This is a genomic window from Roseofilum halophilum BLCC-M91, assembly GCF_030068445.1.
GTDB classification, from domain to species: Bacteria; Cyanobacteriota; Cyanobacteriia; order Cyanobacteriales; family Desertifilaceae; genus Roseofilum; species Roseofilum halophilum.
The window spans coordinates 1-52,350 of the sequence record NZ_JAQPOK010000096.1 but is presented as its reverse complement, the minus strand read 5'-3'; the positions used below and the strand labels follow the sequence as shown (position 1 = coordinate 52,350).

The 52,350-nt window shown below is 45.7% G+C and carries 51 protein-coding genes, 1 tRNA gene and 1 pseudogene; 25 read left to right on the top strand and 28 right to left on the bottom strand.

Annotation, left to right across the window (positions count from 1 at the left end; genetic code table 11):
* The 3 genes from PJF56_RS22185 to PJF56_RS13390 all read left to right on the top strand — a co-directional run.
* Window positions 1-294 (top strand): RNA-guided endonuclease InsQ/TnpB family protein (locus tag PJF56_RS22185; RefSeq protein WP_347179540.1); only part of this gene is annotated, 294 nt, incomplete at its 5' end.
* A 121-nt stretch (window positions 295-415) separates the two neighbouring features.
* Complete coding sequence (locus PJF56_RS13395; RefSeq protein ID WP_283763185.1) at window positions 416-1,330, top strand: hypothetical protein; 915 nt, start codon at window positions 416-418, stop codon at window positions 1,328-1,330.
* A gap of 48 nt (window positions 1,331-1,378) precedes the next feature.
* The gene (locus tag PJF56_RS13390; protein ID WP_283763184.1) at window positions 1,379-2,206 is read left to right on the top strand and encodes a DUF3598 family protein; all 828 of its coding nucleotides are present in this window, start codon (window positions 1,379-1,381) and stop codon (window positions 2,204-2,206) included.
* Here the strand turns inward: PJF56_RS13390 and cpcE are convergent.
* From cpcE to PJF56_RS13360, 6 genes are all read right to left on the bottom strand, one after another.
* Window positions 2,201-3,043 carry a C-phycocyanin alpha-cysteine-84 phycocyanobilin lyase subunit CpcE gene (cpcE, locus tag PJF56_RS13385; RefSeq protein WP_283763183.1) on the bottom strand — a complete coding sequence of 281 codons (843 nt, stop codon included), beginning with the start codon at window positions 3,041-3,043 and terminating at the stop codon, window positions 2,201-2,203. The genes PJF56_RS13390 and cpcE overlap by 6 nt on opposite strands.
* A gap of 113 nt (window positions 3,044-3,156) precedes the next feature.
* On the bottom strand, window positions 3,157-3,645 hold the full coding sequence (gene cpcA / locus PJF56_RS13380; protein WP_283763182.1) for a C-phycocyanin subunit alpha: 489 nt from the start codon (window positions 3,643-3,645) through the stop codon (window positions 3,157-3,159).
* Window positions 3,646-3,747: 102 nt separating this feature from the next.
* On the bottom strand, window positions 3,748-4,266 hold the full coding sequence (cpcB, locus tag PJF56_RS13375) for a C-phycocyanin subunit beta (protein ID WP_283763181.1): 519 nt from the start codon (window positions 4,264-4,266) through the stop codon (window positions 3,748-3,750).
* A gap of 591 nt (window positions 4,267-4,857) precedes the next feature.
* Window positions 4,858-5,610 (bottom strand): phycoerythrobilin:ferredoxin oxidoreductase, encoded by a 753-nt coding sequence (locus PJF56_RS13370; RefSeq protein WP_283763180.1) that lies wholly within the window; start codon window positions 5,608-5,610, stop codon window positions 4,858-4,860.
* A 20-nt stretch (window positions 5,611-5,630) separates the two neighbouring features.
* Window positions 5,631-6,359, bottom strand: coding sequence for a 15,16-dihydrobiliverdin:ferredoxin oxidoreductase (locus PJF56_RS13365; protein ID WP_283763179.1), 729 nt, complete (start codon window positions 6,357-6,359; stop codon window positions 5,631-5,633).
* A 190-nt stretch (window positions 6,360-6,549) separates the two neighbouring features.
* Window positions 6,550-7,791 (bottom strand): vWA domain-containing protein, encoded by a 1,242-nt coding sequence (locus PJF56_RS13360; RefSeq protein WP_283763178.1) that lies wholly within the window; start codon window positions 7,789-7,791, stop codon window positions 6,550-6,552.
* Window positions 7,792-7,943: 152 nt separating this feature from the next.
* On the opposite strand from PJF56_RS13360, the gene PJF56_RS13355 reads away from it, so the two are divergent.
* Entirely contained in the window at window positions 7,944-8,246 is a 303-nt protein-coding gene (locus tag PJF56_RS13355; RefSeq protein ID WP_283763177.1) for a class I SAM-dependent methyltransferase, read from the top strand.
* A 37-nt stretch (window positions 8,247-8,283) separates the two neighbouring features.
* On the top strand, window positions 8,284-9,048 hold the full coding sequence (locus PJF56_RS13350; protein ID WP_283763176.1) for a polyprenyl synthetase family protein: 765 nt from the start codon (window positions 8,284-8,286) through the stop codon (window positions 9,046-9,048).
* On the opposite strand, the gene PJF56_RS13345 is transcribed toward PJF56_RS13350, so the two are convergent.
* Window positions 9,017-10,288 carry an energy transducer TonB gene (locus PJF56_RS13345; RefSeq protein WP_283763175.1) on the bottom strand — a complete coding sequence of 424 codons (1,272 nt, stop codon included), beginning with the start codon at window positions 10,286-10,288 and terminating at the stop codon, window positions 9,017-9,019. The two genes, PJF56_RS13350 and PJF56_RS13345, sit on opposite strands and share 32 nt — an antisense overlap.
* A gap of 160 nt (window positions 10,289-10,448) precedes the next feature.
* Here PJF56_RS13345 and PJF56_RS13340 point away from each other — a divergent pair, with 160 nt between their 5' ends.
* A complete protein-coding gene (locus tag PJF56_RS13340; RefSeq protein ID WP_283763174.1) occupies window positions 10,449-12,173 on the top strand; it encodes an Rqc2 family fibronectin-binding protein in 1,725 nt (574 codons plus the stop codon).
* A 193-nt stretch (window positions 12,174-12,366) separates the two neighbouring features.
* Here the strand turns inward: PJF56_RS13340 and moaC are convergent, their stop codons facing one another.
* Window positions 12,367-12,912: a cyclic pyranopterin monophosphate synthase MoaC gene (gene moaC / locus PJF56_RS13335; protein ID WP_283763173.1), complete on the bottom strand. Its 546-nt coding sequence runs from the start codon at window positions 12,910-12,912 to the stop codon at window positions 12,367-12,369.
* A gap of 39 nt (window positions 12,913-12,951) precedes the next feature.
* On the opposite strand from moaC, the gene PJF56_RS13330 reads away from it, so the two are divergent.
* A tRNA-Arg gene (locus PJF56_RS13330) sits at window positions 12,952-13,025 on the top strand.
* 22 nt (window positions 13,026-13,047) lie between these two features.
* Here PJF56_RS13330 and PJF56_RS13325 read toward each other — a convergent pair.
* The gene (locus PJF56_RS13325; RefSeq protein ID WP_283763172.1) at window positions 13,048-13,851 is read right to left on the bottom strand and encodes an SAM hydrolase/SAM-dependent halogenase family protein; all 804 of its coding nucleotides are present in this window, start codon (window positions 13,849-13,851) and stop codon (window positions 13,048-13,050) included.
* Complete coding sequence (gene truB / locus PJF56_RS13320) at window positions 13,852-14,745, bottom strand: tRNA pseudouridine(55) synthase TruB (RefSeq protein WP_283763171.1); 894 nt, start codon at window positions 14,743-14,745, stop codon at window positions 13,852-13,854.
* 101 nt (window positions 14,746-14,846) lie between these two features.
* On the opposite strand from truB, the gene PJF56_RS13315 reads away from it, so the two are divergent.
* Together PJF56_RS13315 and PJF56_RS13310 are read left to right on the top strand one after the other, a co-directional pair.
* Window positions 14,847-16,199: a hypothetical protein gene (locus PJF56_RS13315; protein ID WP_283763170.1), complete on the top strand. Its 1,353-nt coding sequence runs from the start codon at window positions 14,847-14,849 to the stop codon at window positions 16,197-16,199.
* Window positions 16,200-16,201: 2 nt separating this feature from the next.
* Window positions 16,202-17,563, top strand: a complete 1,362-nt coding sequence (locus tag PJF56_RS13310; protein WP_283763169.1) for a hypothetical protein — start codon at window positions 16,202-16,204, stop codon at window positions 17,561-17,563.
* Here the strand turns inward: PJF56_RS13310 and PJF56_RS13305 are convergent.
* Window positions 17,524-18,465: a calcium/sodium antiporter gene (locus PJF56_RS13305; RefSeq protein ID WP_283763168.1), complete on the bottom strand. Its 942-nt coding sequence runs from the start codon at window positions 18,463-18,465 to the stop codon at window positions 17,524-17,526. The genes PJF56_RS13310 and PJF56_RS13305 overlap by 40 nt on opposite strands.
* A 179-nt stretch (window positions 18,466-18,644) precedes the next feature.
* Window positions 18,645-18,866 carry a protein IsiD gene (gene isiD / locus PJF56_RS13300; protein ID WP_283763167.1) on the bottom strand — a complete coding sequence of 74 codons (222 nt, stop codon included), beginning with the start codon at window positions 18,864-18,866 and terminating at the stop codon, window positions 18,645-18,647.
* 256 nt (window positions 18,867-19,122) lie between these two features.
* Here isiD and glgA point away from each other — a divergent pair, with 256 nt between their 5' ends.
* Window positions 19,123-20,601: a glycogen synthase GlgA gene (glgA, locus tag PJF56_RS13295; protein WP_283763166.1), complete on the top strand. Its 1,479-nt coding sequence runs from the start codon at window positions 19,123-19,125 to the stop codon at window positions 20,599-20,601.
* Window positions 20,602-20,632: 31 nt separating this feature from the next.
* Here the strand turns inward: glgA and PJF56_RS13290 are convergent, their stop codons facing one another.
* The 9 genes from PJF56_RS13290 to PJF56_RS13250 form a co-directional block, all read right to left on the bottom strand.
* The gene (locus PJF56_RS13290) at window positions 20,633-21,727 is read right to left on the bottom strand and encodes an ABC transporter ATP-binding protein (protein WP_283763165.1); all 1,095 of its coding nucleotides are present in this window, start codon (window positions 21,725-21,727) and stop codon (window positions 20,633-20,635) included.
* 317 nt (window positions 21,728-22,044) lie between these two features.
* Window positions 22,045-23,310 carry an RNA polymerase sigma factor SigC gene (sigC, locus tag PJF56_RS13285; RefSeq protein WP_283763164.1) on the bottom strand — a complete coding sequence of 422 codons (1,266 nt, stop codon included), beginning with the start codon at window positions 23,308-23,310 and terminating at the stop codon, window positions 22,045-22,047.
* Between the two features lie 595 nt (window positions 23,311-23,905).
* Complete coding sequence (locus tag PJF56_RS13280) at window positions 23,906-24,859, bottom strand: NAD(P)H-dependent glycerol-3-phosphate dehydrogenase (protein WP_283763163.1); 954 nt, start codon at window positions 24,857-24,859, stop codon at window positions 23,906-23,908.
* Between the two features lie 180 nt (window positions 24,860-25,039).
* Window positions 25,040-25,720 (bottom strand): Uma2 family endonuclease, encoded by a 681-nt coding sequence (locus tag PJF56_RS13275; RefSeq protein ID WP_283763162.1) that lies wholly within the window; start codon window positions 25,718-25,720, stop codon window positions 25,040-25,042.
* Window positions 25,721-25,737: 17 nt separating this feature from the next.
* A complete protein-coding gene (locus PJF56_RS13270; protein WP_283763161.1) occupies window positions 25,738-26,460 on the bottom strand; it encodes a Uma2 family endonuclease in 723 nt (240 codons plus the stop codon).
* Between the two features lie 116 nt (window positions 26,461-26,576).
* On the bottom strand, window positions 26,577-27,611 hold the full coding sequence (locus PJF56_RS13265) for a tRNA guanosine transglycosylase family protein (RefSeq protein ID WP_283763160.1): 1,035 nt from the start codon (window positions 27,609-27,611) through the stop codon (window positions 26,577-26,579).
* A 5-nt stretch (window positions 27,612-27,616) separates the two neighbouring features.
* Window positions 27,617-29,266 (bottom strand): hypothetical protein, encoded by a 1,650-nt coding sequence (locus tag PJF56_RS13260; protein ID WP_283763159.1) that lies wholly within the window; start codon window positions 29,264-29,266, stop codon window positions 27,617-27,619.
* 4 nt (window positions 29,267-29,270) lie between these two features.
* Window positions 29,271-30,794 carry an ATP-binding protein gene (locus tag PJF56_RS13255; protein ID WP_283763158.1) on the bottom strand — a complete coding sequence of 508 codons (1,524 nt, stop codon included), beginning with the start codon at window positions 30,792-30,794 and terminating at the stop codon, window positions 29,271-29,273.
* Window positions 30,795-30,809: 15 nt separating this feature from the next.
* Window positions 30,810-31,568: a DUF6884 domain-containing protein gene (locus PJF56_RS13250; RefSeq protein ID WP_283763157.1), complete on the bottom strand. Its 759-nt coding sequence runs from the start codon at window positions 31,566-31,568 to the stop codon at window positions 30,810-30,812.
* An 81-nt stretch (window positions 31,569-31,649) separates the two neighbouring features.
* Between PJF56_RS13250 and PJF56_RS13245 the strand changes: the two genes are divergently transcribed.
* The 6 genes from PJF56_RS13245 (at window position 31,650) to PJF56_RS13220 (ending at window position 36,455) form a co-directional block, all read left to right on the top strand.
* A complete protein-coding gene (locus tag PJF56_RS13245) occupies window positions 31,650-32,837 on the top strand; it encodes a M20 family metallopeptidase (protein WP_347179543.1) in 1,188 nt (395 codons plus the stop codon).
* A 49-nt stretch (window positions 32,838-32,886) separates the two neighbouring features.
* On the top strand, window positions 32,887-33,387 hold the full coding sequence (gene coaD / locus PJF56_RS13240; RefSeq protein WP_283763155.1) for a pantetheine-phosphate adenylyltransferase: 501 nt from the start codon (window positions 32,887-32,889) through the stop codon (window positions 33,385-33,387).
* On the top strand, window positions 33,360-34,004 hold the full coding sequence (locus PJF56_RS13235) for a F0F1 ATP synthase subunit B family protein (RefSeq protein WP_283763154.1): 645 nt from the start codon (window positions 33,360-33,362) through the stop codon (window positions 34,002-34,004). The genes coaD and PJF56_RS13235 overlap by 28 nt, the downstream gene beginning before the upstream one ends.
* A 29-nt stretch (window positions 34,005-34,033) precedes the next feature.
* Window positions 34,034-35,419, top strand: coding sequence for a DUF2157 domain-containing protein (locus tag PJF56_RS13230; RefSeq protein WP_283763153.1), 1,386 nt, complete (start codon window positions 34,034-34,036; stop codon window positions 35,417-35,419).
* Window positions 35,420-35,652: 233 nt separating this feature from the next.
* Window positions 35,653-35,784: a hypothetical protein gene (locus tag PJF56_RS13225; protein ID WP_283763152.1), complete on the top strand. Its 132-nt coding sequence runs from the start codon at window positions 35,653-35,655 to the stop codon at window positions 35,782-35,784.
* A gap of 32 nt (window positions 35,785-35,816) precedes the next feature.
* Window positions 35,817-36,455 carry a GDYXXLXY domain-containing protein gene (locus PJF56_RS13220; protein ID WP_283763151.1) on the top strand — a complete coding sequence of 213 codons (639 nt, stop codon included), beginning with the start codon at window positions 35,817-35,819 and terminating at the stop codon, window positions 36,453-36,455.
* Between the two features lie 3 nt (window positions 36,456-36,458).
* Here the strand turns inward: PJF56_RS13220 and PJF56_RS13215 are convergent, their stop codons facing one another.
* The 6 genes and pseudogenes from PJF56_RS13215 to PJF56_RS13195 all read right to left on the bottom strand — a co-directional run bounded on the left by PJF56_RS13215 (window position 36,459) and on the right by PJF56_RS13195 (window position 40,831).
* The gene (locus PJF56_RS13215; RefSeq protein ID WP_283763150.1) at window positions 36,459-38,477 is read right to left on the bottom strand and encodes a mechanosensitive ion channel family protein; all 2,019 of its coding nucleotides are present in this window, start codon (window positions 38,475-38,477) and stop codon (window positions 36,459-36,461) included.
* The gene (locus PJF56_RS13210) at window positions 38,474-39,205 is read right to left on the bottom strand and encodes a C40 family peptidase (RefSeq protein ID WP_283763149.1); all 732 of its coding nucleotides are present in this window, start codon (window positions 39,203-39,205) and stop codon (window positions 38,474-38,476) included. The genes PJF56_RS13215 and PJF56_RS13210 overlap by 4 nt, the downstream gene beginning before the upstream one ends.
* A 2-nt stretch (window positions 39,206-39,207) precedes the next feature.
* Window positions 39,208-39,705, bottom strand: a complete 498-nt coding sequence (gene ruvC, locus PJF56_RS13205; RefSeq protein ID WP_347179542.1) for a crossover junction endodeoxyribonuclease RuvC — start codon at window positions 39,703-39,705, stop codon at window positions 39,208-39,210.
* Between the two features lie 249 nt (window positions 39,706-39,954).
* A pseudogene (locus PJF56_RS22180) lies at window positions 39,955-40,041 on the bottom strand (DUF5615 family PIN-like protein); the annotation flags it as partial.
* On the bottom strand, window positions 40,038-40,271 hold the full coding sequence (locus PJF56_RS13200; RefSeq protein WP_283763147.1) for a DUF433 domain-containing protein: 234 nt from the start codon (window positions 40,269-40,271) through the stop codon (window positions 40,038-40,040). The pseudogene PJF56_RS22180 and the gene PJF56_RS13200, both read right to left, overlap by 4 nt.
* 248 nt (window positions 40,272-40,519) lie before the next feature.
* Window positions 40,520-40,831 carry a hypothetical protein gene (locus PJF56_RS13195; protein WP_283763146.1) on the bottom strand — a complete coding sequence of 104 codons (312 nt, stop codon included), beginning with the start codon at window positions 40,829-40,831 and terminating at the stop codon, window positions 40,520-40,522.
* Window positions 40,832-40,991: 160 nt separating this feature from the next.
* On the opposite strand from PJF56_RS13195, the gene PJF56_RS13190 reads away from it, so the two are divergent.
* The 9 genes from PJF56_RS13190 (at window position 40,992) to PJF56_RS13150 (ending at window position 51,187) form a co-directional block, all read left to right on the top strand.
* Entirely contained in the window at window positions 40,992-41,552 is a 561-nt protein-coding gene (locus PJF56_RS13190; protein WP_283763145.1) for a Uma2 family endonuclease, read from the top strand.
* A 12-nt stretch (window positions 41,553-41,564) separates the two neighbouring features.
* Window positions 41,565-42,788, top strand: coding sequence for an inorganic phosphate transporter (locus PJF56_RS13185; protein WP_283763144.1), 1,224 nt, complete (start codon window positions 41,565-41,567; stop codon window positions 42,786-42,788).
* A gap of 222 nt (window positions 42,789-43,010) precedes the next feature.
* Window positions 43,011-44,309 carry a DMT family transporter gene (locus PJF56_RS13180; RefSeq protein WP_283763143.1) on the top strand — a complete coding sequence of 433 codons (1,299 nt, stop codon included), beginning with the start codon at window positions 43,011-43,013 and terminating at the stop codon, window positions 44,307-44,309.
* 130 nt (window positions 44,310-44,439) lie between these two features.
* On the top strand, window positions 44,440-45,831 hold the full coding sequence (locus PJF56_RS13175; RefSeq protein WP_283763142.1) for a hypothetical protein: 1,392 nt from the start codon (window positions 44,440-44,442) through the stop codon (window positions 45,829-45,831).
* Window positions 45,832-45,971: 140 nt separating this feature from the next.
* A complete protein-coding gene (gene ndhN / locus PJF56_RS13170) occupies window positions 45,972-46,439 on the top strand; it encodes an NAD(P)H-quinone oxidoreductase subunit N (protein ID WP_283763141.1) in 468 nt (155 codons plus the stop codon).
* Between the two features lie 60 nt (window positions 46,440-46,499).
* A complete protein-coding gene (locus PJF56_RS13165; RefSeq protein ID WP_283763140.1) occupies window positions 46,500-47,123 on the top strand; it encodes a VWA domain-containing protein in 624 nt (207 codons plus the stop codon).
* 51 nt (window positions 47,124-47,174) lie between these two features.
* Window positions 47,175-47,915: a salt stress protein, Slr1339 family gene (locus PJF56_RS13160; RefSeq protein ID WP_283763139.1), complete on the top strand. Its 741-nt coding sequence runs from the start codon at window positions 47,175-47,177 to the stop codon at window positions 47,913-47,915.
* A gap of 152 nt (window positions 47,916-48,067) precedes the next feature.
* A complete protein-coding gene (ldpA, locus tag PJF56_RS13155) occupies window positions 48,068-49,264 on the top strand; it encodes a circadian clock protein LdpA (protein WP_430540886.1) in 1,197 nt (398 codons plus the stop codon).
* A gap of 120 nt (window positions 49,265-49,384) precedes the next feature.
* Entirely contained in the window at window positions 49,385-51,187 is a 1,803-nt protein-coding gene (locus PJF56_RS13150) for a R3H domain-containing nucleic acid-binding protein (RefSeq protein ID WP_347179541.1), read from the top strand.
* A 155-nt stretch (window positions 51,188-51,342) separates the two neighbouring features.
* Here the strand turns inward: PJF56_RS13150 and PJF56_RS13145 are convergent.
* Window positions 51,343-52,350 (bottom strand): RNA-guided endonuclease InsQ/TnpB family protein (locus PJF56_RS13145; RefSeq protein WP_283763136.1); only part of this gene is annotated, 1,008 nt, incomplete at its 5' end.

Below are 52,350 nucleotides of genomic sequence, written 5' to 3'. Positions count from 1 at the left end.
ACTCGACAACTGTCCTATAAATGCCGATGGTATGGCAGAAACTACATTGAGATAGATAGGTGGTTCCCTAGTTCAAAACGGTGTAGTAATTGCGGGCATATCGTTGAAAAAATGCCGTTAAGTGTTCGGCAATGGGATTGTTCTGAATGCGGAACACACCATGACCGAGATATCAATGCCAGCAAAAACATATTGGCCGCAGGACTTGCGGTGTCAGTCTGTGGAGCGAGTGTAAGACCAGAGCAGAGCAAATCTGTGAAGGCAACTGCTATGAAGCAGAAACCTAAATTGTGAGATTTAGGAACCACCGTCCTTCTAGGGCGGTGAGGATGTCAACAGAAGGGAACTCATGATTGAGAACAAAGCGTCTACAATTATACAGATTAACTGTCATTTTTGATTTTTTATTGACACCATGAGCTTCTTATCAAAAACCTTGGGAATGGCGATAATAACCTTAAGCCTATCCTATGGACTCCCCTCCCCAGCCCCAACCCGCGCCCAAACCCCCACCTTTGCCCCCCAAGCGACCATTATTGACGATGGCCGTACCTATGCCTTTGAAGCCGGGCAAGGTGTTTATCGGGTGCTATATAACTACACGGGTAAAAACTGGACTCATGCCGATGTAGCTCCCATTCGCATCAATACCGATCGCCCGATCGCCATTTTACCCATTCAGTACACTAGAAACTCCATGCAACCAGGAGCCAAAGTCGATGATTACCATGTGGGACTCTATTGGAATACCGTTACCGCCAATGAACTCTATCAACGGTTAAACGCCCTCGGATTTTATGTCCTGGTTCCCACGATTCAAATGTATGGGGAAAATCTCGACGGGTTTCAGGCTTTAGAACACTATATCGCCGGTGTCCATAAAGGCAACCGCAATGTACAAACCCTAATTCTAACTGCCGATGCCCATGTGGTCAGCGAAGCCAACCCCTTTCCGGGGGCGCAAATGCTCGTTACAGGGTTGCATCGGCGCGATCGCCAATGGGAAAATCGTATTCAAGCTAAACTGCAACCCTTTTATCAACAGCAAGGTTTACGCAACATTGGCCCCAGAGTTCGAGGCGGAAAAAGCGATCGCGAAGGTCACTCCCTCGCTTGGCATCCCCTCATTGAACGAGCTGCCGAATATAATCCCCATGTCGCCATCCTAGAAGTTGCCCAAGCTAGGGAAATTATCGCTAAAGTTGGATCTTGGGAAAGGGCAACCCAATGGGCTGCTCCCGTATTTGATGCAGTAGCCGCAGCCATGGCAGAACAAGCTTGTGTAAATGGGGCAAACCTTCCCCAAGTTTGTTGGGATGCAACTGATTAACCCATTACCCATTCCCCATTCCCTATTCCCCATTACCCATTACCCATCATGCGATCGCAGTGGCAAAACCTCTTAGAAAACCTCGGCATTTGGGACGGTTCCTTTACCCAATTCTCCCCCTTGGGCATCCTGGAAAAAGATATTCCTACCGTGGTTACCCTGGAAGGCAAAAATAATAATCAAACTGTTTATCAAACCGTACAACGGTTTCCCCCAGGGGAAACCCCGCCCCCCCTCCTAGAACTCGAATACAGCAGTCTCCATCGCAATATTCTCTTTTTTGACAATGGTGCTTTTTCCCAAGGCAGCGCCCACTATAACCCGGTGGCTACCTTTGGCGGTGAATTTGGCTTCATTCACCAACAGCGTCGTCTGCGCTTTGTCATTCTCTATAAAAATGGCTATCTTGACCAAATTACGCTGATTCGGGAACAACTGCGAGGAACAACCGTTCCTGAACGTCCCCCGTTAACGGTCGATCCACTTTTAGGAACTTGGCAAGGAGAAGTGGTTACCCTGTATCCCGACTTACGCCCCCCAGACTACAGTAAAAGTACCCTATCTGTCTCACGAGAGGGCAATCAAATTTATCAAACCCTTAAGAGCGGTGAGTTTTCCCTAACTTCAAAGGCTATCCTGGAGGGTTCGAGGTTGGAGTTTTCTGGAGGATATCAACCGGTGCAAGTTCTCTTACTCCCGGATGGGGGTTCAACGACTAGCCCAGTCAAGCTAGAATCTGGAAAACCTTTCTTTTTGGAAGTGGGATGGTTACTCTCTGAGAGCGATCGCCTGCGATTAATTCGCCGCTACGATCGCCAGGGAGCTTGGCAGAGTTTAAGCCTGGTTACTGAGAGGAAAACCCCTTCTTCCCTATAGCAGGGAGTCCATTAGGGTCATGAGGCTGATGGCGGTTTCGCTAGGAGGGTTTAGGGCATCGGTAGTTTGCAGATGATGTTCTAGGAGTCCTTTGAGAGAAATGAGTTTGAGGCTATTTTCGGCTAGGGTTTCGGCGATCGCCTCGGCAGCCGGTAAATATCCGATCGCGCCTAAATCTGACAAAACGGCTCGGCGCAGTTGCAGTTTATCGCCTTCCAGGGCAGCCTTGAGGCGATCGCCATATTTCCGGTCTCCGGTTAACTGATAGAGAGCGCGGGCGGCTCCATATTGTTCAATTTCTAGGGGATGATTGAGGAAGGGTTCAATCTGGGGAATAGCTTCTTGAACGCCTAAAATGCCCAGGGTTTCAATCACCGCATTGTAGGGTTGAGCCAGATGGGGACAACCGGGGATGGGTTGAGCCGCTTCGAGTCCTCCAGCCAGCAGGCTTAAAAGTTCGGGAATAGCGGCTTCAAAGTGGGGGCGATCCAGGTCTGCTCCCAGTTCTCCTAGGGCTTGGGCTGCCGTTTCCCGGACATAAAAATCGGCACAGTGGAGGCATTCAATTAAAGGGGGAATGACCCTTGGTTCGGCCAGTTTTCCTAGGGCGCGGGCGGCATTGCGTCGGAGAGCATAGCCTCCTTCCGGAGTGCGATCGCTTTCATCTTCTAAAGCGCCCACCAGCGCCTCAATAGCTTCCGGTTCTTTGACTCTGAACCGTCCCAGCCACCAAGCGGCATAATATCGTTCTCCTCGGTCTCCCTGGAGTAGATTCGCGATCGCCCGATCTACAGTCAGTTGAGGAGCTTCAGGGCTTTCTGAGGGAGCGTTAATCATGGCTGAGGTTAAACACAAGAGATTTAAACACAACTGTGCCCGGAACTCCAAACAGATGTCAGCTTTTGACATTCACCTGTCTAGAGTTCCGGGCCCTATCGTTTAAGCAATGACTAGCTTAAAGCATTGATGGCATAGTCAATGTAGCTATTAGCAGCGGTAGCACCGTCTCCAGTCAAACCATGGTTAGCTTTGATGTGCTTCAGCGCTTCGATGTACCAACTGGGGGACAATTCAAAAGTCCGGTTGATTTCATCGATACCAGCAATCAGATACTCATCCATGGGGCCAGTACCATTGGCAATTAAGCAGTAGGTAACCATCCGCAGGTAGTAACCGATGTCACGGGCGCACTTGTCTTTACCCCGTTGATCGGCAGCGTAGTTAGCTCCCTGCATTTGGGTGGTGTAAGGAAACTTGTTATACACCGCTTGGGCTGCTCCCTGAACAAGCTGGTCTTTTTTCTGAGTCAAGGTTTTAGCCGCATCGATGAACGCTTCAGCTTTTTGGAAGCGACCAAAAGCGGTTTGGATTTCACTGTTGCTGAGAAAGCGACCTTGGGAGTCAGCAGCCGCAACTGCTTCAGTCAGAGGTGTTTTCATGGTTGATGTATCTTCCTACGAGTTGTTTTGCAAGGGTTTCAAAAATAGAAATTTGAAGCAGAATCGAGACCCAATTGGGTCTATCTTCACCAATGGTTAAACTTAGCCTACTGCACTAGCTGCTTTGTCGAAGTATCCAGCAATTTCAGATGCTAGAGCAGAGCAGTCTCCAGGGGTGATTCCATTGCGGTCGTTAACAATGGCGATCGCTGAATCTTTCATTTTGCTTACGCCTACAGCTACGGAAGCACCAGGAGTTCCTAGAGCTTGGTAGGTTTCACGCAGACCATTGAGACAACGATCTTCGAGAACACTGGCATCTCCAGCGAAGATAGAGTAGGTTACATAACGCAAGATGATTTCCATATCGCGCAAGCACGCAGCCATACGACGGCTGGTGTAAGCATTTCCACCAGGGGCGATAAGCTGGGGTTGTTCCGCAAACAAGGCGCGAGCTGCGTCAGCAACGATGGTGGAAGCGTTACCGGTGATGCGGTTAACGGCATCCATGCGTTTGTTGCCATCAGCGACCATGGCCTTCAGAGCGTCGAGCTGGCTATCAGAGAGGTAATCGCCTCTAGCATCAGCCTGAGAAACCACCTTTGTGAATGCATCGAACATTGACTAAATCTCCTATTTAAGTAGGTCTAGATTCTGATTAAAGAATCTGTTCAACAAGTGCAAGCTGGTCAAGCTACCGGGACAGACTTGAACAACAGCTCCAAAACCATGAATTTGGAATTCTCGATTCAGTTTACCTGATATCGGGATGAAGTCAAAAGTCTCAGACTGGTTTGAGAAATCTGAGAAACTTCGGGCTTCGGATGAGAACGCCAAAAAGCACTGTAAATTGGTGCTTTGGTTCTGGTCGGACTGTTTTTTTGCCCTTCACTTAACTCTTATACAATGATGTTGAGTCTTTATTTGTTACATATTATTAAGATTCTCATCTCCCCCATCCGCGATCGCACTTGGGGGGCCGATCCATGGAAAAATCCCAGGACAAGGGAGTTACGCCCTATTGCTGGGGCTTTTCTTTTCCAGGGTGAACGCGATCGCCAGGGACACAAACCTCTCCAGATAATCTGCCTGAATTACCCCTGTTTTTAGGTCTTCCCGGCTTCTGGGTTATCGATACAAAGCTTAATTTCTATTTACAAAACTTCATATTTTACCCGTCCCCATTCTCTCTTTCCCTTGCCAGCGCTCACCTTACCCCTTACTCCCTAACGTTTGTTCCAAATCGAACAAAAATCCATGAATGTATTCCTCCGTCCACTCCGAGCCATAAAACCGTGTAAACATTCCCCTGGCGGGATCTTTCTCCGCCCGATAGCGAACGTATCTCAACTGAGCCTGTTTAATTTGTAGCAACTCTTCTGGATTCTCAACCGGTTGAGCCGCTTGCACCAACTTCACATAAGCCGACAAGTAATCCTGGAATGCGGCAAAGACGCGCTCTTGAACCACTTCTGTTTTTTGGGGACGAGTCCATAAAAAAGCTGGCGAGAAAAAGGGTTGAGCGTCTTCGGGAAAATCTCCCCCCCAAGGTAAATGCTGTTTATGGCTCTCAAACAGGGGCAAAATGGGCTGGGTGTATTTTTCCTGATAGGAGGGGTCATCCCGAAACAGGGGCTGCATATCCAAGGCAATCAGATGGCCTCCGGGTAAGGTGACTAAATCCGCGCCAAAAAAGGGTAAATCGTAGTTGAGACGGGGAAAAATGACAAAATTGAGAACCTGTAGGGCCTCCCCTCCCTGGACATGGGCGGCGCGAATTTGACGGAGTTTGTCCGTCTGAAACCCCTTGCTAGTCGTTAATACCTCAGATTGACGCTGGCCTTTACCGACAGTGGCTTGTTTTGATTCAAAGCCTGGGGGAATGGGATAGGGTTGTAGGTCTAGGTGTTCTTGGAGATAGGCGATCGCATACTCCAAAAAGGGTTGATATAAACGACTCACCATAGGAATTCTCTCGATCCTGCTTATTGGACGCTCACGGCTAAAGGCTTGGCTCCATCGAACAAAAACTCATATAAAAACCGCTCTGACCATTCATGGCCAAAGTAGCTACTAAACAAGCCGGATGCCGGGTCGCGATCGGCACTATACTGGTCGTAATCGTGTTGGGCTGTACGAATTCTCTCCATGGCTGTCGGAGCGGTTAGGGGTTGAGCTAGATCGAGCAACTCCCAATACAAACTCAAGTAATCTTTATAGGCCTGAAACAGCTTTGTTTGTACCGTTTCGGCATCGGTTTTGGCAAACAAGAGATAGGGGGAGAAATATTGATTGGCATCATAAAACTTCATTTCTAAGTTTTGGGCCAAATTGCTGTAGCGATCGCGCACCCCCTTCATGGGTTCAATATAGGTTTTAAGATAGTCCGGATGGCGAAACAGGGGCTGAAAATCCATCACTACTAATATTTTATGTTTCCCAAACGAGAGAAAATCAATGCCTAGCAGGGGTAAATCATACTCATAACTGGGATAAATCACACTATTAAAGACCTGAGACGCTTCGCCCCCATCAATATAAGTGTAGCGAATTTTTCGCAATTCAGGACATTGATAGCACCAACTTTGAATGGTTGCCGGATGCTTCCCACGGGTACTCACCTGACGTTCTAGACCGGGCGGAATCGGTTGACTTTGTAAATCGAACCGCTTAAATAATTCCTGTTCTAAAAAATCCATAAAAGGTTTATACATAAAATCCGGACTCATCCACACGACTGTTAAACCCTAAGAGTAGAACAGATAAAACAGCTCTGTCTCAGCTATGATCTACAAAGACACAATCCTTAACACTTCTAATATAACAACTTAAGCCGGTCAGGAGTGTGGTTCAGGGACGAGGGGAAAGCTCTGAAAATTCGTTCCTTTCCCCATCGTCTCAGAGTTATCCTAAACGAGTTTTAGAGGCAATGCGGGTTTTTTTGCGCTCTTGCTCGGAGAGTTCGTCCCCAGCTTGCAGACGGGTGGCACTTTCTTGCAGCACGGTGGCAGCACCCCGATCGCCCATTTGCAAGGCAGTTTTCGCTGCGGTTTGTAACAAGGTGGCTGCTCCCTGGCGATCGCCTGCTTTTAGTTTGGTTTCCGCAATTTGGGTTTGCCGATATTTGGCCAGGGTTAACATATGGGACTGTACTTGAGGATCGGTTTGCGGTTGGTATTCTTCTGTCACCGTTGCTGTTACCTCCACGGGCGCAGACTCTAACCCCTCTGCTCCTAATCCTGGATTATCATAAATCACTTGTACCGTGGCGATCGCCTGTTCCCCTAGGGGCAATTGACCGATATATAAATTCGCTAACACAACCCTGGGCTGATCCTTCATTAAATCCCCTAACCGTACCTTAATTCCTTCTCCTTCCGTCTGTACGGTTAATTCTATAGTATCCGGAGACACTTGAGCGATCGGTTTGAGTTCCGCCAAACGCACGGCCGGATTTAAGGATAATTTCAGAAACCCATTGGTTAAGCCCACAGACTGCACCCGGTCAAACAGCCGCGAGAACGACGCGATCGCCTCTTCTGGGTGTTCAATATAAGACAATGTGCCACCGCCTGCATCCGCCAACTGTTCCAATACATCCTGATTCCAATGGGCCCCAAATCCTAGAGTATTAATTGTTAATTTATACTCGGTTGCCAGGGATGCTAATTTGAAACAGCGATCGTTATCGCCATGTTCATTTTCCCCATCCGTGAGCAGAAAAACCTGGGACACCGCATCCTGTTTACCCTTGGCAATTTCTTCAATTCCCAAACGCATTCCTTCATCAATGGAGGTTCCCCCATCCGCTTCTAGGCGCTCAATTAGCTTCGTGAGTTGTTGGCGATCGTCCACCCCCTGATTAGCAATTAACACCTCAGCATGATGATTAAACGTAATCACTGACAGGCGATCGCCCTCCTGCAAGCGTTCAATCACCTTAATGGCGGCCTGTTTCACCGTTTTCAGGGGTTGACCCGCCATGGAACCACTGCGATCGAGAATTAAACACAAATTTAACCGCAGATTCTGCGATCGTGCTTCTGACTCCTTGGCCGATATCGAAACCGATAATTGCCGTTGTTGACTCGTTTGTGTGGCTTCTAAGTGGCGATCGCTCAACAGAGCCTCTAAACCAACTTCCATAACCTTTTACCATAGACTACAACTTACCATTTTAGTCGGGGAATGGGGAGAGCGTGGGACGCAAAACAGTAAAATCAGGTTGGGCTTTACGAACTTCAAACCGGGAAGAATGATATATTTAAAGTTATCAAAGCATAGACCCAACCTTTATGATGCCTAATGACCTATATAAAGGCATATCTAATTTTTATAATGCCTTGGTTCAACGGAATCGAGATTATAAAGCAATTGCCACCGATCTCATCGACCTTTTCGGTAATGCCACAACTATTTTAGATGTGGGAATTGGAACTGGCTTACTTGTAGAGCAAATTGTTCAGTTACGACCCGATCTTGAGGTGGTTGGCATAGATACCAGTTCATCTTTACTGGCTCAAGCTAAACAATGCTTAGGTTCTAAAGTTACCCTCTACTGCGAAGATATCAGCAACCTTCATCTTATGGTTTCTGGATGAGAAGCATGGCTATGAGACGATTGATAGTAAGCGAAAATTGGTCATTGCTGGATTTCAATTGAGAGAAATTGCACAGCAGATTCTTGATGATTATGGGATGACGGTGCTGATACCTGTGTTGAGCAAAATCAACCACCAAGTTTATCTGGGTCAGAGAATGGATATTCATGACCTACAAGTATCTAGAATAGGAGAATATCCAGACTACGCGCAATTCCTAACTGCTTATCAGGAGCGATGCCGATTGCTCTCTGGCGTGTTCTATGGTAGCTGTTTTTTCGCCGGATCAATCATTGCAGGACAACCGGATGATTTGCTCTATGAAATGGGGGCTATTTATGGAGCTGCAACCCAAGCAGCGAATGATTTTGGTGATTTTGCTCTCCCGGTACAGCGCCTCTCAAAATTGGAAAAGCCCTATCAGGATCAATTTTCTGATTTTATTAATGGAAAGTTAACACTCGCTGTTTATTTAATGACTCAAAGGGCCAATTCTCAAGAACGCAATCGACTGGAGGAATTGAGGTATAAAGGGATCGAGGAAAATGAGTACCGCGAAATTTTAGGCATACTGGTGAATAAGGGAGTGTATGGAGATTGTTTAGCTTACCTGAAGCAAGAACACAAGCGATGTAAGCAGATGCTCTACACTAAAGAGAAGACAATCCACCGAGACTTGATTGCTTCAATTCTGGTCAGAATTACGTCTAACAAATTTCTCTCACAGCTTAGGAAAAATATTGAGTTGTTCCAAGTGGGTCAAGTTGACATTAACCACAAGTGTCTAGGGGTTCAAACGTGATGTTGAGGAGGTAGAGTTGATGCTGCTCTGTGGCTTCAAATGTTTGGGTTTTGACTGCCTCTAATGCCGCCTGATTTAAGAGAGCATATCCTGTGCTTTGAATTAACTTGGCTTCTCGTATAATTTCGCCTTCGGGATTCACTAATACGCCAATGGTGGCTCGTCCTTGCAATTGGCTTCGACAAGCAAGTTCGGGTAGGGGCAAGTTTAACTCTTTCTGTTTCCAACCGGAAGTATTGTCTTCATTTTTATACCGATCGGGAATGTTGTTAAACCAGGATTCGAGGGCGGCGGTGGCTTCTTGATCGCTGGTTCCTTGTGGATTATAGGCGATCGCCTCTCGCAAGGCTTGAATTTCTGCTAACAGGGGGTCGTCAGGTTCGGGGATTTCCTCTGGTTCGGGGATTTCCTCTTCTGGAGGCAGGGCAGTTACGGGGGTTTCTTCAGGTTCTGGGGTTTCCTCTTCTGGGGGAACAGCAGCCACGGGAGAGGATTCTGGTTCTGGGGTTTCTTCTGGTTCTGGGTTTTCTGAGGCTTCGGCTTGTTGGCGATATTGTTCTTGCCGACGACGCAAATCGGCGATCGCCGCCTCTGGTATTCTATCCGGTAATACACCCGGTTCTGTCGGCTCTGGCGGTTGCGGTTCTTCTCCTGTGGGTTCTGGAGGTTGGGGAGGTGGAGGCGTTTCGGTGTCCTCTTCTAGATTCCGTGCCAACCGATTAATCTCTAAATCCAGATCTTCTGGAGGCAGCACGGGCAAAGGATTAGCATCATCATAAACCGGAGGACTCGACGGGGGCGGGGGTAAGGTGGGGATAACTAATGGCTCTCGGTACGGAGGAGTCGAAGAAATGGGGGGCAGTTGCAAAACCGGAGGCGGGGGTAACTCCAGAGAAGCGCGAGGTGGAGGTAAGACAAAAGAAGACGGATTTTCGGCACTCGAACGACTAGCCGAACTATTTGCTGGAGGGTTGGTAACGGGTTGTTGTGGTTGCCACGCTTCCGGATTAATCGGGGGTAGAGTCAGTTGGGAGGGGCTATTGAGATCGGGTAAGCGCTGTAATTGTTCGGGAGTCAGTTCCACTAAATCAACGGCATCGAGGGAGGTGCGCGGACTGCCACTTCTGATGGGGATGTTAATCCACAATAGACCATGAAAGGCAACGGAGGCGATCGTGGCAATCCAAAAGGGTTGGAGAGCGGGTTGGCTCTGTTGGGGAAACAGGGGAGAATACGTCATGATAGTTGTTTCAGGGTTGGGTGGGTCGGAACTGCCCTAGTTTACTTTTACAAGCCAATGTATTGCGATCCTAATCTATTAGCAATCGGTTCCACCATGGACAAGAATAACTAGGAAACCCGCTATACTACAGATCTTGGCTAGTTCAACGTAATTTATTGTGCAACCGGTTGATTTTACTACTTTGATGGCCCTTTGTGCCGATTTGCGCGATCGCTGGTTACCGGCTCGCTTAGAGCAGGTGTTTCAACGCGATCGCTTTATGCTATCCCTTGCCCTGCGGACGCTTCAGGGGCGGGGATGGTTAACGCTCTGTTGGCATCCGCAAGCGGCCCATTTAGCCATCAGTAGTCCTCCCCCAAAAGCACCGGATACGTTTACGTTTAGCGATCAGTTGCGCCATCAACTCAATGGGTTGGCTCTGGTTTCTATTACCGAAATTGCTCCTTGGGAGCGGGCTGTTGATTTGCAGTTTGCCCAACGACCGGGCGATCCGATTCGCTGGCATTTGATTGTGGAGGTGATGGGGAAGTATAGTAATGTGATTTTGCTCAATCAGGAGCATACGATTGTGACTGCTGCCCATCAGGTGAGCGAGCAACAGTCGAGTGTGCGCCCGATCTTAACCGGACAACCCTATGTGAATCCTCCAGCTTTGAAAAATCGGATACCTAGTTTAGAAGAGTCGTTCAGTGCTTTTCGGGAGCGAGTTGGCTTAGTTCCGGGGCCGCTGAAGCGGCAGTTATTGCAAAGTTATCGGGGGTTAAGTCCCCGGTTGATTGAGTCTTTCTTATCGGGAACGGCGATCGCTCCCCATCAACCGACGGATAGTTTAACTGAGGCAGATTGGTCTCTGCTGTATGAGCGGTGGCAACATTGGTTACAGAATTTGCACAAGGGCAGCTTTACGCCGGGATGGACGAAAAAGGGTTATACGGTGATGCCTTGGGATCGGGTAGAGGGGGTTGAGTCCGTACAAAATTTAATCAGTGAGTATTATACCGAGCAGCTCAATCGGCAAAAGTTTAGTCAATTACACCATCAATTGCAGCAAAAGGTGCGATCGCTCTTAGGCAAGCTCCATCAAAAAGCGCTCCTGTTCCGAGAGCGGTTAAATCAGTCCCAGGATGCCGATCGCGATCGCTATTTAGCCGATTTATTGATGGCTCACTTGTATGAATGGCAACCGGGAATGGCGGCGATCGAACTGGCCGATTTTGAAACCGGAAAACCGGTTAACATTCCCCTCAATCCCGAAAAAAATGGCGTACAAAATGCCCAAGCCCTCTACAAAAAACACCAAAAACTCAAGCGCTCTCAACTGGCGGTTCAACCCCTCTTAGAAGCAGTCGAAGCCGAACAGCGCTATCTCGAACAAGTGGAAACTACCCTGCTGCAACTCTCGGAGTATGGCACGGCTGAGGATTTATCCACCCTCGAAGAAGTGCGCGAAGAATTAATTGAACAGAACTATTTAGACTCTCCAGATGCTGACTCCCAACGGAGTGCCAACCCCTCCCAACCCCATCGTTACCAAACTCCGAGCGGGTTTGAAGTTCTCGTTGGTCGTAATAATCGTCAAAACGATCGCTTAACCTTTAGACTCGCAGGAGCTTACGATCTGTGGTTCCATACCCAAGAGATTCCCGGAAGTCATGTGTTGATGCGAGTCGATCCGGGACAGGTTCCCGATGCTGAAGACCTCCAGTTTGTGGCCAATTTAGCGGCCTATTATAGCCAAGGACGCTATAGCAAGCAGATTCCGGTGGTTTACACCGAACCGAAATCGGTGTATAAACCAAAAGGCGCTCAACCGGGAATGGCGATTTATAAACATGAACGGATTCTTTGGGGATGTCCCCAAGATGCCGTTCTAGAAGTATAACCCCGATCTTTGATTATAAATAGTTATCAAAAGGGAAACCGTTAAGTATGAACTTTTATTAAAAAAAATCGTGTTCCCTGTTACAATTGGTAAAGAGAGACAAAAGAGACCGATTCCTCCTCGTGTTGTGGGAACGCGCAGTCAGGATTTTCGGAAACGACAATTGATATTGATGATATCGATTCAATGCCAGCTAGGTTCTAGCTGGCTTTTTCTCATGGTGGGGAGATGGGGGTAACCCGATCGCCGCCCGATAGTCACCGGATTTGCCGCCCGTTTTTTCGATTAAATGGATGGATTCGATGGCGATCGCCTTATCCAGAGCTTTAGCCATATCATATAGAGTCAGAGCAGCAATAGAAACCGCCGTTAATGCTTCCATTTCCACCCCCGTTTCGGCCGTGGTTTTGACGGTGGCTACAATTTGATAACCGGGTAACTGGCGATCGGGTTCAATCTCCACTGCAATCTTTTGCAGGGGTAGGGGATGACAGAGGGGAATGAGTTGGGCAGTTTGTTTAGCCGCCATAATTCCTGCCAGTTTAGCCGTGGCGATCATGTCGCCCTTGGGGGCATTCCCGGCTAAAATCGCCTCTAAGGTTGCCGGTTGCATTCGCACTTGTCCACCGGCGATCGCCTTCCGAACCGTTGATTTTTTTTCAGAAACGTCCACCATCTGCACTTCTCCGGACTCATTGACATGGCTTAATCCGGAATTAGAACAATTTTCTTGTGTCATAAGCAATAAATGTGTTATATTGGTTTTCTAGACAGTTAAGGGCTTGTAGCTCAGTGGACTAGAGCACGTGGCTACGGACCACGGTGTCGGGGGTTCGAATCCCTCCTAGCCCGTCTAACTTAAACCCCCATCGGCTCACTCGGTGTAGATCAGCAGTTGAACTGGATCGCCCCAAGTGAGCTTTAATTCTTTTTCGGCATTACCGCAGTTAACGGCAATTTCCACCCAGCCATGACTTCCAATCAGGGCGATCGCCTTTCCTATGGGGAGATCGCTATAGGTTTGAGCGCCGACAATAATTTCTTCGCTTAAAATCACTGACCAGGGCACATTATGGACGACTTCTGCGGGAATATTGGTGACCAGGTTACCAAAATGGTCAATGGATTGGATGACTCCTCGAATATACTGTTTCTCTTGGGTATAGGGAGGAATGGGAAGATCGACCAGGGTATCGGGATCGATCGGATCGCCTAACTGCGCGATCGCCACCCCATTGGCTAAATGAGCGCCCGCAGGAGCAAAAATATCCCGGCCGTGGAAAGTGGCACTGGGATGGGGCGATCGCCAATACTGAGGATTGGTTAATTCAACGGCTTTAATAATCGGATCTTGGCTGAGAATGCCGCTAAATAGACCATTATCCGGCCCGACTAAAAACCCTTGGGGAAGCTCTAGGGCGATCGCCCGGCGATCGGTTCCCACTCCCGGATCGACTACAGCTACATGGACTGTGCGATCGGGAAAATAGGGATAGGCATTCATCAGCGCAAACCGAGCAGCCGCTAAATTTTGCCCCGGTAGATCGTGGGTGAGATCGATCGCAGTAATCTGGGGATTAATTTGGGCGATCGCCCCTTTCATCACCCCCACATAAGGATCTTGCAGACCAAAATCGGTTAATAAGGTTAGAATTCTGGGTATATCTACTTGATTCATTTAACTAGAAAAGACAACTTTTGGATGTAAAACCCACTCTAGACCAGTTTGCTCCAGTTCTCCCATACCCAGAAACTCGCCCGTTGGAGAACTGACGCGCACCGCTCCCTCGGATAAAGTTTCACCAGTGATGGACAACCGTTGACCATGGAACCAGGAGCTAACTTGGGAGGTAGAGAGGATACACTCTCGAAGATGAGTTAAAGCAACATGGGGAGAAATGGGGGTAAAAGCTTGCTCTTTTACCTGTCGTTCTAACTCCTCCAGGGTGATACTTTCTTCTAGACGAAATCCACTGCTTTGGGTGCGGGTTAAATGAGCTAAAGTTGCACCCGTATTGACGCGATCGCCTAAGTCGCGGGCGATCGCCCGAATATAGGTTCCCGGGCCGCAAGAAATTGCCACATCCAGCTCTGGAAACTCCCCCGGCCGCCAATCTAAAATCTTGAGATCGTACACTTCCACCATTCGCGCTGGCACTTCAACCGCTTCCCCCTGTCTCGCGATTTTATACAAACGCTTCCCCCCCACCTGAATAGCACTATAAATCGGGGGAACTTGTTCAATTTTGCCCCGAAATTGACTTAAAACCAACTGAATCGACTCCTTACTTAAATCGGGAACCGGTTGACCTTCAATGACCTCTCCCTCCAAATCATCCGTTGTCGTTCGCACCCCAAACCGAATCGTAGCCTTATAGGCCTTATCCTGGGGTAAAAACTGCAACAGACGAGTGGCTTTCCCCAACGCCATAGGCAGAACTCCAACCGCCGCCGGGTCTAGGGTTCCCCCATGGCCAACCCGCTTAGTGCCCAGCAAACGACGCACCCGCGCCACACAATCATGGGAAGTGTAACCAGGAGGTTTATTCAGGTTGAGGAATCCAAACGTCATTCAGGGCATAGAACAGATCTTCTCTCCCTAGATTAACCCAGATCGTGCTATATTACTCCATTGATTAAGCAGCACTCAGCCCTAGGTTGAGGGTCGATCTGATGAAAGCATGGAGAAACTTGCCTCCTCTGGGGAATGCAATCAAAATTCTGGGCATCAACTTGGTTCTGATGTTCCTATTCCTAGAAGGCATTTGTTTAGGTTTTTATGCCTCTCAACATCAACAACTGTATTATTGGCGATCGCCAGAAGACCCCACAACCCCAGAAGACGATCCCATTAACCTCGATCAACAGGGCATTCGTTTAGAACAAAATATCACAGAAATCTTACATCCCTTTTTTGGTTATATCTCTAAACCCGGCACAGGATTTGGCGGTTTTGATTTTCAGTCACTCTTTCATGCCAATAATTATGGTTTGGTCTCCCAAGTCAATTATCCCTACATGCGCCAAAATCCTAATCAAGTATTGGTCGGCATTTTTGGCGGTTCGGTAGCCACCTTTTATTATATGAATGAAATAGAAAATCCCACCCTCATCAGAACCCTAAAAACCTTACCCCAATTTACCGACAAAGAAATTGTCCTCTTGAATTTTTCTCAAGGAGGATATAAGCAACCCCAACAACTCCTAACCCTCAATTATTTCTTATCCCAAGGTCAAGAGCTAGATTTAGCCATCAACATTGATGGCTTTAATGAAGTCGCGATCGCCAACAACAATGTGCAAAAAAATATCGCCCCTTCCATGCCCAGCGCTCTGCAAGTAATGCCCCTAGTCCAGTTAGCCAATAATAACCTCTCTACAGCACAAATGAAAATCATGCTAGAGGTCATTGACATTAAAGACAAACTCAAACATAGCTTACAAGCCCAACAAGATTGTGCCTTGTCCTTGTGTTACGTTTGGCAACAGCTCCATTCAACCATTTTAATCAAAAACTATTACGCTCGCCTCAAAGACTTTGAAGATCGGCGCAACAAATCTACTACCCCCGATGAATCTTTAATTTACCTCCAGCCTTGGGACAGTCAAGGAGCGCAAACAGATTATGAAATGATAAGCCGGATTTGGGTACAATCTTCCTTAGCCATGTATTCGGTTCTGCAACCACAAAACATACCCTATTTCCATATCCTGCAACCGAATCAATATCATCCAACCCAACGGCAGTTTAGTCCAGAAGAACAACAGCAATTTGCCCCAGAAAACACTACCCGTAATCCTTATGTTGATGGAGTAAAATCCGGTTATCCCTATTTAGTCAAAGCCAGCAAAAAACTATTAGATAAAGAGGTGTATTTTATCAATGGAGTCACAGCCTTTGATTCCGAGCCAGACACCGTTTATATTGATACCTGTTGCCACTATAATCAAAAAGGAAGAAATCTTTTTGCCAATTTTGTGGCCAGTCAAATTGCCCGAACCCTCAGTCAATCGAATCTCCAGTGATTATGCTTAAGTTTAAGCCAAAACGGATTAAAGTTATCTTAATCAATATCAGCACTATTGTGGTGTGCTTAGAACTGCTGTCCCTAGGGGGATATGGATGGACAAAGCAGCAGTTGTTTTATACACGCTCCCAAGCCTCACAACCAACCTATTCAGCACTTGAGGAAACAGACAATACGGGAATTGAGTTAGACGATAGTTTACAGTTACGATTACATCCTTATTTTGGCTATACTGATTTTAAGCCAGAAGAGGCAACGATTAATAATTATCAATTTGGTTCACCCAGGGATTATCCTGTACTGAAAGAAAACGATCGCCAGTATCTGATCGGTATTTTTGGCGGATCGAGTGCAGTGGCGATCGCCAATACGGAAGCTCAGTATCAAATTATCACGAACACGCTCCAGCAACTTCCCCAATTTGCGGATAAAGAAATCATTGTCTTAAATTTTTCCCAGGGAGGGTATAAACAACCCCAGCAACTCTTAGTCTTCAACTATTTTTTATCCCTGGGGCAATCCTTTGATATGGCGATCAATATTGATGGATTTAATGAAGTCGCCTTATCGAGCCTCAATTATCCTGAAAATGTCCACTTATCCTTACCCAACGCTTCCTTGATGAGAGCCTTAGTCAATCTAGGAAATCATCAATTCTCCGATAAAGATCTGCAAATGGCGATTAAAACCCGTGAATATCATGCCACCCTTCGCAGTCTTCAAAATCGTCAAAACACCTGTTGGTTAGCACTCTGTTATATGAGTCATGAATTTTACAATCAAATCCTGCGGTTCGACTATCAAAACTTCTTAAAACAGCAGCAAAAGAAAACTTCAGAACAACTCATGTTAGATCCTAGATCTAATGCCTTTAGCCTGTTTTATCTCAATCCTTCCGATCCAGAGACAACACCCGAAAACCTCTATTCTAAAATCGCGCAAACTTGGGTCAATAGTTCTGTTTTAATGCATCAAACTTTAACAAGTCAAAATGGGCTATACTTCCATTTCCTGCAACCCAATCAATATTATCTGACCCAACGTCAATTTACTCCCCAAGAGCAAAAAGAAGCTATTAATCCGGAACAAGTTTATGCCCAACCCGTGCGTGAGGGTTACCCCGTTTTAATTGATGCGATCGCTCAATTAGAACAAAATGGGGTCAATATTTTTAATGCAGTAACCGTTTTTGATGCTGAATCTCAACCCGTATATAGGGATAATTGTTGCCACTACAATGTTCTGGGTAACCAACTTTTTTCCCAATATATTGCCAACCGTATTGTTGAAACCTTGCAAGCAGAGGAGAAATCCGCAACCGTTCAAACTAAATCAAAGAACTTGGCAATAAATAACCCATAAAAGACAAAAAACAATAGACCTTCCCATTGGGTAATATGTTTATCCTGGGTAACGGTATAAAACAAAAGGGTTCCGGCGGCAAAAAACGGTAAGCCAATAATGAGTAAATCTTGGTTAATTTCTAATTCGGCAATTAATCCGGGAATACCCATCACGACTAGAGAATTGAAAATGTTAGAGCCAACTACGTTTCCGAGGGCCATTTCTGCATTGCCTTTGCGGGCGGCATTTAAGCTAACAATTAATTCCGGTAAAGAGGTTCCTAGGGCTACAGCACTAACGGCAATAATGTGTTTACCTACATTTAATTGTTCTGATATTTTGATTACCGATTGAATGGTGTAATTTGCCCCAAAATACAATCCGATACAACTGATAATTAAGATAATCGTTTCTTTAATCGGAAAAGTTTGGGGGGGAGGGTTGTCTATATCGTCTTCTTCCGTGCGATGGCTAAGGGTATAGAAGAGGTAAACGATATATCCAAGAATACAAAAAATGGCTTCACCTTGGGAAAATTGTTGATTAATAACAGCGAGAATGAGAAGTAGGGCTGAACCTAACAGTAGAGGGAGGTCAACTCGGGTTAAATCGTATTCTAGAATGATTCCTTTACTAAAAACGGCTGCGACTCCGACAATGAGAAAAATATTAGCAATGTTCGAGCCGAGAACATTACCAAAGACAATTTCGGAAGAGTTATCGAAAACGGCAAAGAGGGAAGAGAGGAGTTCCGGTAGGGATGTGCCAACGGATAAGAGTAAGACTCCGACAATAAAGGAGGGAAAACGGAAAAATAGTCCTAAAACTTCGGCTGATTCGGTAAAATAGTCGGAAGATTTAATTAAGGCCGCTAAACTAATAACAAAAACTACAGACCACAGAAGAATTACAGATGTCATAGATCGGATAATTAAACAAAGAAAACTTAGAAACGATCCGGATCGGGTTTTACCCCGATCGAGTCCGGCTTGGGGTTGGAGAAGATAAAATGATACGTTAATCGATTCAATAAAGAGGAAAAAGGATGAACGCTTGCCTGACTTGCGACATCCTTCTTCCTCTCGGTTCCTGTTTTGGTCTACGCTTCATCGTAGGCTTCCATGTCTAACAAATAGAGATAGGGTTGAACGATGTCTACCATTTCAGGACGCTGGAAGGCGATCGCCCGCAATAGATGCCAGTCCCTTAATCCTTCAAAAGCATTACTATACTCATCTTTTTCCAAACGGTTGGCGAGCAGGGTGATATCTTCTGAAGTCATCTGAGAAATTGCCTGCTTGGAGATAGTGAGCATTGCCATAGTTGAGCCTCCCATTGCGCCGTCTGTGTATCAACCCTATCTTATCCCATTTTAGCTACCCCGCCGGGAAGCCCACGCTCTATTCAACAAATTGAGGGTTAGGATCAAAGGCTGGGCAATGGTTTTCCTATTACCCATTACCTATTACCCATTACCTATTACCCATTACCTATTACCCATTACCCATTCCCCATTCCCCGACTTCATGTTTGAATAAAAGCAGAGAGAATAAACTTTTGTGAACCCAGGAGTGAATATGTACATTGTGCAGATCGCCTCTGAATGCGCTCCAGTCATCAAAGCTGGAGGTTTAGGGGATGTCGTTTATGGACTGAGCCGAGAATTAGAAATCCGAGGAGTTGGAGTAGAAATCATCCTTCCCAAATACGACTGTATGCGCTATGACCAAATTTGGGGTTTACACGAAGCCTATCACAATCTCGAAGTTCCTTGGTATGGAGCCGCCATTTACTGCGATGTCCTGTGTGGTTGGGTTCATGGACGATTATGTTTCTTCATCGATCCCCATTCTGACGATCTGTTTTTCAATCGTGGCTGTTACTATGGTTGCAAAGACGATAACATGCGCTTTGCCTTCTTCTCCAAAGCCGCTCTAGAATTTATCCTCAGAACCAACAAACGTCCCGATATTATCCATTGTCATGACTGGCAAACCGGTTTAGTGCCGGTATTGCTCTATGAAATGTATAAGTATCATGGACTGGACAATCAACGGGTGTGCTATACCATTCATAACTTTAAGCACCAAGGCATTGGTGGCGTTGATATTCTGTGGGCAACAGGACTCAATCGAGAGTCCTATTATTTTGAGTACGATCGCCTGCAAGATAATTTTAATCCCTTTGCCCTTAACTTAATGAAAGGGGGCATCGTTTATTCTAATTTTGTCAATACGGTTTCCCCTCACCATGCTTGGGAAGCCCGCTATTCAGATATTAGTTATGGCTTAGGGCATACCCTAGAGCTGCATAATTATAAATTTGGTGGGGTTCTCAATGGCATTGACTGCGATGTATGGAATCCAGAAGTCGATCGCTTCATTCCCTATCATTACAGCTCCAAAAACCTGAAGAACAAAGCCAAGAACAAGCAAGCCTTGCGCGAGCAGCTCTGGTTAGCCCATGACGAGAAAAAGCCTTTAATTGCTTTTATCGGTCGCTTAGACGATCAAAAAGGGGTGCATCTGGTTCACCATGCTATCTATTATGCCCTGCATCGGGGAGGGCAATTTGTGTTACTCGGCTCGGCAACCGAGCAAGGGATTAATGACTGGTTCTGGCATGAAAAGCTATTTTTGAATGAAAATGCTGATTGCCATTTGGAACTGGGCTTTAATGAAGAGTTATCCCACTTAATCTATGCCGGTGCAGATATGATTGTGGTTCCGAGTAACTACGAACCCTGTGGATTGACCCAGATGATTGGCTTGAAATATGGCACTGTGCCCATTGTGCGCGGGGTGGGTGGCTTACAAAATACGGTCTTTGACCGGGATTACGATCAAGATAAACCCTTGGAAGAGCGCAATGGTTATGTATTCTATCAAACGGATTATAGCGCTCTAGAATCGGCGATGGATCGGGCGATCGGTTTATGGTATGAGTATCCTCAAGAGTTCCAAAAATTAGTGCTTCAGGGGATGACCTACGATTATTCTTGGAAAAATCCTGGCAGTCAATACTTGGGGCTTTATGACTATATCCGTCATAAATAGTTCAGTAGTAGGGGCGAAACGTTTGTTGTCCCTAGTGTTCGCCCTTATTTTTTGCCCCGACTCTATCATTCCCTGAGCTGGCAAAGATTTGCCAACTTTTGGGCGAGGTTTGAAGATTGACTTTTGCGCCGATGGGTAGGGGATGAAGGGTATCGCTTCTGGCTTTGAGTTCTAGTCCAGAGGAAGTGTATAAGGTATAGCGATGTTCGCGACCTAAAAACTGGCGATCGCCGATTTCGGCAATCCCATTTTCATCTGGCTTGATGTGCAGGTCTTCTTCACGAATCATTAAATCCCCTTGCTCTAAAGCTTCCCGTTCATGCACAGCAAATGAGCCGATTTCCGTATCCCATTGAGAACCGTTACGACGAGCCGGGATAAAATTGGCTTGGGTGACAAATTCAGCTACAAAGCGAGTTTGAGGATTGCGGTAAATCAGTTCTGGCGTGCCAATTTGTTCGATTGTGCCATGGTGCATCACGCCTACCCAGTCACAGATGGAGAGGGCTTCTTCTTGATCGTGAGTGACAAAAATTGCTGATATACCACTGGCTTTGAGGATGCGGCGAATTTCCGATCGCAGACGTACTCGCACTTGAATATCGAGGTTGCTTAAGGGTTCGTCTAAGAGGATCAGTGTCGGTTCTGGGGCTAGAGCGCGAGCGAGGGCAACCCGTTGTTGTTGTCCTCCAGAGAGTTGGTGAGGGTAGCGATTTTGGAGTCCGTCTAAGCTCACGAGGGCGATCGCCTCCAACAGCCGTTTTTCGATCGTTCCTTTCCTCGATCCTCGACGATGCTTTAAGCCAAAGGTAATATTTTCAGCGACCGTCAGATGGGGAAATAAGGCATAATCCTGAAACACAAACCCCACATCTCGCTTTTCTGGAGGCAGGGAAAACCTACCTGTGGCCACCTCTTGAGAGAGTAACTCAATCTTTCCCCCAGCCGGTTGCTCAAATCCAGCAATTAACCTGAGTAAGGTCGTTTTACCACATCCTGAAGGGCCCAGGAGTCCCAAAATATCACCTTGCTTGAGGGTCAAATTGACCCCATTAACCACAGGTACTTGATTGGGATGGAAGTTTTTGCTCACCCCTTCCAGGTTCAACACCACCAACTGTGTCATGCTCTTCCCTTCAACCGTTCAATCGATTAAAACTGTTATTACACTAGCATAGTTTTTCCCCACCTTTTGAGAAGAGTTCTTAGTTTATACAGGGAAGACTCAGAAGGGGATTGATAGCAAAGAAACAGATGACAGAGAAGAAGACACCCTCTCCTTCCCTGTCATATCTTTACTCGGAGAACACCAAGGGCTACTATAACTTTGTTGATAATAATTGTCAATACAATGGACATAAAAAAGTCGGGAAACCCTTTTCCCGACCCATTCATTATCCCATTGCCGACGATCCCACAATCGAGCTAGAGAGAGCAAGTCTGTTAACTGAGGGATTCAAGATAATCTCTTACTCGGTTCCGGCGTTTGGGTTGACGTAGCTTTTGCAAAGCTTTAGCCTCAATTTGCCGCACGCGCTCGCGAGAGAGTTCTAGGGCGCGGCCAATTTCAGCCAAGGAATAAGGATGACCATCACCGAGGCCAAAGCGCATTTGAATCACATCCCGTTCCCGACTGGTTAAGTCGGCCATCAGATGACGCAGGTCTTGTTGCAAGGATTCGCGCATTAAGGATTCTTCTGGAGAAATGCTATCGGTTTCCAGAAGTTCGCCCAGTTCCGTATCTTTATCTTTACCCACCTTAGTTTCCAGGGATACCGATCGCGGAACCCGCAATAGCACTTCTCGAATTTGGGCCGGAGTCATGTCCAATTCTGCCCCTAAATCTTCGATGGTAGGGGTACGGCCTTTGTCTTGGGCCAGTTTGCGTTGGGCTTTTTTGATTTTATTGAGTTTTTCCGTAATGTGAACTGGTAAGCGGATGGTTCGGCTTTGGGTGGCGATCGCCCGCGTAATCCCTTGGCGAATCCACCAGTAGGCATAGGTACTAAAGCGATACCCCTTAGTGGGGTCAAATTTTTCCACTGCTCGCTCTAGTCCCAAAGTTCCTTCTTGTACTAAATCCAGCAACTCTAAACCGCGATTTTGGTATTTTTTGGCCACAGAGACTACCAGACGTAAATTGGCCTTAATCATGTGGTCTTTCGATTTAATCCCCGCCGATTGAATTTTGTCTAACTCGGCAACCGTTAATCCGGCTAACTCGGCCCAATGGCGTTTTCCTTCAACTAAAGCCAATTTGAGGGCTGCCACATTGGTTTCAGCGACTTCCGCCCAGCGTTCCCAACTGGGGCGATGGCCAAGCTGGGAGGTGAGGCGATCGCGAATTTCCATTAACCGAACATACTCTCGAATGGGCCCCGTTTCTGATTCTCCAGCTTGATTGCGTAGTTCGATCAGTTGAATATAACGCTGGACTTTTTGGGCTTCTGCAACTTCCTCATCTCGACCGAGCAAGTGGACTCTACCAATTTCTTGAAGATACAACCGCACTAAATCCGTCGTGCGACGGTTGACTGCGGTTGACCGGTTAGGCGACTCCGTAGACTCAATTTCCAGTTCAGACATGACATCTGAGGAGGTCATATCTTCCTCGGAAGCAAAGCCCTCGGAAGCTCCTAACTCAGGGTCAGGAGTCGAGGATTCATCATATTCAGGGTGTGGGCCAAAAGCAGTTACTGGCGTAGTCATCGTCTCAGTTGCTCCAAGTCATGAAAGGGAAGCAGTTACAGGGTTCCTCTCCGATTAGGGTTCCCCAAGGGAGTGATAAATTACAGAATCTTTAGATTCTTTTTATAAAATCTATGGGTCTGTAATTCCATCAACTCGATCCGGTTTTCCGAGTTTTGATTGAGTTAACTTGAGTCTCAAGGGTCTAAGCCAGAGAGGGTCTAGACGACAGGGATTCAGTTTCTCTAACAACTCAGGATTTAGGGCATTAGGTTTTTGCTTACTGTTGTTTGCGGTTAAGCCGGTTTTATGCGGTTTCAGCCTTGATTCAATGGGTTCTCATCTTTTTTTATTAGGAGAATCAATTCAGATGGACTATGAAATCCTGCACCCTGATTGATTTATCTTACCGACTGAGTATCCTATGTTTTTTCGAGCCTACTCTACTATAGATAGAGGTTACCGCAACGGAAGTGACTTGGGTCAAAGGCTGAATTAATCTTTATCACTAACTCAATGGACTCCAAGAAGTATTCACAAGTGTGAAACCTATACCCAGATAGGGGTAGCCCGGATCTGACTCCCCCTGTCTTTCTTCTAATTTCACGTTCTAATATCAGGATTCCGGCTTAATATCTCTTAACATCAGGGCATGAACCGCCTGATGGGGGCTTATTTTCCCTTGCAGCAGTAAATCAACTTGGGTACAGATGGGGATAGGAATGTGATGAGTTTGGGCCAGTTGGACTAAAACCTCTGTCGTATTAATGCCTTCGGCGGTTCCTTCGAGATGGTCGAGAATTTCCCATAGGGGTTTTTCTTGGGCCAGTTGATAACCCACCTGATAGTTACGGCTGAGGGGACTATTGCAGGTGGCTAAGAGATCTCCTAAACCGGAGAGTCCGTAGAAGGTTTCGGGTTTGGCTCCCCAATGAGTGCCAATGCGGATCATTTCGGTTAAGCCCCTGGTGAGTAAGGCGGCTTTGGCGTTGGTTCCTAGGTGTAGACCGTCACAGACTCCGGCGGCGATCGCCAAAACATTTTTTAAGGTTCCCCCCAACTCTACCCCCAGGGGGTCATCGTTGGTATAGACGCGAAACCGGGAGGAGGAGAAGACCTGCTGTACCCATTGGGCGGCTTGGGGGTTTTGACTAGCCACCGTGGTGGCAGCAGGGAGACCTTGATTAATCTCTTTGGAGAGGTTTGGGCCGGCTAAAACGACGACGCTATGCTGAGGAAAAGCTTGTTGCCAGAGTTGGGAGGGGGTGATGCGATCGCTCGGATCGAGGCCTTTAGTAACTGTGACGATGACGGTAGAAGGCTCAAGTCCACAGGCTTGCACTTGCTCAACCACCGGTTTTACCCCTTTCATGGACACAGCGCTGAGGACGAGAGAAGCGCCAGCAAGGGCTTCAGGGAGGGTGAGATCGCCGCGACGAGACCAGATTTTTACTTGATGGTGGCGATCGCCAGCCAGTTGGGCCAGGGTTTGTCCCCAGACTCCACCCCCAACAATGGCGATGGCGATCGGCGTATCTGAAGGGAAAGGGGACAATAGATTAGAATTCATGGGTCTATTTCCAGTAGGGTTTTCTATTGATCTATCACCCTTCCCGATCCCGTGACCCATGAAAAGCGAGAAGATGGATTATATTAAATCCCAACAATCACGCTACACATCAATCCCCGTGTCCCCGTGTCCCCGTGTCCCCGTGTCAATCATCTGTAGCACATATCTAAGGATTGGATCTTAAATGCTATCGGGGTCAATGTTGAGTTCGCGCAGTTTAGCCGCTAGGCGATCGGCTCGTTGAGTTTCGCGATCGGCTACTTCTTCCGGTGTCAAAACCAACTCACCTTCGGCGGTGAAGAAACGGAGTTGGCGATCGCGCCTCCCCAAATATAATCCCAATTGCTCGCTCCACAAGTATCCCGACTCATTGGCAGGGATCTCTGCATAGTCACCACCATTGAATATAAAACCCTGTAACTCTAGCGTTTCTAGGTCAAACCAGAAATATTGTGGCGCTCTAAAAATCTTTTGGTAAAGCTCTTTTTTCACTTGGCGATCGGCTGGTGGAGTGTTCTGGGAGAAGATTTCCACAATCACATGGGGATAGTTACCATCTTCCTGCCAAACTACCCAACTTTTGCGCGGTTTTCTCTCCGTTTTCAGGGCAACAAAGAAATCCGGGCTGCGCCAGTCTCCTGATTCGATTTGTTGGCGACTATAGTAGACCGAGAGATTACCCGCAACGTAGAAATCTTGGCGATCGCGCCAATGTCTTTCTAAAGATTGAATTAAGAGGATAACTTGTTTTAGATGCAGGTCGCTGTCCATGGGAGGTTCATTGCTATAAAGGTCACCAGGGGGGAAGATAATTTCTTCTTCCGATTCGGTATTGGAGAAGAGGTTGGATAAAGCAGTCATGACAAAAAATAGAGGAATTAGAGCGTATCGGGATCGATGTTCAGTTCTCTAAGTTTAGCCGCTAGGCGAGCTGCTCGTTGAGCTTCCGTATCGGCTCGTTGAGCTTCTGTCTCAGCTCGTTGAGCTTCTCGGTCGGCGATTTCATTGGGTGTCAAAACCAAATCGCCATTGGCTGTGAAAAAGCGTAATTGGCGATCGCTCCTTCCTAAATACAATCCGAGTTCTTGACTCCATAAGTATCCCGACGGGTTGGGAGCGATCGCCTGATATTGACCCCCAACCATAACGAATCCTTCAAACTCTAAAGTATCGGGGTCAAACCAGAAATATTCCGCCGTCCTAAACGTATTTTCATAAATCTGTTTTTTCAATCCCCGATCTACCGATGCCGTGTTTTTGGATAAAATTTCCACAATCACGTCGGGATATTTTCCATTTTCGTGCCAAACCGTCCAACTTTTGCGGGGTTTGCGCTCTGTTCCCAGGACAACGAAGAAATCGGGGCCGCGAAAGTCTTCTGATTTAAGTTGTCGGGGACTATAGTAGATGGTGAGATTACCGGCTGCATAGAAATCTTGGCGATCGCGCCAGAGCCTCTCTAAGCATTGAATCAAGAGGATAATTTGTCTCAGATGCAGTTCACTTTCCACGGGAGGTTCATCACTATAAAGGTTACCAGGAGGGAAGAGAATTTCTTCTTCTGTTGTGGGTTGGGTATTCGATACTAGGGTTGCGGTCATGGTGGTAAAAAATAGAGGGACTAGAGCGCGATCGCCATTGATAGAGGTTTCAGTATGTAATAACTAAATTACGAATAAGTCACAGACAAGATTTGGGATCTTATTATAACGAATCATTAATCAATTCTCACTTCCTTGAGCAGCTTTTGAATTAATGGACGATAAATCGTATTATCCAGATGCTCTAAATACCAAGTTTTATAATCGCCAATAATATTCAGATGCTCTTCAATTTGTCTGGCTTCTTCTAGGAGTACCCATAGGTTATGAGTGGCTCGATTATAAAATCCATAGCCTCCACTGGCTCTTAATCCTTCTAAGCCATATTGTTGACAAGCGGGACATTGACAAGTTTTTAGTTTTTCTTCTTCTTCTTGACTCAAATATCGACCCCTCCAGTTCCCTAGCTGTGCTACAATGCGATCGCCCGTTCCTGGAAGTTGGATTAAACCTCTAGCTGCACGGTTACGCCATCCACTAGAATCAACCGAATTAATCCCCAGTAAAGCAGCAATATGTAAGGTTGAAGTGCCTCCAATACCAAAAACATGCAGTTTTTTATCCTTAAATTGTTGCCGGAAGCTAACTAAACCATGAATTATTTTTTCATGAGATATGGCTTTGGGAGCGCGGAGCAAGTTGGGGACTATTCCACCTAAAGCAATGTCTGTTTTATTTCTTAGAGCTTTACTACTGAGAATTTTTTCAATATATTGTTCTAAGAATTGGCTAATATGAACAACAGGGACATACTTACCTTGATAGTGCCGAAAGTTCATGTTCATGGTTTTTTGAAAACACTGTTCCTGTTCCTCTAAAGTCATTTGAGGGATGGGGATGAAGTCTTGAGGAATAGGATACCAATCTGGATGAGCTGCTTTGACAAATTCTCGATATTCTTCAACGGGAAGCTCTTGATGATTTTTAATAAATGAAAATGCGCCGTTATCTAGATAAAATTTTGTAGTTTTAGGAATGGAAAAATGTTCGTGTAATCCTTTTTCCATAACTTGCTGTCTTTGCCTACGCATTTTATGAAAATCAGCATAGGAAATCATCACTGCTTGTAACTCTTTGATGTAATAGGGTGAGGTTTTATCCCAGACACGGGGTTTGATGCCTTTTAAGCCAAATCCAGCTACAATTTGCAAAACTTTTATACCATTTTTTCAATTAAAGATTGATATTTAGATAGTAATTGATGTTTTACATTTTGAGTTAACCACTTACCGACATCTTTAGAATAAGTATGAGATTGTTGTGTTACAGATGGAATCAAGTAAGTAATAGCTTCATCGCTCATAAAAGAATGATCTTCATCAACTGCAAAGCTACAGTATTTTATAGCTGTTAATATCTGAGCAGCTATCATTTCAATATCTTTATTGTTTGCCGAGAAGAATTCATAACGAGGTAATAATTTATTAGGGCTTTTAGAATGTCCAATAAAAAACGTATAAGTATGAAATTTTTCACATAAATCCTTATAAGGTGCTATATCAATACCGCTTTTTTCATCGTCAATTCTTTGACGATATCGGTTAAAATATGATTCATCTAATGCTTTCAAGTTTGCCTTTTCATTTAAAGTTGCTCTGGTTGTAAATGATCTACGAATTAAACAAGTACATATAGCCTTTTTTAAACCATTATCAAAACAATCTGGAGAAGATAACAATAATGTCATTGCTTGTCCATCAGTTAAACTATAATTTCCTGTTTCCCAATTTGTATCTATGTGTTTTGCAATGTACCAATCTAAAACAGAACTGTATATTTTTAAACGAACATTTTTGGAAACTCCACAATAAATTCTATTAAAATCTCTAGCAGAGTTTACACATTTTAGTAATTCTTTAATAGCTTTTCTAGTAAATTCACCTCGTCTATTATCAATTATATAATTATCTAAATAAGCATCTTGTGGAAATAAACTACCATCTCTAAGGATAATATTAGGACAATCTCTATCCGCATTCAATAAATATTCATGATCAAAAATATATTGACCTACATCCATAGCTGAAGCAGTACAGCGATGAAAATCTTCTGGCTCTAATTCATCTTGGTAAGATGGATCAATTAACATCCATTGAAGTAAATCTTGAGTTGGTTGTGGATTAAACCGACCTTGATCAAATATAGCCTTGCCATTGCTTACTCTAACAATTGCACCCGCAGCATTGTTTAATAAAAAGGGTACAGTCCGATTAAAAAAACGAGCAGGATACGGAACTGAACTACGATGCTGACTTACATCCGAAGATCCTATTAAAAAATCACCGTTATTCCATAAACTATCATCACTTTCAATCGAATTTAGAAAATATCTTCCTACAATATGAGTCTCCAGGTGTCGTTGCACTAATTCTTTATTTAATTCAACTTTCCACTGACGGCTTCCTTTTGGAGGAGGAGTAATATTAACTTCTTCCTTCGTCATTCCAAAGCCACGAATAGCCACTTGCTTTAGCAAATTTGCTAACCGCTCTGATTGATTTGAACTGTGCTTAATTTGTTCTCTCAAATCCTGAAAAAACTCAAGATATAATTCTCTGGGATCTTTTTGTGATAAGCGTTCTCTCGCGGTTTGAATAGTGGTTTCCCATTGATCTTGAGCTTTAACTAATTTGCTCATGTACTCAAGGGTTTGCTCTAATGGATCGTGATTTTTCAATCTATCATAACTATTGATTTGTTCACGATTCAAAATTTGAGAGCTGTCCGGGTTAAAAATCTCATCAAAATTCATTTCTAATTGTATATAATTTGAGTTGATATAGCTGGATTTTTTCTTGCGAGGCATTTTACTAATTCTTTTCTTTCAACGCAGTAATTTTATCAATCCAATCATCTTGCATTTCTTGGAAAATATCAGGAGTTTTACCCCCTTCAGAATCTGGAGTAGTCCGTTGTCTAATTTTGACAGGAATTGTGTGTTTCAGGCTTTCATAAGTGCCAGAGATCAAACAAGTTCCCTGTGGCATTTTGGGTAAAGCTCTTAACATTTCATCGGTAGCATCTGCTTTGACTCCTTGAATAGCATCTAATTGATCGGGTTCTAGAGCAAAAACTAATCTAGTATTACATTGACGAATTACACTTTTATCAATGTCAACAGGACTTTGGGTCATTAACACCATACAAATCCCATGATGTCTGCCTATCCTTACCCCTTCTCGAATAATCTGCTTACAAGGGCTTTTTTCTCCTTGTGGTACAAACAAATGAGCTTCATCAACTACTGCTACATAAGGAGGAATTTGATTATGAAGACGTAGAATTTGAAGTTCTCTTAGTACCGCAGTAGCAATTGATTGAAGTTGAGAAGCAGTTAAACGCTTACAGTCAATGGCCAAACAAGGACTCATAAATTTACACCAATCCCCTTTACTAATTCCATTACCAAATATTGGATCACGTCTTAAAGAGCTAGTTCGACTAATAGCCATACTTACACTATCTCTCTTATTAGTCAAAGTGGGTCCGACTATTTGCATTTTTTCTAATAAATCATCAATAGAAAATTCCGCAATATTATTAGATAATCGCTCAACTTGTAATTCGCTAAAAGCACGAGCGGCTATATCTCTTTGTAATTCAGTGGTTGCACTAGGCAATAATGTTAACAGTTCATTCTCAGTTAAAGATGATATGCGAATAGTAAAATCTTCACCAGGTCTCTTAACAGTACCTCTTAATTTTTTAACAAACTCTGAATATTCATCCTGAGTATCAATGAAAATTACTGGTAAATTATGTTTAATTAATTCTTCTGCAACAACACCCATTGCATAACTTTTACCGCTTCCAGTAGTTCCCCCAATAAAAAAGTGTCTTTGAATTGCTGATTTTTTAAGAATAATATCGGTTTTAACACCTCCTACAGTTTCCCCTAAATGCAAACCTTCTTTTTTGTCGGTTTCGAGTCCTAAAACGCGAACGACTTCACTAGAGTCAGCAATAAAAACTTCAGAACCTGAATTCGGCAAATTTTGAGGTGATCTAATTTCTTTACCAATAATTTCCTCGATTAAGTCAGCTTCAACTAATCGATAAATATCTGTACTATGTTCCTCTGGCATAGATGGGGTAGGAAGAGCTAAATTATCACTAACTGTTACACCAGCTACGCTTTTATTTGGGTTACTTTCATAACCACTGCGGATACGTCCAATTAAAATTGTTGCTTCCCCTTCTCTGGAAACATTCATTTTCACCAATGTCCCAGGTTTCACATCTTTCCCAGCTTTTAATTTAATCCGGACTGTCTCAAACGTTGGTGTTTCTTTATCTGAAATGACGGTTCCTATGGGATAAGACTTCTTCTTCATACAAAAACCATGTTTTCATAAATCACAATAGACTGGAATGCCAAGTTGTAGCAAAAGTCGCCGAGCAGCTTGGGAGTGAAAGGAACTTACGGGGAACCCGGTTAATTGACTAACTAACCATTTGGGAGAAATCTTCTGATTATCAACCAAAATATACCATGTTTGATAATTATAGGGTTTTCCTTTGCCTTGTGCCAAAGCTTGACGGGCAACTTCAGAAAAATTTACATCACTTAAGTTTAGCTCAACTCCTTTGAAATGGATTTTATCTGTAGGCTGTTCATTAATAACTGGTGCTAAAACTTGCAAGGAATCGCCATAAAGCCACTGACGTAATACCGACAGTTTTCTTCCCAATGTTCCAGTAGCAAGGATCACATTAACAGAAATGGGGATGACTTGATGGTAGCTTTCAAGTGCTTTAAAATACTTTTTTGTGACGCAAATCAGTAATCTTTGATAATCATGAACCTTGAGAGTCGCTTCTAAATGCGTAACAATAGACGAATTTAACTCTAATGCACGCGCTTGGCTCATCTTGTGGTCATAATCTGGAATTAACTGATTACTAGAAATCAAGCCAAACTTCCCAGATAGGATATAGATATCTAAACTTGGATCGGGCTGTTCTCTCAAGAAACGGCGTACTACCCGAAAAGCTGGCCCATCATAGCGCTCAAGAGCGGGTAATGCTTCGGGCTGCGATCGCTTGGTCTGGGAACAAGATAGAATCAGTAAACGGTGACTTGTCATGAAATCATCAACTTTTCTCAATAGTGAGACTTGAATTTTCTCGATCTGTTGATTTACGGTTTAACTATGGCAAATTATCTAACACCGGTTTATTCTCTCACTATGCTCTCTGAAATCCAAGACCTCACCGCTCGCATTGCTCCCCGACTGATTGAAATTCGTCGCCATATCCATGCCCATCCCGAACTGAGCGGCCAAGAACGGCAAACAGCCGCCTATGTTGCCGGGGTGTTGTCCTCCGCCGGACTGCATGTCAAAGAAGAAGTGGGCAAAACCGGGGTAATTGCTGAATTACCAGGAGCAGAAACTGGGGCCGGATGTTTGGCCATTCGTACTGATATGGATGCGCTCCCCATTCATGAATCGACGGATTTAGAATTTGCCTCTCGGCAAACGGGGGTGATGCACGCCTGTGGTCATGATGTGCATACCACACTCGGCCTAGGTACAGCGATGGTCTTATCTGAGTTGGGCATCCCCCTACCCGGTACAGTACGATTTATTTTTCAACCCGCCGAAGAAATTGCCAAAGGCGCGGGCTGGATGGTCGAAGAAGGGGTGATGGAAGACGTGAAAGCCATTTTAGGGGTTCATGTCTATCCAACCATTCCGGCTGGCTCGGTAGGCGTGCGCTATGGAGCTTTGACGGCGGCGGCGGATGAGATAGAATTGACGATCGTGGGAGAATCGGGCCATGGAGCTAGACCCCATGAAGCCAAGGATGCCATTTGGATTGCCGCCCAGGTGATTACCAGTTTGCAACAAGCCATTAGTCGGACTCAAAATCCCTTGCGTCCGGTGGTGTTGTCGTTTGGTCAAATTAGTGGCGGTCGGGCCCATAATGTAATTGCCGATCGCGTCCAATTAACAGGAACCGTGCGATCGCTCCATCCAGAAACCAGCGCCCAGTTACCCCAATGGATAGAAGGCATCGTGAAAAGTATTTGCGACTGTTATGGGGCAACCTACGAGTTTAGCTATCGCCGGTTGGTTCCTTCCGTACAAAATGATAGCAACATCACCCAACTCATCGAAAGAGCAGCCCAAAAAGCATTAGGAGGCGATCGCGTCATTAATCTACTCGAACCCTCTCTCGGCGCTGAAGATTTCTCCCTCTACTTAGATCATGCTCCCGGTAGCATGTTTCGCCTAGGAATTGGCCATACCAATAAAACCAACTATCCCCTCCATCATCCCAAATTTGAAGTCGATGAAAGCGCCATAGCCATTGGTGTCATCACCCTAGCCTATGCAGCCGCCCTCTATTGGCAACAAGAAGAAACCAAATAGCCCATACCGTATAATCCTCATGTACTCGATCAATGGGCCAATCCAATCTATGGGTTTACCTTTAACTGCCATCTACCCCGGAAGCTTCGATCCCATCACCCTTGGCCATCTCGATATCATTGAACGAGGATCTCGCCTATTCCACCATGTGATTGTCGTCATCATGATCAACCCCAACAAAAAACCCCTATTTTCGGTGGCTAAACGCATGAGTCAAATTCAACAAGCGACCGAACATTTACTGAATGTCAAAGTTGACAGTTTTGATGGTCTAACCGTACACTATGCTAAAATGCAAGGCGCTCAAGTATTGCTGAGGGGTCTGAGAGTGGTGTCAGACTTTGAAAAAGAACTCCAAATGGCCCACACCAACAAAACCCTCCTAGAGGAAATCGAAACGGTGTTTCTGGCAACGTCTACAGAATATGGCTTTCTGAGTAGTAGTCTGGTTAAAGAAATCGCTCAATTTGGCGCTTCCGTCGATCACCTAGTTCCCCATCACGTTGCCCTCGATATCTATCAATGTTACAACAAGACCCCTCCCCCATAAACTCAGAACGCGAACCCACCTCCCCAACCCAGGGAGAACCTTCTCCTAATGGAACCAATGGACTCCATGCTAAACCGGAAGTGGATATTCAAGAGGAATTAGAACGCCTGAAGGAAATGATGTTGATGAGCGCCCGCATTCCTTGGACGCGGTATACATTTGTAGATGAAGACCAATTATTAGATCAAATTGAGTTAATTCAGTTTCATTTACCCAAAGTTTTTGAGCAAGCGGTAACCTTGGTGAGTAACCGGGATGAAATTATGCTCAAAGCTAAACGGTATGCACAAGATCTCATTAGTGCCGCCGAACAACAGGCCAGTGAGATTTTAGACGAAATGAGCTTAGTGCAGCAAGCGGAACAGGAAGCACAAGTTATTTGGCAACAAACCCTACAGGAGTGTCAAAAGACGAAGGAAAATTTAGTTTTGGAGTTGCAGGAGTTAGAAAAACAGTCCACACAAGATTTAGAACTCCAACGCCAGAAACTCTTGGAAGATTGCGAAATGATTCAGAAAGGAGCCGATGATTATGCAGATCAGGTGTTGCAGGATCTTGAAGGTCGTTTAGGGGAGATGTTGCGGGTGGTTCGTAATGGTCGCGAACAACTCCAGTGATCGACCCAATGAGAAGATAAAGTAATGATATGGCCGAGAAATTTCGCCGCCAATTGCGTCAAGAAGCTCAGATTTGGAAATCTGAAGGATTAATTTCTGAGGAAATTTATACTCAATTATCCCATCGCTATCAATTCGATCGCCTGGAAGAGGCCGCAAGTAACCGGTTTATTGCCGTGTTGGTGGGATTGGGAGCCGTATTATTGGGGTTGGGGGCGATTACATTTGTGGCGGCTAATTGGCAAGGCTGGCCGCGATCGCTCAAAATCGCCCTATTACTCTTCAGTTTAATTACATCCCATAGCCTGGGATTTTACTTATGGCGTTTTCCCTCCGAACAATGGCAACACCGATTTGGCCAAGGGTTATTGCTCTTGGGAACCTTGCTCCTGGGCGCTTCCTTGGGTTTAATGTCCCAAATGTTTCACCTCGATGGCCCCATTTATCAACTCTATCTGATTTGGGGATTGGGGGTAACCGGTTTAGCCATGAGTCTGCGAACCCCCCTTTTAGGGTTCGTTTCCTTCGTGTTAATGGCTCTTGCCTATGGATCGAGTCTAGATGATTGGTTGGCTCCAGGGGGATTACCCGGTATTGCCGGAATGCTGCAACATGCCCCCTTAATCACCGGTGTAGTCGGAATTGGGTTAGCCCGTTGGTGGAATTCACGGGTGATTTTTACCTTAATGATGGTGGCATTTATCCCCACCGTATGGATACAGCTTGCGGCGATCGGCGTGTGGACGGTTCCCTTAGTCGTCAAAGTGACATTAGGGTTGACGTTGCCACCAGCATTTTTGTGGGGTTACGACGATCGCGCGATCGCCTTTGGCAATTTCAATCATCGTCCCTTTCAACCCATTGCTCGCAGACTCGCCCTATTACTGATCGCCCTACAGTTATACCTGTTTTCCTTCCATGCATGGTGGAATGGGTGGGCCACTTGGGATAGAATTGATGACACCCTAGGAGGATGGCGCTTAAGCCTCGATATTTTAGCCCTAGTGGGGTTAACCCTATGGCAGTGGTTTCAATTCTCTCAATCTCGGCGATCGGGCGATCGCTGGCGTTTAGACAACTCTAGTCTTCTCGTCTTAAACCTTTTAGCCATCACCTGCGCTCTCTTCCTCTGGCACAGTCTCATCTACCCCTTACCCATTTTTGCTCCCCTGATTATCAACATCCAAATCTTCCTACTCGCCATTACCTTTATTCGTCGCGGATTAAAATGGGGAACCCGGCTAGGATTTTGGAGCGGATTAGTATTACTCACCGGGCAAATTATTAGCCGCATGTTAGAATACGACACCGGATTACTCTTAAAATCGATAGTCTTTATCCTCTGCGGCTTAGGCGTAATGGCAGCCGGATTCTGGTTTGAAAAACAACACCAACAAAGTTCGGGAGTTGGGTAGCCCCGTCTTTTTAGAATGGGCGAAGGGGAGCAAAAGTTCTGTAGGTTGGGTTGAACGAAGTGAAACCCAACGCAAACCCAACGTATTTGTTGGGTTTCGTTCCTCAACCCAACCTACAAATCCCCCATCCCCCACAAGGGGCTATCCAGAGGTATGTCATAGTAGTCGAAGTACAGGAATTTATACGGATAACCGGCGATATGAACGCGACAAGCAGTTACAGGATTTCCCTGGTGGAAGATAGTCTCCAGGTTGGGTTTAATAAGGAGATGGCGACAACGGGCGATCGCATCGTCTACGATACCCATCAACAACTAGAACGGTTAAGGGAAAATTTCGTTAGAAAACCGCATTATTATGTCTGAAGCCACCCATGCAGTTATCTTAAAGCGACTATATGTCTAACTCTATTCTCCCGTCTACCCTTTCTCAACCTCTAAAAAACTCCCTAGAACGCACTAAAATTCGCTGGTGGCGTTTAATTCTTCCCTTAGCCGTCCAAGTGGGTTTAGTCGTCGCCATTCCCGGTCAAGCATTCTATACTAGAATGACCGGAAAAACCGTTGTTTTGCAAACCCAACCCGTCGATCCCTATGATTGGTTACGGGGCTATTCCCAAACCTTGAGTTATGATATTTCTCGCTGGGAAACCCTGCAAAGTCTTCCCGGATGGGATCGGTTATCCGCCACACCCAACCAACTCAGTCGCGAATTTTATCTAATTTTAGAACAACCGCAAGCCGAGACTCAGGGAGAATTGCCTAAACCTTGGAAAGCCATTTCAGTCAGCGCCAGTTTACCTGACAATTTACCCTCTAATCAAATTGCTTTGCGTGGACGAGTCAATCAAGGGCAATTGGTTTATGGATTAGAAACCTATTATATGCCCGAAGATCAGCGCCAGAAAATCAATCAAGAAATCAACTTAGCGCAACAACAAGAGAACCAACCCTTTGTGGTGGAAATCAAAGTTGACGATCGCGGGCGATCGGTTCCCATAAAATTATGCATTAACGAGCAATGTTATCAGTTTTAAAAATCAAGAATCATCCGTATCTATTGAAATAGGAGGTTGAAGTGGATTATCATATCCTCTGCCAGTAGTATACCAAATTTGCTGAGGAATTCCTAGAGAAATTCCCGATTCATCCAAAGCTTTCTTAATCCGTAAACGAAATGTCCGAGCAACAGCCCATTGTTCACCTGGTACAGTTTTAATCAGGAACCGAATGATTATTCCTTCATGGGAAATATCATCCACACCTAGAATATTGACCGGTTCTAAAATTTTACCTTTCCATTCTTCATCCTCCTCCAGTTCATTCGAGACTTGCTTAATAATTTCCATGGATTTTTTCAAATCTGCACCTAAAGCAATCTTAATCGTTAAATTACTTCTTGACCAATCTTTTGTACTGTTAATGACCGTGGAAACTTGACCATTAGGGATAATGATCAGTTGACCATCTAAATTTCTGAGATGGGTAACATAAAGATTAATCATTTCCACTGTACCAGAAAAATTATTAATCTCAACAAAGTCTCCCTGAGCATAGCGATCCGTCCAGAGGATTAAAATACCATTGAGCATGTCTTCTAATAAATTTCGCGAAATAAATGCCAGCACAACAGTTAAAACGCCGACACTCGCTAGAAAATTCATATTCACGCCCAACAAGTTGATCGTAATATAAATGCCCAAGGTGACAAATAACGCATGTTTACCCCCTTTTATGGCCGGAGAATAGGTTGTAACACGAAAAGTATAACGATTAGATGCAGGATCTATTTCTTGTTTTTCTTTAGCCCATTTATTTAATGTATAATCGATAATAATGTCGAAAATTTTATCGATTATCGTAATTATAATCCAAAGGGTAGGCAGTAAAATAGCTTGAATAATAAAGGCAAAGGTCAAAAATCGCGTGCTTCTAAATAACCCAAACGTGAAAGCAAGACCAACTAATAATGCTGAGGGTTGTAAGATCAAGAAAATCCTTCTAAATAATTCAATAAAGTTATTTGTTTGCTGCATCAAAGATATTTGAGAAAATAGCTTTTTTGTGGATGCTTTGATCGGGTTGAATATCAAAAATGATTTCAAAACTAAATGAAGTTTTTTGATTTTTTTTCTATTATTATTCTTTCGTCTATGACTAACATCCATTGTGTTAGCAAAACTTTCTGATGGTAAATCAGAACTATTGATAGGGTAGGTGTCAGCTTCTTGTTCTAGGGTCTCTCCAGAATTTTCCTGGGCATCAACTTCAAGGGATTTAACTAATGTTTTAATCTTGTTTTTAAGTTTTCTTCTCCATGTTGTTAATTTTTCTCTAGCAAGATAAAATAATGCAAAGATACTGAAAGTCAATAAAATTATGAAGAAGGCAATTTTTGAACGAATCCAAGGATATTGGGCATCAAATTCTTTTCCCCATAAAATTTCGCTAAACGCTAATTCTAAGTTGTTACGCCAAATTTCTCCTAATCGTTCAATAGAAGTAAAATTAGCGCTGGAATCTACATCAGTAATGGTAACGACTGTTGCAGATCTCAGAATTCCAAACTGAGGTTGAGGAGGTGCATAAATGACGGTTTGATTATTTTTGATCCCAACAGCTAATCGTGGTGTGAGTGGATGTTTGGGTTTGTCTTGATTCCAAAACCACCAAAAAATCCAGTTTTTGCCCTCAGCGCTGTGAGGGAATTCATAATTTTGGGTGATTGCATTAATTCCTCTATTGATTGAAGATTGTACTAATTTTGCTCTTTGCTCAACCTCTATGATGGCTTCATTGGGGCTTTCAGATTGAAAATCAGACTGAACCGCAAGTTTTAATTCTCCTGTTAATACTTTGGTGCTATAAAGATGAACTTCACTGCACCAATATCTGCCACAGGGTTTAGCTTTGTTGAGATCCCACCAAGGGGTATTGTGTTCCTGGGTTGTAATCGTTGGCTGTGTTAAGAAAGGCAGTTGAGCGATCGCCCAGGGTTGAATAGTAAGAATTAAGAGGACTGCTAGGCTAAAAATACTAACAAAACGAGCTGTTTTCATGAATTGACTGATATAGGACATTCAAATTGAGCCTCTGGATTTCCGGTGCTGATATATCCAGCCACAATACGACCTGCACCACAGAAGATTTGGGCATAATATTGGCTAATGGGATCGGATTCGGAAGCTAAAGTGTCTATCCCAATGCCATTGCGTCCGCGATCTTTTCCGGAACTATGAATATAGTGGTTATTTCCTAAATAGAGGGCAACATGGGTAATGGGTTTTCCAGAGGAGAAAAATAGGAGATCTCCGGGTTGTGCTTCTTGAATGGCAATGGGTTGGGTAAAGTTATGTTGTTGATAGGAATCCCTAGGTATCCAGATGCCGACGGAGGCAAATGCGGCTTGCATTAATCCAGAACAATCGTAATTGGGGGGTACGGTTCCGCCCCAGAGATAGTGATTGGGTTGATTCATGGCATCTTGGGTGTAGGCAATGATGCGATCGCTCCGTTTTTCGATTTCGGCACGGGAGACGGGACGGGGTTGATAGGGAGCTAGGGCTAGATCGATTTTGTCTAAGTCGTCCAAAGATAACCAGCAGGAATAGTCGTCTTCGGATAGGAGGATGGGAAGGGCGTTGTTTTGGGGAGATCCGAGGAGGTGAAACTGGCGATCGCCAGCCCCCTGCGTCGCTAACTCTTGAGTTTCACAGGAGTTGTATAAATTGACATCACCATGAAATTGATAAGCTTGAGTTGCAGTCAGTTCTTCAATCGAGATCATAATTATTCATTGTTAATTGTTAACCAAGCGGTGAGAGCGATCGCCAACGCATCAGCCGCATCATCGGGTTTGGGAACCTCTTCTAGGGCTAACTCTAGCATTACCGATTCTTGCACATCCTCCTTATCAGCCCTGCCATATCCCGTCAGGGTTTGCTTGACTTGGGCAGGAGTATATTCAACCATAGGAATCTGGTGTTGAGCTAAAACCAGCAGCAGCACCCCCCGCGCTTGAGCCACCAAAATGGTATTGCCCATACGATAAAAAAACAACTTTTCGATCGCTGCCAGATCGGGCTTCCATTGGGTGACAATGGCTTGCAGGTCATCATAAAGGGTACAGAGGCGATCGCCCACTGCTTGGCCGCTTGGAGTCGTAATCACCCCAAAATCCAACGGCTTAAAACGCTCCTCTTGGGTGTCCTCCCATTGCTCACAGTCGAGGATACCAAACCCCAAACGGGCTAACCCTGGATCTAACCCTAAAATCCGTTTCTGGATCATAATGCTACTCTCCCCTCTCATATCAAATCCGGCGAATCAGTGCCAATAAGTCATTACGAAGGTCGCGGAGCGGAAATACCATAATTAAAAATGTAGGGAGCAAGATGCTCCCACTCCACTAATATCACTCAGATTGAGGGAGTGCGGGCATCTTGCCCGCTAGCTTAACTCATTTTCATGTCCGCTTGCGGAAACCGGACTTGATATCAGTCTACAAGATTTGGGTATACAGCAGTTTCCTCTGCTATCTCGAACATGAAGCGAGTTTGGAAAAATATCGCTCAAACGGTTTGGTAATTTAGGCGATAGATTTTCATCAAAAAGTAATTTCATAGAGATGATAATGGGGCAGTCATCAACCGACGCTCGCGGTCAGCAGCATAAGCAATGCAGGCTTTTAAATCTTCTCGCGTCAGATCGGGAAAATCATCGAGAATGTCTGCTTCGCTCATCTCGGAAGCCAGATACTCAAGCACTTCATAGACTGTAATCCGCAGGCCTCGGACGCAAGGCTTACCCCCCCGTTTTTCAGGTTCAATTGTAATAATGTCTCGGTAGTTCATAAACTGGTATGCTGTGTTTCTAACTATCTATATTTTACAATGAAGGTGTTAGTTGGGTATTGATACAGGGAACTTAAATACAAGGGGCGGGTTTACAGAAGGGGTTGGTGGGTATTCTGGTTATGGGTTAACCCGCCCCTACAGGATAATCAATTAAAAATTAAACATGGATTGGTAGGGGCGGGTTCTCCCAGATCTTCCTTACCAGAAGAAATGACTCATAAACCCGCCCTTACCCATTGGTTGGCTTAAATCGTAACCCCTCCCTGGTTAACATCATTGCTCACCACCAAGCGCAACTGATCCAGCTCGTAAGTCGTGAACCCGCCGCTACTGCTAGTAGTAAAGCCTAAACCAGATAGGTTAGCCGTGATGCTATCTCCCGCATTACCCGTCACCGTCAGAGTGCGGAACCCAGCGCCAGATGTACTTTCCGAGACCAGATGCAACAGAGAAGCATAATCCAGAGTCAGGCTATTATTGCCCGAACCCGTCAGGTCAATGGTCTCGAATCCCGTAATCCGGGTATTATCAGCAGCACCGGTCAGAGACAGAGCCATCCCCGCACCACTGAAAGTCTTAGAATATCGTTATTGGCTGTTCCGGACATTTCTACCTCTAGAGATTTTTAATTGTAGATTAATGACGAAAAAAATAGGATAATACACTCTAGATATAGCATAAAAGATTAGAGTCTACTTGTTATGGAGATCTCAATTTATGTCTCTGACTGTTGAAGACCTAGAAAAACTGCAAACCCAATTAACTGATGCCCATCTGGACTATCGGACAGAATTAGTTGATGGTAAAATTATTATCATGGGATTATCCGATTACGTTTCCGAAGTTATTGTTGCCCGATTAATCACATTTCTGAATATGTGGGTGTTTCCCCGGTCTTTAGGTTATGTTACTGGTTCTTCCGCCGGGTTTCGCCTACCCGATGGTAATCTGCGTGGCCCGGATGTTTCCTTTGTTCCGGCTCAGAAAATGCGTCAAGCACCCCATGCATTTGCTGAGATTGTACCGGATTTGGCCATTGAAGTCAGGTCAGTCTCAGACAATATTAAACCCTTGGTGGCAAAACTGGAGAAATTCCTGGAATTAGGCTCTCAAGTCGGCATTTTAGTTGACCCCAAAAATTTAACAGTGACGGTTTATCGCCCCAATTGTGAACCTCTGGTTCTCACGAATGATGATACGCTGGCAATTCCGGAACTTTTACCCGGTTGGGAACTGGCGATCGCCGAAATTTGGCCCCCCGTATTTGATGAAGTCTGATATGATCGCTCGATGGATTTACTCTTACCCGTTCTACTGGCCTTCTATGTTGCCTGCAATTTAGGCGCGAATGATGTGGCCAACTCCATGGGAACCTCCGTCGGATCGAAGGCCATTACCCTCACTCAAGCCGTCATTATTGCCGGGATCTTAGAATTTACTGGAGCCGTCTGGTTTGGCGGTCGAGTCTCCCAAACTTTAGCGGGTGACTTAATTCATGTGGAAGAATTTGCCCCCGATCTCCACTTACTCTTTCTGGGGATGGTTTCCGTATTGCTCACCTGTGGACTATGGTTACAAATTGCCACCAGCTTTGGACTCCCGGTGGCTTCATCCCATGCCATTGTGGGGGCGATCGCCGGATTTAGTGGAGTGGCGATGGGCACAGAAGCCATTGATTGGTCTACCTTGGGGCGTATTTCCCTCGTTTGGGTGATTACCCCAGTCATCAGTGGTAGCCTGGCTCTGGTCTTTTATAGTCGCCTCAAAGCCTGGGTTTTAGACCACCCCCAAGCCCGGTTGAGACTACAAGAATGGATTCCCTGGATCTGTACTGGTTTATTGAGCATTTTTGGGGCGATCGTTTTACCCACCCTGTTCTCTAGTCTCTCCATTCCTTACTTTCCCAACCATACCGCTATGATTGGCACAGCAGCCCTAGGAATCGTGGGACTAACCGCCCTCAGTTGGCATCGCTTCAGCCAAGATCGCCCCCTAGAAGGGGTTTTTGCCCAATTTCAGGTGATCAGCGCCTGCTTTGTGGCCTTTGCCCATGGCTCCAACGATGTGGGCAATGCGATCGCCCCCTTAGCCGTGATTAGCCAAATTCGCCAAAGTGAGATCCTAATTCCTGGAGACTTTCACGTGCCCCTCTGGAGTTTAATGGTAGGAGCGATCGGGATTGTCGTTGGACTCGCCCTTTGGGGAAAAAACGTAATTTCTACCGTCGGGGAAAACATTACCCCCCTCAAACCCAGTGGGGGATTTTGTGCCGAAGTCGCCACAGCTACCACCATTTTACTCGCTTCCCGGTTTGGCTTTCCCGTCTCCACCTCCCATGCTCTTGTGGGTGCTGTCGTCGGTATTGGTTTAGCAGGGCGATCGCCTTCTTCCCCTCTAAAATTGAACACCCTCAAAGAAATTGCCTTAGTTTGGGCGATCACCCTTCCCCTCACTGCTAGTATAAGTGCTACTATCTTGGCAATAGTTCGCCTGTTTTCGGCTTCGCCGTCATGAATGGGCATAAACACCGCACGGATCATCACCTCCGTTGTGGACTAGAAGCTCCTAGGTGCAGTAACGGCTGCCGTCCTTGATGGTTGTTGATTAAGATTGTTAAATTCCTAGCAAAAATCCTCCGTTCTCTCCCTGGGATCGATATGCTTAAAGCAACAAAAGCCTTATTACTTCCGGAAAGGGCTGTATGCCCCCTACCCGTCGTCTTTCAAGTGAATATCAATGGACAATACGGACTCAAGAGACTCTAAGGCCAGACGTGCTGAAGAGACTTTAAGGAAAGTCAATCAAGACCTGGAAAGGCTACAAAAGGAGCTGGCCCATCAAGTGAGTGAGGATGGCCAACCCCTTGGCGATCGAGGAGCTAGACTTCTAGAGGAAATTAGAACTCTAGAGGGCTGGGCCAATCGCTTGCGATCGCAAATCGAGAGCCAACACTTCAAGCAGATCCCAACCGGTGCCGGGCCTTCTGCACAGGAAGAAATGGTCAATCCCCCTCCAGAGATGACTCCAAAACCCAAGCCACAACCGAAAGATGGTCAAGTGGTGGTCGGTTTACTCTTGGCCTTCTTATCGGCCTGTGTGCTTTCCTTATTCAACGTCACCCTGAAAATTCTATTAAAAATTTCTCCCGAACCCAGACTGGTGTTAGGCATGTTTCCAGTCGATGGGTTGATTACTCCAGGGTTAGGCAATTCCTTGCTCATTCTCTTCTTGCGGATGATTGTGGTGATGTTGGTCTTCCCCATCTTGGCCACAGTTCTCTATCCTCCGGTTTGGTCAGACCTCAAACGCTTTATCCAGGGGAATGATTATGACCACATGATCAAGGTGGTTGGCAGTGGGTTCTTCCTGTTTTTGTCCCAAGTCTGTATTTATATCGCCATTGGTAATATTCCCACGGGGATTGCGATCACCATTTTCTTTATCTATCCGATTGTCACCGTGTTCGCCTCCTGGGCCCTATTCGGCGATCGCCCCAACCTAGCTCGCATGATTGCCATGGCCGTTATCCTTGCTGGAGGTATCCTGGCCCTGCCTCAAGGCGGAGTTGAGGGCAATACCGAACTGGGTATTAGCGCTGCCGTCGGTGCTGGGGTGACCTTTGCCGGTTACGTGCTTTTAGTGGGCATGGGAACCAAGAAATTACACCCCATTCCCTTTTCTCTCGTTTCCTTTGCGGCCATTTTTGTCTTTTCTGGAATTTCCCTTTTGTTTCCCTTGCCGACGGAATTGGCTGTAGTCATTGAACCCAATACTCAAATGAGTCTGCTGATTGGCGGGACGATTTTGGGTATTCTCACCTTGGGCAGTTACTTACTTAATAACTTTGCCATTCGCTTTGCTGGCCCGGCTTTAGCCTCTATCATGGGAGCAAGTGGCCCTGCCCTAACCGCCCTGTTTAGTCTATTCTTGATTGCTGAGGCGCTCAGAACTCAGCAATGGCTAGGTTTAGGCTTGGTCAGTTTAGGGGTGTTGGGCATGAGCTTAGAGCGCATGTTCGCTCCCAAAAAAGCCTAAATCGGCAAAATCCCGGAGAATATACGGATGGGAGAAGCGGTGAAATTTTCCGTAGCTTCCTCCCACCTCTCCCATCTTATGTGCATAATGATAATTATTAATTGGATTGACGAAAGGTGCAGAGGTCTCCATGAGTCTTGAAAATGACCAAAAACAATGTTTAGAAAAGCTCGTTTGGGCGATCGATCAGTTAGGCATCAAAATTGAGCCAAATAAGCTTTCCGATATTGCTAACCTGATTGTGCAAACCATGACGGGGCCTTGGCGGTATTTCCATACGCCAGAGCATATTTTTGAAGTTGGGGGAAATGAGGATGCGATCGAAGTTTTGGCCGCCTTATTTCATGATGTGGTTTATGTACAAGTTGATAAAAGTGTAAATTTTAACTTAAGTTACTATATTAGTCCCTTTATTCGTCAGGTAGGGGAAGACCTACTGATCCTAGACCGGGATAAGTTGCCGAAAGATGGCATGTTGGAAATGGTCTTGGATTTGTTCGCTTTCCAGGCTGGACAAAAACTAGCCCCCATGACGGGACAAAATGAATTCCTCAGCGCCTTAGTTGCGGCTAAAGTCTATGAAGATTTCCTCAGTCCGGGTCTAATTCTGCAAATTATCGCTTGTATTGAAGCCACCATTCCCTTTCGGTCGAAAACGCCAGAAGGATTAAGTAGCAGTGAGGTATTATACAAAAGATTAGGGGAAGTCAACGAAAAATATCAAACCAGACTCACGGAAGAGGAAATGGTGGAAACGGTCTATCGCTCGGTACGCATGTCTAACCGTGACGTGGGTAGTTTTGCGTATGAAAGTGCGGCTCGGTTTTTGGATGGAACCTGGAATTTATTGCCAGAAACGAACCATCATCTGAAAAACTCGAATTCCTATACGGTGAGCCAATACCGGACGGCATTACAGAAAATGGAAGGATTCATGAATTTCCTGAAACCGGAAATCATTTTCCATAATTTTCGCAATGTGCCTGAACCTCAAGAGTATCAGCTTTTGATTGAGCGATCGCAACGGAATATGGATGTCGGTCGCCTCTACTTAGGCACAAAGCTGCTTTCTATTGCCTTCCTAGAAGCCCTATCCTTACAATTCGGTAAAAATATCCCCATTTCCACCATGATGGGGGAAATGCGTACCGAAGGCAGCGTGGGAGTCGTCTTAGAAGAACTGCTGCCCCCAGTAGTTAATCCCCATAAACCGGGAAATGAGTTAGAAAAAGAAGTCCTGACTCTCCTGGAAAAAGGACGCATCAAAGATTCCTCCTATGACCTGAAAAATTCCCCCCTAAGCACCTTTATGGTGAAATCCATGGGATTCGATCAGATTCGGGAACTTACCCTTCAAGCTAAAGCCTTTTTCAAAGGAGAACTCAAAGCCTCTGACTTTTTAGCTCTGTTTCCCTCAGATGTGCTGCAAATTGTGATTGAAAAACTTTTAGAGCTGTTTGAAGCGCGGAAAACTGCCTTGAGAGCAGCCCTTCCAGAAGCAGAAGTGCTATCGGTTAGCTAAACGATACAAACAGGGAGAGAAGGATTAATCCACTCTCCCTGTTTTTTTGCGAGTCTCTAGCCGTTGGCGCGATCGCCCCCCAGGAAAAATGCCGAACTCACGTTAAAATAAACCAGGATTACATCAGGTCAGGTGAGAGCATGGCACTAATTATCACGGGTAAGAGTCTAATTCGCGATTTAGAAAACCAAGGAACGTTGGGCATGTATGTGCCCCCAGAAGGAGGATATGAAGGACGCTATATCCGCCGCGTCCGAGCAGCCGGTTATACCGCCCTGTCCATTGCTGCACGGGGTTTAGGGGATTTATCCGCTTATTTAACTGGAGTGCATGGGGTTCGCCCTGCCCATTTGGGGAAAAAGAGCAGTGGTAAAAAAGCGGCTGTTGGTGAAGTCTACTTTATTCCCCCCATTATTCAAACCCAAGTGGATCAACTTCCTCCCCAGTCCAAAGGGCTACTGCTGTGGATTATTGAAGGCCATATTCTATCTTCCGAAGAACTCGGTTATCTAGCCGAATTGCCCAGTTTAGAGCCTAGGGTAAAAATTATTGTGGAATTAGGGGGCGATCGCCAAGTGCGCTGGCTTCCCCTTAAACAAGTCCTCTAGGAACAACACGGTTGACCCATTACCAGGGCGAAGCGCTGTATCATCAAGGAGATCGCATCAATGGCAGAAGAGATTCTCAGAAACCGCGACTATACTCTGATTATCGATAAAAGTAATAGTATGTCGCTACAAGACCAGCCGGAAGGTAAAAGTCGGTGGCAAGCGGCCCAAGAGTCTACATTTAAGGTAGCCCAATTCTGTGAAAAACTCGATCCAGATGGGATTACGGTTTATTTGTTTGCCGCTAACTTCCGCCGCTATGATAACGTCACGGCGAGTAAGGTAGAACAAATCTTCCAAGAAAATACTCCCTCTGGAGTCACCAAATTCGATCAAGTGCTTGAACATGCCCTGAATAATTATTTTGAGCGTAAAGCTGCCGGGCAAGCGAAAGAAAACGGGGAAACGTTTTTGGTGATTACTGATGGTATTGAAGGGGAGGAGGAAAAGAAAGGGGCGATCGCCTTAATTCGAGATGCCTCAACTCAAATCGATCGCGATGAAGAGTTGGCTATTTCCTTTATCCAAGTGGGTAAAGATCCCAAAGTGAGGGAATTTCTCAAGGCTTTAGATGACCGAATGATCGAAGTCGGTGCGAAATTCGACATTGTGGATACTGTTATCATGGAGGAAATGGAGTCCATGACCCTGACGGATGTGTTGATGAACGCCATCTATGATTAGGGTTAAGGGAAACGTTGGATTCCCTTGAGTATTGGGGAGGTTTGGCAAACCATGAGTTCTATGGATGATTTTTTGAATGAGTTGAAGGCTCAACATCAGCAGAAACAGTCTGGAGAGCGCCAACCTCTCCCTCCCGATCGCGCCGAGGGAAAAGATAGAGAGGAGAATACAATGGATGATTTGCTGGCGGATCTCAAGTCTCAGTTTAGCAGCAGTAGAGAAGAGGAGCGATCGCCGTCTGATTTAGAGGCCATTCGTCAACGCTACGAGCAGCCTCAAAATTCTTCTGTTGAGTCCCCAGATTCAGAATCAGAATTAGATGCCCTGCGCCAACACTATGAACAGCAACACTCTCCTTCTGGTGGGGACTCTGAGGAATCAAACTTAGATTTAGAACAAATTCGCCAACGTTACGAGGCTCCAAAACAACAGAGTTCTGCACCGTCGAGTAATACAGAACCTGATTTAGAGCAGGTGCGGTTAAGGGCGATGCAAATGCGATCGCAACGGGAAGCGGCAAAAGCCTCGGCTGCTCAAACGGATGATGTCCTCGACAACATGCGCGATAGTTTTATCCAAAATCGAGCCATTGAGCGCCAAAAACGAGAAGCCGCTCAACGGGAAGAAAAAATGCGCCGTCAACAACTCGAAGCCCTCAAACCCCGCGCTAAGGAGTGGTTGGCACGGCTAGATCCCTATTCTGATGAGGGGTTCTGGTTTGAGAGCTTTGCCCAAGGATATGGCGATCGCCTGGAAGCTGCCCTCGATTATCTGCAAGCTCTGGAAGGATAGGAATGGGGGAATGGGGGAATGGGGGAACATTTGTACCCCTCAATTCCATGAGCCATTATTTGTAATACAAAATATTTCTGTTATACTACAAACAATCTCACCTTAACTCTAGATCCCAATTTCAACCCATTGAGATCTAGACTTTATCTATTGTGACTCTAAACCTCCCCATTTTGGCCACAAGGCCTTATCTTAAAAGGGTGACTCAACTGTACCCTGCCCTCAACTCAATCAGGGATCATCGCTGGTTCAAGCTTATCTGCGGGGCCAGTTACCAACATATCCCTGCCATTCGGAATCTAACGTTGGCTTACACCCTCGCGGGAGCCGACTGTATCGATGTGGCGGCCGATCCGGCGATCGTCGCCGTAGCTCAAGAAGCCATCTCTGCCGCCCGTCGTCTCCAAACCCAAACCTGGCAACGTCAACTCGGTCAACCAGGCAAAGACCACGATCCCCTAATCATGGCCAGCCTAAACGACGGAGAAGACCCCCATTTTCGCAAAGCTGAATTTGACCCATCCTTTTGTCCTTCAGACTGCCCTCGGCCCTGCGAAAAGGTCTGTCCTGCCCAAGCCATTCAACTGGCCATTCATCCCGACATCGGGGTGATTGACCAACGCTGCTATGGTTGTGGGCGGTGTATCCCCATTTGCCCCTACAACCGGATTGTGACTCGCTCCTACATTTCCACCCCGCAAACCCTTGTACCTGAACTAATCGAGCAAGGGATTGACGCGCTAGAAATTCATACCCAGACCTCTCATTATACAGACTTCAAACGTCTATGGCAAGCAATTCAACCGCACGTGGCATCCCTGCGGTTAATCGCCATTAGCTGTCCAGACGGCGATCGCCTCATCGACTATCTATGGTCTCTCCATCAACTCGTTCAACCCCTGTCGTGTCCTGTAATCTGGCAACTCGATGGTCGGCCCATGAGTGGGGACATCAGCTCCGCAACCACCCACCGCACCATCAAACTCGCCCAAAAAGTGATTGAGTCAGGCTTTCCAGGAGCCTTACAACTAGCTGGCGGAACCAACGACTACACCGTTCCCAAGCTCAGAAGCCTAAGACTCTTGGGAACAAAAGAGACAAACAAGCTTGGATCGAACTCATACCCATGGAACGATCCAAAATCGCCCATTATCGGTGTTGCCTATGGTAGTTATGCTCGCGTCCTACTTTCGCCCATTTTGGAACCCTTGGAACCATCCGAAAGCCCAACAGATCAATCCTCCCAGGGATTGGCCTATCCCCATCTAGAAGACCATCCTGACCTTCTCTGGGCCGGGGTCAAGTTAGCCCATACCCTAGTCTCCCAACTCAAACCCCTGCCCTCGTAAGCCAATCCTATCCCCTTATCAAATATCGATTTTATGAACGCTTTTGAACTACCTCGGATGCCCGAATCCTCCAACGCTCAACTTGCCCAACAACCTTCAGCCAAACAACCTTCAAAGGATATGGCCGACGACTTAAAACAATTGCTCGACATTTTACCCGTAACCATTCGCCAAACCCTAGAAGCCCATGAAAACTGCACCCAACTGATTGAAATCGTCCTAGATTTAGGTCGGCTCCCAGAAGCTCGCTTTCCCAAACAAGCGGCTGAGTATATTACCGATACGCCCGTCAGTCGGGAACAGATTCAATACTGCTTAGATCGCGTCGGTCACTTTGGCGGCGATAACCGGGCAGGAATCGAACAAACCCTGCATCGGATCAGTGCCATTCGCAACCGCACCGGAGACATTATTGGCTTGACATTGCGGGTAGGTCGAGCCGTATTTGGAACCATTGGCATGATTCGGGATTTAGTCGAGCGCGGACAATCGATCCTGATGCTCGGTCGTCCCGGTGTGGGAAAAACGACAGCTTTGCGGGAAATTGCCAGGGTATTAGCCGATGAACTCGATAAGCGCGTTGTCATCATCGACACCTCTAACGAAATTGCTGGCGATGGCGACATTCCCCATCCTGCCATTGGTCGCGCTCGCCGGATGCAAGTGGCTCGTCCCGAACTTCAGCATCAAGTGATGATTGAAGCCGTGGAAAACCACATGCCCGAAGTGATCGTGATTGATGAAATTGGCACAGAACTAGAAGCCTTAGCCGCTCGCACGATCGCCGAACGGGGGGTCATGTTAGTCGGAACAGCTCACGGAAATCAACTCGAAAACCTGATTAAAAACCCCACCCTCTCCGATCTAGTCGGAGGCATTCAGGCCGTTACCCTAGGAGATGACGAAGCGCGGCGACGGGGGTCACAAAAAACAGTTCTAGAGCGCAAGTCCCCGCCGACCTTCGAGATCGCCATCGAAATGCAAGAGCGTCAACGGTGGATAGTTCACGAACGGGTCGATGAGATGGTCGATGGTTTGTTGCGCGGCCGCCAACCCATTCCCGAAGTGCGCACGGTCAATGAGCAAGGGGAAGTAGTGATTAGCCATGAAACCACCGAGAATGGGTTAGCCATTCAACGGCCCGCAGGTCGCCGTTCTGGTCATAATGGCAAGTCTAACACTCTAACTCCGATCCCTTTATCCAATAGTGCAGTCACAGAGGGCAAAGGGTGGTCAAAGGCTCAGGGAGTCAAGGGTTGGCGCAGTCAGGGCCATATGTTTCCGGTGTCCAATGACACTAAATATGCTCCATTTGGGCAACCGGTTTCCCCAGAGCAAGAATCTTTTCATCAAATGTTGGAAGATTCCTTCAGCCGTGCTGGGGAAGAAGAGCGACCCACGGGCCCCAATGGGGAAGATTGGCCGTTGCATATCTACCCCTATGGCATTAGTCGCCACCAACTGGAGCAGGTGATTCGCACGTTAAATATACCGGTGTTACTGACGAAGGATATTGATAGTGCGGATGTGGTGTTGGCGTTGCGATCGCATCTGAAAAGCCAGGGTAAACTCAAGCAAATGGCCAAATCTCGCCATCTTCCCGTACATACGCTCAAATCGAACACGGTTCCCCAGATGATTCGTACCCTGCAACGACTGCTCGATCTCGATACTGCCCATGTGAATGAAGCCGTGGATCTGAATCTATTTGCCCGCAGTGGTGCAGAAGATGAGTTAGAAGCCCTCGAAGAAGCTCGCTTGGCTGTAGAGCAGATTGTGATTCCCAAGGGGCAACCAGTGGAACTGCTCCCTCGCTCTGGAAAAGTCCGCAAGATGCAACATGAGCTAGTCGAGCATTATCGGCTCAAATCCGATAGTTTCGGTGAAGAACCCAATCGCCGCCTACGGATTTATCCGGCTTGAGGCTGATACACAATTGACATTCCCCGGCCTTAAGGCACGGGGGATTCTTCTCTAGAATTTATCCACAATCTTCTGGAAAATTTTATCTGGAATTGAATGCTCTTGATTGACATACTCCCCGCCGTCCGCTTCGCTAAACGACGGGGATTCTGAGGTCAAACAGCAATTGCTGGCATAGCCAGTCTCACATCGCCTAACCCAATGGTTGATGCCCCAACCATTTGAATTATTTTAGCGGCGTTTTCATCTCTGCCATTAATCGAATTGCAAGATGGACAACGCCACTCTCTAGTGGATAAATCTAGATTCCCTAAAACATGACCACAGCAAGAACAAGTTTTACTCGATGGATACCACTTGTCTATATAAACCATCTGTTTATTTTTCTTCTTGGCTACCCATTCTAGTATTTGCAGGAACTCACCAAAAGCCAAGTCAGATATCTTTCTGCCCCAAAGACGTTGCATACCTTTAAGGTTCAGTGTCTCAAAACATAAAACATCAAATTCATCAGTCAATGAATGAGCTAGTTTCCAGAACCAATCACGTCTGCGGTTGCATACATCTTCATGTTTACGAACCAGATTCTTCCTAGCCCGTTCCCTGTTGTTTGAACCTTTGGCTTTTGTCGAGTGGCTTTTACTGGCTCTTTTGATAGCGTTTAGGGACTGCCTTAAAAATTCTGGTGAATCAATTTTAGTCCCATCAGAAGAGGTCAGAAATGTTTTAAGTCCAAAATCAAATCCCGCTATTTTACCTGTCGTTGATTTAATTTCTAGCTCTGACTCCTTATCAACCACAACCACCATAAACATTTCGCCTAGTGCAGTTCGCTTAATGGTTAATGTTTTAATCCTTCCTTCTATTTCTCTAGATTTCCAAAATCGATAGACTCGGCTGCCAATTTTTACTCTGGTGTCACCCAAGAATTTATAACCCGCTTGTTTAAGGGTGAATGATTTGTACTTTTTGACTTTCTTAAAGCCAGGTGGTCTCACTCCTTTACTATTGTGCTTAAAGAATAACTGATAGGCTTTCTCAATTCGCTGACCAATATCTTGAACCGCTTGAGAACCAACTAGCTGCCAAAAAGAATTACACTTTCTTAACTTAGCAATATGCTTTTGCAGTTGGGCACAGTTTAAGTGTTTACCCCATAAACG

What these genes read in the sequence shown, in the direction of transcription:
- PJF56_RS13395 (WP_283763185.1), top strand. Translation starts at nt 416, where the DNA reads ATGAGCTTCTTATCAAAAACCTTGGGAATGGCGATAATAACCTTAAGC.
- PJF56_RS13390 (WP_283763184.1), top strand. Translation starts at nt 1,379, where the DNA reads ATGCGATCGCAGTGGCAAAACCTCTTAGAAAACCTCGGCATTTGGGAC.
- cpcE (WP_283763183.1), bottom strand. Translation starts at nt 3,043, where the DNA reads ATGATTAACGCTCCCTCAGAAAGCCCTGAAGCTCCTCAACTGACTGTA.
- cpcA (WP_283763182.1), bottom strand. Translation starts at nt 3,645, where the DNA reads ATGAAAACACCTCTGACTGAAGCAGTTGCGGCTGCTGACTCCCAAGGT.
- cpcB (WP_283763181.1), bottom strand. Translation starts at nt 4,266, where the DNA reads ATGTTCGATGCATTCACAAAGGTGGTTTCTCAGGCTGATGCTAGAGGC.
- PJF56_RS13370 (WP_283763180.1), bottom strand. Translation starts at nt 5,610, where the DNA reads ATGGTGAGTCGTTTATATCAACCCTTTTTGGAGTATGCGATCGCCTAT.
- PJF56_RS13365 (WP_283763179.1), bottom strand. Translation starts at nt 6,359, where the DNA reads ATGTATAAACCTTTTATGGATTTTTTAGAACAGGAATTATTTAAGCGG.
- PJF56_RS13360 (WP_283763178.1), bottom strand. Translation starts at nt 7,791, where the DNA reads ATGGAAGTTGGTTTAGAGGCTCTGTTGAGCGATCGCCACTTAGAAGCC.
- PJF56_RS13355 (WP_283763177.1), top strand. Translation starts at nt 7,944, where the DNA reads ATGCCTAATGACCTATATAAAGGCATATCTAATTTTTATAATGCCTTG.
- PJF56_RS13345 (WP_283763175.1), bottom strand. Translation starts at nt 10,288, where the DNA reads ATGACGTATTCTCCCCTGTTTCCCCAACAGAGCCAACCCGCTCTCCAA.
- moaC (WP_283763173.1), bottom strand. Translation starts at nt 12,912, where the DNA reads ATGACACAAGAAAATTGTTCTAATTCCGGATTAAGCCATGTCAATGAG.
- PJF56_RS13325 (WP_283763172.1), bottom strand. Translation starts at nt 13,851, where the DNA reads ATGAATCAAGTAGATATACCCAGAATTCTAACCTTATTAACCGATTTT.
- truB (WP_283763171.1), bottom strand. Translation starts at nt 14,745, where the DNA reads ATGACGTTTGGATTCCTCAACCTGAATAAACCTCCTGGTTACACTTCC.
- PJF56_RS13315 (WP_283763170.1), top strand. Translation starts at nt 14,847, where the DNA reads ATGAAAGCATGGAGAAACTTGCCTCCTCTGGGGAATGCAATCAAAATT.
- PJF56_RS13310 (WP_283763169.1), top strand. Translation starts at nt 16,202, where the DNA reads ATGCTTAAGTTTAAGCCAAAACGGATTAAAGTTATCTTAATCAATATC.
- PJF56_RS13305 (WP_283763168.1), bottom strand. Translation starts at nt 18,465, where the DNA reads ATGACATCTGTAATTCTTCTGTGGTCTGTAGTTTTTGTTATTAGTTTA.
- isiD (WP_283763167.1), bottom strand. Translation starts at nt 18,866, where the DNA reads ATGGCAATGCTCACTATCTCCAAGCAGGCAATTTCTCAGATGACTTCA.
- glgA (WP_283763166.1), top strand. Translation starts at nt 19,123, where the DNA reads ATGTACATTGTGCAGATCGCCTCTGAATGCGCTCCAGTCATCAAAGCT.
- PJF56_RS13290 (WP_283763165.1), bottom strand. Translation starts at nt 21,727, where the DNA reads ATGACACAGTTGGTGGTGTTGAACCTGGAAGGGGTGAGCAAAAACTTC.
- sigC (WP_283763164.1), bottom strand. Translation starts at nt 23,310, where the DNA reads ATGACTACGCCAGTAACTGCTTTTGGCCCACACCCTGAATATGATGAA.
- PJF56_RS13280 (WP_283763163.1), bottom strand. Translation starts at nt 24,859, where the DNA reads ATGAATTCTAATCTATTGTCCCCTTTCCCTTCAGATACGCCGATCGCC.
- PJF56_RS13275 (WP_283763162.1), bottom strand. Translation starts at nt 25,720, where the DNA reads ATGACTGCTTTATCCAACCTCTTCTCCAATACCGAATCGGAAGAAGAA.
- PJF56_RS13270 (WP_283763161.1), bottom strand. Translation starts at nt 26,460, where the DNA reads ATGACCGCAACCCTAGTATCGAATACCCAACCCACAACAGAAGAAGAA.
- PJF56_RS13260 (WP_283763159.1), bottom strand. Translation starts at nt 29,266, where the DNA reads ATGCCTCGCAAGAAAAAATCCAGCTATATCAACTCAAATTATATACAA.
- PJF56_RS13255 (WP_283763158.1), bottom strand. Translation starts at nt 30,794, where the DNA reads ATGAAGAAGAAGTCTTATCCCATAGGAACCGTCATTTCAGATAAAGAA.
- PJF56_RS13245 (WP_347179543.1), top strand. Translation starts at nt 31,650, where the DNA reads ATGCTCTCTGAAATCCAAGACCTCACCGCTCGCATTGCTCCCCGACTG.
- coaD (WP_283763155.1), top strand. Translation starts at nt 32,887, where the DNA reads ATGGGTTTACCTTTAACTGCCATCTACCCCGGAAGCTTCGATCCCATC.
- PJF56_RS13235 (WP_283763154.1), top strand. Translation starts at nt 33,360, where the DNA reads ATGTTACAACAAGACCCCTCCCCCATAAACTCAGAACGCGAACCCACC.
- PJF56_RS13230 (WP_283763153.1), top strand. Translation starts at nt 34,034, where the DNA reads ATGGCCGAGAAATTTCGCCGCCAATTGCGTCAAGAAGCTCAGATTTGG.
- PJF56_RS13220 (WP_283763151.1), top strand. Translation starts at nt 35,817, where the DNA reads ATGTCTAACTCTATTCTCCCGTCTACCCTTTCTCAACCTCTAAAAAAC.
- PJF56_RS13215 (WP_283763150.1), bottom strand. Translation starts at nt 38,477, where the DNA reads ATGAAAACAGCTCGTTTTGTTAGTATTTTTAGCCTAGCAGTCCTCTTA.
- PJF56_RS13210 (WP_283763149.1), bottom strand. Translation starts at nt 39,205, where the DNA reads ATGATCTCGATTGAAGAACTGACTGCAACTCAAGCTTATCAATTTCAT.
- PJF56_RS13200 (WP_283763147.1), bottom strand. Translation starts at nt 40,271, where the DNA reads ATGAACTACCGAGACATTATTACAATTGAACCTGAAAAACGGGGGGGT.
- PJF56_RS13195 (WP_283763146.1), bottom strand. Translation starts at nt 40,831, where the DNA reads ATGGCTCTGTCTCTGACCGGTGCTGCTGATAATACCCGGATTACGGGA.
- PJF56_RS13190 (WP_283763145.1), top strand. Translation starts at nt 40,992, where the DNA reads ATGTCTCTGACTGTTGAAGACCTAGAAAAACTGCAAACCCAATTAACT.
- PJF56_RS13185 (WP_283763144.1), top strand. Translation starts at nt 41,565, where the DNA reads ATGGATTTACTCTTACCCGTTCTACTGGCCTTCTATGTTGCCTGCAAT.
- PJF56_RS13180 (WP_283763143.1), top strand. Translation starts at nt 43,011, where the DNA reads ATGGACAATACGGACTCAAGAGACTCTAAGGCCAGACGTGCTGAAGAG.
- PJF56_RS13175 (WP_283763142.1), top strand. Translation starts at nt 44,440, where the DNA reads ATGAGTCTTGAAAATGACCAAAAACAATGTTTAGAAAAGCTCGTTTGG.
- ndhN (WP_283763141.1), top strand. Translation starts at nt 45,972, where the DNA reads ATGGCACTAATTATCACGGGTAAGAGTCTAATTCGCGATTTAGAAAAC.
- PJF56_RS13165 (WP_283763140.1), top strand. Translation starts at nt 46,500, where the DNA reads ATGGCAGAAGAGATTCTCAGAAACCGCGACTATACTCTGATTATCGAT.
- PJF56_RS13160 (WP_283763139.1), top strand. Translation starts at nt 47,175, where the DNA reads ATGAGTTCTATGGATGATTTTTTGAATGAGTTGAAGGCTCAACATCAG.
- PJF56_RS13150 (WP_347179541.1), top strand. Translation starts at nt 49,385, where the DNA reads ATGGCCGACGACTTAAAACAATTGCTCGACATTTTACCCGTAACCATT.